Below are 57671 nucleotides of genomic sequence, written 5' to 3'. Positions count from 1 at the left end.
CTTTCCGTCTGCTAATAACTCGCCTGATTGAAGGCCAATGGTACCATTATGTCCGCCTGTAAGTTTTTTTCCTGACCAGGTTAACGATGATTTTTCTACGTCTACCTTATAGGAAACCGGTTTTCTTACAGGGACGATAAAAGCTGTAGAAATTACTACTACAAGTAGCAATGCGAACGATGTGATTTTTAACTTCATTTTTTTCTGTTTTAGTAATACGCAAATTTAAACTTTGATGCCATATATACACTTGATCTATGATATGATTTTTGTTACGCAATAATTATGCAAAGCTTTCTTCATAGCTCTCAATAGGAGGGCAGGCACATACCAGCGATCTGTCACCAAATGAATCATTTACACGTCCGACTGATGGCCAGAATTTATAAGCCGCCACATATGGAAGCGGGAAGGCCGCAGTTTGTCTGCTGTAAGCATGTGACCATTCATCTCCTGTTACCACTGTCGCAGTATGAGGTGCATTTTTTAATGGATTGTCTGTTTTATCAGATACTCCATCTTCTACTGCCGAGATCTCTTTCCTGATCGCGATTAACGCATCGCAGAAGCGGTCAAGCTCATGCTTTGGTTCGCTCTCTGTAGGTTCAACCATTAGTGTTCCTGCTACGGGAAATGAAACAGTAGGTGCATGAAAACCATAGTCCATCAATCGCTTGGCGATATCTACCACTTCAATGCCGAAGTTTTTAAATGCCCTGCAGTCCAGGATCATCTCATGCGCGCAACGGCCTTGAGATCCTGAGTATAGTACAGGATAATGCTGCTCCAGACGGGCCTTCATGTAGTTGGCATTCAGGATCGCATATTTAGTGGCCTCTGTCAGCCCTTCTCCACCCATCATCGCTATATAAGCGTGGGAGATCACCAATATAGATGCTGAACCCCATGGTGCAGAAGATACTGCGTGGATCGATTTACCTTTGTCAATATCTACTACCGCATGTCCCGGAAGATATGGAACAAGATGTTTGGCAACGCCAATTGGTCCCATGCCTGGTCCGCCACCACCGTGAGGGATACAAAATGTTTTATGTAAGTTCAGGTGACACACGTCAGCGCCGATGTTGGCCGGACTTGTTAAACCCACCTGAGCATTCATGTTCGCACCATCCATGTACACCTGTCCGCCGTTTTCATGAATGATATTGCAGATGTCTATGATACTCTCTTCAAATACGCCGTGCGTAGAAGGATAAGTCACCATCAGGCAGGAAAGATTGGCAGCATGCTCTTCAGCTTTGGCTTTTAAGTCATCTACGTCAATATTTCCGTTTTCCAATGATTTTACCACGATGATCTTCATGCCCGCCATAGCCGCAGAAGCCGGATTGGTACCATGTGCAGAAGAAGGGATCAAAGCAATATTTCTGTGCTCATCACCACGGTCCTGGTGGTATGCCCTGATTACCATCAGACCTGCATATTCACCCTGTGCGCCTGCGTTTGGCTGTAAGCTCATTGCAGCAAAGCCAGTGATCTCGCTCAGCCATCTGTCCAGTTCATTAAATACGGTATAATATCCTGCTACCTGATCAGCCGGGGCAAAAGGATGTATCCTGCCAAATTCAGGCCAGGTAACAGGGATCATTTCTGTAGTAGCATTCAGCTTCATGGTACATGACCCCAGTGCGATCATTGAGTGGCAAAGAGAAAGGTCTTTGGCCTCCAGTGATTTGATATAACGCAGCATTTCATGTTCAGAATGGTGCGTATTAAATACCGGGTGCGTTAAATAAGCCGAAGTACGTTGTAAAATAACAGGTACAACAGTGGCCACGGTTCCATCAAAAATCTCCGCGGCATCAGCAGCGATGGCTTTTACTTTGGAGAAGATCTTTACCAATAGTTTAATGTCATCCAGAGAAGTTGTCTCGTCCAGTGCAATGGTAACGATATTGCCTTTATAATTAAGGTTGATCTCGTTATCTACACACTCTTTGTGAATAGAATCAACCAGATCACCCAGTTCTAACTGTATCGTATCGAAATAAGCATTGTTTAATAATTTGTAACCAATTTTTTCCAATGATTTAGCGAGTTTAATAGCCAGGCCATGTGTACGTTCAGCTATCAGCTTTAGTCCCTTAGGGCCATGGTACACTGCATAAAAACCAGCCATAATGGCCAGCAGTGCCTGTGCAGTACAGATGTTTGAAGTAGCCTTATCCCTGCGGATGTGCTGCTCTCTTGTCTGTAATGCCATGCGCAGGGCGTAGTTGTTGTTGCTATCTATCGTTACCCCAATAATACGACCGGGAATAGAACGTTTATATTCATCTTTAGTAGCAAAGTAGGCAGCATGCGGCCCGCCAAATCCCATTGGTACACCAAAACGCTGTGTAGTACCCACTACGATATCCGCACCCCATTCTCCCGGAGGAGTTAACAATGTCAGGCTCAAAAGATCTGCTACAACGGTTACTTTTACATTTTTTTCATGTGCTTGCTGAGCAAAGGCAGTATAATCATAAATACCCCCGTTACCGGCAGGATATTGTACCATCGCACCAAAAAACTCATCATGCAGGCCGAAAGTGAGGTGATCGCCGATCACCAGCTCAATGCCATAAGGATTGGCACGTGTTTTAAGGATGTCAATTGTTTGCGGGAACAGCAGTTCTGATACAAAGAATTTCTTTGCCTGCTGGTTTTTGCGCAAGCTGTATTGCATAAACATGGCTTCTGCAGCAGCCGTACCTTCATCAAGTAAAGATGCATTGGCAATCTCCATACCTGTAAGGTCTATCACCAATGTCTGAAAGTTAAGTAAAGCTTGCAAACGGCCTTGTGCAATCTCCGCCTGGTATGGCGTATATTGGGTATACCATCCCGGATTTTCCATTACATTACGTAAGATCACTCCGGGGGTCACGGTGTCATAATAACCCTGACCGATATAGGACTTAAAAACCTTGTTTAATGAAGCAGTTTGTTTGAGGCTGCTCAGATAATCTTTTTCAGATTTAGCTTTGGGCAAGTTTAAAGGCTGTTTTAGCCTGATTGCATCCGGAACTGTCTGCGAGATCAGTTCTTCTACAGAATCAAGGCCAAGTGTGTGTAGCATGGCATTGGTGTCATCTGTATTGGGCGCAATATGGCGATCTTTAAAATCTTCCTGGTAATGAATGTTTAAGCTCATGAATTCTTTGAATAATAAGTAGTGCAAAGGTAATAAAAATCCTGCAAGGAGTTAATGTTTCAGTTGCTTCAAATACAATTGCACCGTATTTTCAAGGCCAAGGTAAAGCGCATCGCTGATCAGCGCATGTCCGATGCTTACTTCAAGCAGCCCGGGAATACTTTCCGCAAAATATTTAAGGTTATGCAGGTCCAGGTCATGTCCGGCATTGATGCCCAGGCCTGCTTCATGCGCTTTATGTGCTGCGGCGACATAGGGAAGCACCGCCTTTTCCCGGTTGTCGTAGTAATTGTGTGCATAGGCCTCGGTATACAGTTCGATTCTATCTGTGCCTGTCAATGCGGCTGCTGCCACCATTTCTACCACAGGATCAACAAATATTGATACACGTATCCCTGCTTTCTGAAACAGCGAAACCATTTCCTGCAGGTAATCTTTGTGTTTGATGGTATCCCAGCCATGATTGGAAGTGATCTGCCCATCCGTGTCGGGTACCAGGGTTACCTGTGCAGGCTTGTTGGCCAGTACCAGGTCCACAAACTTCTGCTCCCTGCAGTTTCCTTCTATGTTAAATTCCGTAGCGATCACCGCTTTAAGGTCAAATACATCCTGGTAACGGATGTGCCTTTCGTCAGGTCTGGGATGTACAGTGATACCCTCAGCACCAAAACGTTCACAATCAAGGGCTACTTTTACCAGATCCGGATTGTTGCCCCCGCGGCTATTACGCAATGTGGCAATTTTGTTGATATTTACAGAAAGTTTAGTCATATTTTACAAAGTTATTAATAACTTTCCACTATGTTGGAATCAGGGATATGAAGGAACGCCGTCTTACACGAAACGTTATACAGATCATCAGCCGGTACAAAGGCCTCTCTGCTACCGAGATCAAGACCTTATTTAAGGACGAAGGTATTTATGCTGATAAATCGGCGTGGGCTAAATTTATCGATGCGGTGCTCTTAAGCATGGGTACTGCTTTTCTCGTGGCCGGCGCTATTTTCTTTTTTGCATACAACTGGGATGAACTACACAAGTTTGTGAAACTTGGCATCGTACAGTTTTTGATCCTGACAGGCATAGCCGCTGTATTCCTTGTAAAGCCAAATCTGCTCGTTAAAAATATCATCCTTACAGGTACATCTATGCTCGTAGGTTTGTTATTTTCCGTATTCGGACAGATTTACCAAACCGGTGCAGATGCCTATGACTTCTTCCTTGGTTGGACAGTGTTTATATTTCTCTGGGCTGTAGTATCTGAATTTGCGCCTTTATGGTTATTGCTATTGGCACTGATCAATATTACGTTTTCGCTATATGTCAGCCAGATCGGCCCCGACTGGACAGCCGTAACAACTTATCTGATTTTATCGATGGTAAACCTGGCTGCTGTCATACTTGTTAAATACCTAGCTTCAAAAAACTATATAACATCAGTTCCAGGATGGTTTGATAAAATAGTGGTTATAATGGCTGTCTCCTGCCTCACTACAAGTCTTGTTTCAGGCATTTTCGGTAGATATCCGCCAGTGTGGTTCATCGCGTTGGCAGTATGTTTTATTATTTATTCCGCAGGAGTTGGCTATGCACTACGACACAAGTCAATTTACTTGCTCTGCCTTATTTCATTGAGTGTCCTTATTATCCTGGTGGGTTTGGTATGGGAAATACTCAAAGTTAATAATGAATTTGTTCTTCTATTAATTGGTCTCGTGATTGTGGCTTGCATTACTGTTTTGGTAAGGGAGCTGGCTAAACTAAATAAATCGTGGTATGGAGATAATTGACGATAACAATCTCCGGGAAATGGAGGTGGCACTAGAAAAGGAAGCCAGGGCTTACCAGGGAATGGGCATTAAACTGCTTGCAATTGCAGGTGCCCTGTTCGGCAGTTTGTTTACTGTCGGCTTCATTTTCAGTTTTTTTACCAACTCATCAGCAGCGTCGATTATTATAGGTCTGGTTACCCTGGGGGTGGCTATATATACTGATAAGAAGGCCGATAGTACCGTGGTAGATACCATATGCATGGTAGGATATATTGCCGCTTGCGTGATGGTGGGGTATGGGATTAATAAAGCTTTTGGAAATGACAACCTCACTACCCTGATCTTGCTGACAATTGCATTGATGGTGGTGCGCTTCACAACAAGCTATATGCTCAATTTCATATCTGTGCTGATTGTTGCCGCGGCACTTTTTGCATTTATAAATATCAACAATGCTTACTACCTCGTTCATGCGCTGGTAGCAGCTATAGCATTAACTTATTCCCTGTTTAATCTTTATGAAGCGAAATTGCTGGCCTCTGGTCCGAAAATCAATAGTGTATACAATTCCTGGCTCAATGCATTGCTTTGCTCTTTCCTGGCTTTACTCACTTACATTGCTATTGACAGTTTAATGGGTAAACACTTACGGTATGAATGGATTTCATCTGCTGCCATCATAGGTATCTATTTGTTCTTTTTAAACAAGGTGATCAGGTATCTGGAAATTGAAGAAAAAAATAACCGTTTATTAATTTATTCGGGGTCTTTACTGATCATGTTAATGGCAGTTTTTTCTCCTGCAATATGTGGTGCATTGTTGATCTTACTGATCAGCTTTCATACAGGTCGCAGATTGGGATTGATATTGGGGGTTATTGCGCTGATTTATTTTACCGGGCAGTTTTATTACAACCTCCATTACACGCTGCTGGTCAAGTCAATGATTATGTTTGGTACCGGGATCATGTTCCTTGCTGCCTGGTTAATTCTCAAAAAGACATTAAAACGTTATGAACAAGGTTAAGGGTATTGTCATATTGGTCAATCTGGTACTGCTGTTGGGTTACATCAACTGGTCTATCGCGGCAAAAGAAAAAACGCTGAATAGTGGTCAATTGGTTTTGCTCGAACTTGCTCCTGTAGACCCGCGGTCATTGATGCAGGGCGACTATATGCGGCTTAATTATGCTATTGCTTTTAGGCCAGGAGATAAATCTAAGCTTGCTAAAAGAGGCTATTGCATTGTCAAATTAGATAGCAACAAAGTAGCTCGATTTGTTCGCTATCAGGATAAAATGCTGCCGCTAAAAGCAGGTGAGCAACCCATTAAATATTTTTCTAAAGGCAGCCGATTTCTGCCCGTAAATCTTGGTGCCGAATCTTATTTCTTTGAAGAGGGGACTGGTAAGAAATATGAGCAAGCAAAATATGGAGGATTAATGATTGATTCGGAAGGAAATAGCATCCTGACGGGACTATATGGTGAGAATTTCCGGTTAATTTTATAGCTTTATGGGCATATGTTACCAAGGGCGCTATTATTACTTTATCTGCTATTATTTTCTTTTTCTGCATTTTCACAATCAAATCAGCTCCCGGATTTATTAGAGAAATGGAACAGGCTGCAGGCGGCTGATAAAAACAGGGCCGATACTGCTAACGTTAGCCTATTGAATGCCATAGCCTTCAGCTACTTTCAAAGTGCTCCGGATAAGGCACTATTTTATGGCAAAAAGGCTTTTAACATGGCTGTAGCAATTGGATTTACCGAAGGTCAGTCTAAAGCCCTTGCCAACATCTCCAGGTCTTATTATGTAAAAGGCGCCTATGATCTTTCGCTCAATGCAAGTCAGCAGTCCTATGAAATCAGCGATAAACATAAAGACGATGCTGGCAAGTCTAATGCATTGAACGGAATTGGCCTGATTTATCTTGCGCAGGATAATATACAACCCGCGCTTGAGAAATTTCAGGCTGCTGCTGCCATAAATAAAGTACTGAAAGATCAGGACAGACTGGCGGCCAACTTTATAAATATAGGTATCTGTTATGATGAACTGAAGCAGCCTGACAAGGCAATCCCGGCATTGAACAAGGGGCTGCAGATCTGCCGGCAGATCAATAAACATAACCTGATTTCCCTTGCTACCAACAGGCTGGGACTGATCTACCATGGAAAAAAGGATTACCAAAAAGCCATTCAGTATTATAAAGAAGTAATTGGTAATAAGGCCTATCAGGATGATTGGGAAAATAGTTTTGCTTATACCGGATTAGCCAATACTTATTATCAACTGGGCGATTATAAAAAGGCCATTATCAATGGTGAAAAGGGCTTGAAGCTGGGCAAGAAAGTTGCAGCCAAATGGGACATTGAACGTAGTCTGGAAATTCTTCATCAAAGTTATTTTGCTGTTGGCGACTATAATACAGCTTATACATATCTTAAACAGGACAAAATATATAGCGATAGTCTCTTCAATGAGGGTAAGGAGAATGAGATTAATGGTCTGCACCTGAAGCAGCAGCAAAGCGAAAACAGGGAACTGATAAAACGTAGCCAGCTTGATCAGCAAAGGATCAGGTTAAATTATCTAACCATCCTCATCATCAGCATGATCGTGGTTTTTTTAGCGGTAATCAGCCTGATTGTATACCGCAATAATCTCGCTAAAAATAAACTAAACAACAAACTGGCTACTTTAAACCATACAAAGGACCAGTTGTTTTCTGTAATAGGGCATGATTTGCGAAGCCCCTTTGCTTCTATTCTTCAGACATTGGAGCTTATCAGGGGCAATGACCTGAGTAAAGAGGAAATCGAGCTGATCATGGACAGGTTTTTTGAGAAACTGACAGCTACCTCCGCGATGCTGGACAATCTTTTGCTGTGGGTGAACGGACAGAAAAAAGGTATAAAGGCAAAGCTGGTAACAGTAGATCTTCCGCTAGTAATAGAGCAGTTGTTAAGCCTGCTTAACCTGCTGGCCCTTGAAAAGAAAATAACCATTCAGCACACTGTTCCTGATAATGCAATGATTACTGCCGATCCGGACCACATCCGTATTATTTTTCAGAACCTGATAGGCAATGCCATTAAGTTTACGCCTGAGAACGGATTGATAGACATCTTTTATGAGGTGTCAGCGGTACAGGTAATCATGCATATCAAAGACAATGGAGTAGGTATTCCTCTAGACAAACAGCAACAACTGTTCAATATTGCAGGGCAGGAAATTTCTTCTTATGGAACCAATAATGAAAAAGGGATAGGAATCGGCCTCTTGCTGGTCAAGAAGTTTGCCGACGAGAACAATGCTGTGCTGGAAATTGTGAGTGAGGAAGGTTTAGGTACAGAGTTTATTGTGACTTTCAAGAGGATGGTTTGAATTAGCTGGGCCGTGGCAACTATTGCTAGTTTACACATCAAAACTTTTACCGGAATCTTCATTTGAGACGTGGAATGACTTTAGCGCACATTCAACATCATTCAGCCATGTTTAAAACGGTAGTTTGAATACAAACTGTACCGTTGACTATTTTGGCGTTGCCGGTCATGTCCTGAAAAACACAACAAGACCATTTGCATTCAAATTCCTTATCTTGCAGTATGAACGAGATTTACTTAGCGATCAGGCGCTTTTTACATTACCGCTTCAGCCTTCACGAAGACAATGCCGAAGAAAGTGACACGGTAGAATCCATCCGAAAAAATGTGGAGTTCAGGGGCGCAAATCTGTGGACTTTGATTTTTGCCATTTTTATCGCTTCGATAGGGCTGAATGTCAACTCCACTGCAGTGATCATCGGCGCCATGCTCATCTCTCCGCTAATGGGCCCAATCATGGGCGTAGGCCTAGGCATCGGCATCAATGACTTTGAACTGGTAAAAAAAGCCGGACGCAATCTTGCCATCGCGACAGTCATCAGTGTCATCACTTCCACCTTATACTTCTGGATCACGCCCTTACATGATGCATCATCAGAACTCCTGGCCCGGACCTCCCCATCCATTTGGGATGTATTTATTGCCGGATTCGGTGGCCTTGCCGGAATCATCGCAGCTACGCGGAAAGAGAAAAGCAATACCATACCCGGAGTGGCTATCGCCACCGCATTGATGCCGCCATTATGCACCGCAGGTTATGGTCTAGCCTCGGGGAACGTTTACTTTTTCATTGGTGCCATTTACCTCTATTTCATCAACAGCATCTTTATTTGCGTAGCCACTTACCTGATCGTCCGCTACCTGAACTTTCATAAAAAAGAGTTCGAAGACAAAGCGTACGAAAAGCGCGTGCGCCGGTACATACTAATCATCGTGCTGATCACAGCTGCACCAAGCGTCTACCTGGCTTACAGAATCGTCGACCGCAGCATCTTTGAAAACAACGCAAAGGCATTCATCGACAAGGAACTCAGCTACACCAACACCCAGGTGATTACCCGGAATTACAAATACAGCAGAAAAGGAAACGAAATCGACCTGCTGTTACTAGGAAAGGAACTCACTATCCAACAAATTGACAGCCTGAAAAAGAAACTCCCTGCCTACAAACTAAACAGAGCCAAGCTCAACATTCGCCAGGGGCTGAACGCCAAAAACGAACTGGATTTCTCCCAGATCAAGGCGAGCATCCTGGAGGCCGTTTATCAAAAGGATTCCACAGCAAAAAAAACTAACAAATACCAAAGCATTGATATGCCAATTCCCGATTTAAATAAGGAACTGCGCTCACTCTATCCTTCTTTGTCCGCTTATAGCATCAGCAACATCGAAGTAAAGCACCTTGATACTAGCCGAAAAGACACATTGACATTGGCGTTGATGGACTTCAAAACCAAGATCTCAACAGTGGAACGCCTTCGGCTTGAACGCTGGCTGAAGACGCGCCTGCAATCCGACTCCTTAAAGGTATTGTTAACGGATTAAGTCACTTACCATTCGCTCGTATTTTTAATTCCGAGTTCTTTCGCATTAAAGACCGGATCCTTACCCGCTTTTCGCTGCTGCTGATAGTCGCGAAGTGCCTTCAAGGCAGGTTTGCGCAGCAGCAGGATTGCAATGACATTCAGCCAGGCCATCATGCCTACACCAATATCGCCTAAAGTCCAGGCTGCTTCAGCCGTCTTAATCGAACCATAGAAAGTAGAAAATAACAGCAATACACGAAGGCCATTTACCGCCCACTTATTCCCCTTTTTGTCCAAGTAACTTAAATTGGTCTCTGCGATGTAATAGTAAGCCATGATCGTGGTAAAAGCAAAAAACAACAAAGAGACCGCCACAAAACCTGCACCCAGCGAAGGAAAATGAGAACTGATGGCCTGCTGAGTATACTCAGCCCCAATCTTAGCGCCTGGCAGGTGCTCTACTAAAAATCCGCCCTCAGGATTTACAACATTATATTTCCCTGTAAACAAGATCATAAAAGCAGTTGCCGTACAAACAAACAATGTATCAATGTAAACGGAAAATGCCTGCACCAATCCTTGCTTGGCCGGGTGGCTCACTTCTGCTGCAGCAGCTGCATGCGGCGCGGTTCCCTGTCCCGCTTCATTGGAATAAATCCCGCGCTTCACCCCCCAGGCCACCGCCATACCAAAAACTCCTGCGAAGGCAGGCTCCAATTTAAACGCCGATTTAATGATCAGCGAAATAACCGCAGGAAGCTCTGCAAAATTTAAAGCCATGACCACTATCGCCATCAGGATATATCCCCCAGCCATAAAAGGAACTACAATTTCAGCCACTTTCCCGATGCGCTTGACCCCACCGAAAATGATGAGAGCAAGTAGTAACACCACTCCAGCCCCGGTATATGACACAGGAATCGCGAATGCATTCTGCATACTTAACGCAATGCTGTTACTCTGTACACCCGGTAAAAAGAACGCAGTACTTAGCACAGTTACTACCGCAAATAGCATTGCGTACCATTTCATCCCTAATCCTTTTTCTATATAATATGCAGGCCCTCCGCGATACTCTCCATTGTTCACCTGCTTGTAAATCTGACCTAAGGTCGCTTCGATAAACGCAGAGGCACTTCCAAGGAAAGCAATCAGCCACATCCAAAAAACAGCACCCGGCCCACCCATGGCAATAGCCGTGGCTACCCCAGCAATATTCCCGGTACCAATCCGCCCGGAAATAGCGATCGCGAACGCCTGGAACGAGCTCACTCCCTTGTCTGAACTCTTTCCATCAAACAGTAGTTGCCACATTTCTTTAATGTACCTGACCTGAAGGAACCGGGTCACCACAGAAAAATAGATTCCGGTGCCCATACACAGGATGATCAGCGCATTGCTCCAGATCAGGTCATTGATTTTTGTAAGTATTTCTTCCATTGGAATCAGGTGTATGAATTTTGATGATTTTTTATAAAGAAAGGAAAAATTTGCAATATTAGTAGGAAACGAAGGCCTATATTCATGAAATTCAATTGCCCTTAATCTAACCTGGAATATTTCGGCACTCAATTTGGCTTTAATCTCTATTCTTGGTGTGCTGAGAAAGAAGTTGGTGGTTTTTTGATAAACTTACTCACTGGGATAACGATTACTGCCTAACCCAGGTGCTATCCTGTTTTGCCAATTCTTTTAAGTACAACAGTACCTACGATTCCCGCAATGACCGAAGCCACCAATATCCCATATTTTGCCTGCTCTATAAATACCGGATTTTTGAACGCAAGACCAGAGATGAACAGCGACATGGTAAATCCAATACCCGCAAGCAAAGCCACACCCGCTACGTGTTTCCTGTTTGCTTCCTCTGGTAAACTTGCCAATCCCAGCTTAACCATGATCCAGCAGAAAAGTAAAATCCCCACAAACTTGCCGATCACAAGGCCAGCGGCAACACCAATGGAAACCGGATTCACAATTGAGCTAAAAAAATCAGACCCGATCACAATCCCCGCATTCGCCAGGGCAAATAAAGGCATAATTCCAAATGCCACCCATGGATGCAGCGCGTGCTCGATCGTTTGAAGTGGCGTCTCAGCCGCCATACTCAGGCTTTTGACCTTCTGTATGGTTTTATTCTGCTTAGGCGTAATCAGGCCGCCTTTCTCAGGGATATCTTCCTGAAAATCGTAGGAAAGTTTCCGCAGATTATTGGAATAGATCACCTCATCAATTTTCGTAACTGCAGGAATCGTAAATGCGACCAACACGCCTGCAATGGTAGCGTGTACCCCCGATAACAGAAAGCCGCTCCAGACACCAAAACCGATAATCAGGTAAAACATACTATTGCGAATCCCTAAGCCATTTCCTGCAATTAGCAGCAACAAAAACCCAAAGCCAATTCCCAATGCCACGAAATTAATCTCAGCGGTATAGAAAAACGCAATCACCAGCACGGCGCCAAGGTCATCAGCAACAGCAAGGGCTGAAAGAAACACCTTAACAGATACGGGTATGTGCTTACTCGCCATCGACAGAAGCGCTAATGCAAAAGCAATGTCGGTAGCCATCGGTATACCCCAGCCATGGGAAGCGTCGGTCCCCTTATTGATCATAAAATAAATCAACGCAGGCACGATCATCCCGCCCAGGGCGGCAGTCATCGGCAAGGACGCTTTTTTCATAGAGGACAATTCACCTTCCATAAACTCACGTTTTAGCTCCAGCCCGATCACAAAAAAAAAGATCGCCATCAGTCCGTCATTGATCCAGATATGCAGAGGATGGGTGAGCATGAAATCATCAAAACCGATAGAAAAGTTAATGTGCCATAGGTGTTCATAAAAATCATGGTAGCCCGAATTCGCCCAGATGATTGCAATGACCACGCTGATCAGCAGCACAATTCCGCTGGTATATTCCAAATGTATAAAGCGGCTCACTGGTGCCATTATTCTATCTATCGCTGATTTTTCCATAGGATTTCGTCAAAATTCAAATATACTTTTTTATTAATAGAACCCATCCTAAGACATTTAGGATGGGTTTCTTTAAAAATTTGTTTTAAGGCTTAGCCTCCGCAAGATCTGCAACGGGTAACACATCCCGGCGCCCGTCAGGATCCATCAGTTCCATTAACTTGATGCCCAGCAAGCCGTCCATAGCCGAAGCACCGTTAGGCCCGCTGCTGCCGATCAGCACATCGGGAATGAGTTTAACCCTACCTTTCGATAACTCTTCTGTAATTTTATACCTGGTAAAGTTCTCTCCTCCCAAGGCCTTAACAGCCAGTTCGTATGCCTCGGCGGTTGATTTACCGACCGCCAAAATCTTACCCGCCTCGGCACTACCCGTTAGCGAAATCATCTCAGCCTCAGCAGAGGCCCGCAGTTTAATCGCTTCAGAATCCGCATGTGCCCTGGCTTTCGTCGCCTCTGCTTCTGCATGGGCTCTCATCTTAGTAGCCTCAGCTTCAGCTCCTACCGCAAGTTTAACACCAGCTGCATCACCCTCAGATTTTTTTACCGTTGCGCTGGCTGTGCGTTCAGCAATCTCTACGCTTTGCTGCGCTTTAACCATGTCCTTTTGCATATCGGCGATGGCGGTTTCTTTTTCCATTCCCTGACGGGTTTCCTGCGCCTGCTTCTGCGTATTGTAAGTGACCTTCTGCTCTTCAGCAATTTTTCGGTCTGTTAAGGTTTTCATTAACGATTCCGGCGGAACAATATCACCAATCAGCGTATCCACAGCATTCACATTATACTCATCAAGGACTTTGCGGATGTGTTCTTTTGCAGATTCCTGACGCTCTTTACGTGTACTCAGAAACGCAATGACATCACTGTCCTGTGCCGAGTTGCGAAAATAATTACCAATCGTCGGCTCAAGCACCTGAGAAACCAGGTTCACCATATTGCCGAACCGGGCAATCACCTTCGGTGCCTCAGTGGTAGGAACATGAATGATCTGCGCGACATCCAGGTTAAAAGGAAAGCCGTCTTTTGACCTTACCGTAATGGTAGATAAATTTTTATCAAGGTTGTGTGCCTCACTCCGTGCAGCTGCCCAATTCAAAACCAGATTGGTGGTTGGTACGGGTTCCACTTTCATCACATATTTATTAATGGGATACTTTCCCGGGCCAAGCGGCTCTACCCATACGCCTTTTGAACCTTTCGCTACAATATTACCATGCTTAAAATCAGCTCCTGTCAAATCGTTTCCGTCATTTCCAATATAGGAAATCACCACACCCACATACCCAATGGCAATTTCGGTCATTGGAATCTGCTCCAGCTGGATCGCCCAGGGGTTAAGATTGTAAGAACCGGCCAATACCACCTGTGGCTGCAAACCACGGTTACCTCCCTTTTTAATAAACTCATCAAAATCTTGAAAGTTGTTATGGCCTTCAATCAGCTTACCAGCAATCTGATCCCGGTCTATAGGTAAACCATCCAAAGCGGTCACAATCCCTACCATACTTTCCTGGATCCTGACCATGTCAGTCACAGAAACCTGGAAAAGCAGCGTGTTAATCCGGTAAGAACCCGATGTGATGTAGCTAGTCTGCCTGCCCCGCTGACCTCCGCTTTGCAGAAATGTCACCGCATCCTGAAAGTTATCACACTCGACCTTGTGCCCCAGGATATTTCCGGTAGGGATCTCCGCCCCGTCTTTGGCCATAATCAGACCGATCATACCTTCAGGGATTACGGTAAATTCCTCCATGGTCACCGCATACTGCCAAAACCACATGCCAAAATACAGCCCTGGTGCCAGTGTCTTTCCCTGAAAGCCTGCTTCGCCTTTTATAGCAATTATCCTCCCGTCGGGTAGCTCTTTACCCGGACCATACAAGACAAACTTCTTGGTAACCAGTCCGAGCCTGTCTTCAGGAACAACAACCATCCCGAAGAAAAACCGTAAAATATATTTGTTTAATATTGCACACATCAGTGCCACCACCACCCACCAGTAATTTAAAATGAGCGCTTCCATAGTCATACATTTCTATCTTTTATCGCCTGAAAACCATTCTTCAGACGCGATATCTAGGTCAAATTAAATGCTTAGTTTGATCATTTTCTACTATTTTTCAATATATATTTTCATCGTTTTTAATGCCTAAAAGGCGATTCAAGAGGCATTTTTGCAGAAATTCCACCTGCACTTGATGATCCTGCAGATCGCTCGTTAGAGGGCCTGAGAAAGCTCAAAAATCAGAAACGGTGTACGGCGAGCTTGCGGACAATGAACGGTAACGGATTTTTCTAGATAAATGACTTTTTTACGTTCCGGATTTTCATGTATATAAATTTTAAATACCTGCATGCATGACAGTACTTAGAGAACGGCTATGGAACAAAGGATCCCCAGACAATCAACTTCAAAGTTACATACATGTGATCAAAGGAACCTCCAATACCTATAACTTTATCGTGCAATTATAAACAAAAGAAAAATGTTGGATTCAGTACATCCTGTTGATTCAATTTATTCTACAGAAAAATAAATGGTTTAGGATTGAAGCTAAAGCCACGTTAGACGAGACAGTTGAATCGCAAAAGGGAATAAATTGTTCGTAGGATAGCCATATATGGAAACTTTATATACTAAAGATAAGTAACAGTTGTGGTCGGCAAACTACAATTGCAAAAAGACTACTTCATATTATATAGAAAGCACTGCTCGGATTTCTTTCCTGAAAGAAATAATAATATCTTAGTTGGACCAAATATCTATTATGAAACGTACTCTCCACATCAAAATAATTGTTGCTTTAGTCTTTATGTTAGCAAGTTTGACTTTGAACCTACATGCTCAGCACGAGCTTTCCCCAAGCCTAAGCGCTTCATGAAAGACACCATTTGGGTTTTATCAGAAACCTGATTGAGTTTGAAATATACATAGTTTCAGAAATTTATTAAATCTAAAATACCAAAATTCCCATTCTTTAAATCTCAGGCCACCGTAAAAACCTAAAGATTGCTATTTTAATAAAACGGTGGAATAGTTGGACATCGGCCTTTGTATAATTAAATAAGGAGGGTTAATACAAGAGTGAAAGATTTCATGGAAATTGTTGATTAACTTAATTTATATAGTAAAATGTCATGAAAAAATCCTTATACCACGACAGCTTAGCTTGTTTTGATTTTGGTAAAACTTATGCGTAATTTTGCAGTTCACAAAAATATAATCATATGTCATCAGTAGTGATGTATAACATGATTTCTTGGTGTTTCTTGCTCATAAAAAAGCCCTCTGAATATATTTTTAAACTGTTTTATCTTTCATGCAATTTCGTGATATAAATAAATAGTGTGCAAATAGTGTGCAAATCCTATATTTGTTAGATGTCTACTGCTAGAATAATACTTGATACCAGACGAGCCAAATCCAATGGGCTTTTTCCAATCAAAATTCGAGTCGCCAATGTAAAATCCTGGAAACTTTACACGACGGGATACTCTTTAAGCAAGGAGGATTTTGAAAAACTTCAAAGGTCAAAGAACCTAAATGAAGGTTTAAAAGCAGTTAAGCGAAAGCTTGATTCAATGAGAGAGAGAGCAGACATTATACTTGAAAAGGTAGATCCCTTTAATTTTGATCTTTTCGAAACACAGTTTTTAAATAAGGGTAATCGGTCAGATCTACTATTTCTCATTCGAAGCAAAGCTAAGTTGTTTGGTGAAAATGAACAATATTCAAGTCAGAATCTTTATAACCAAACTGCAGCTTTCCTTGAGGCCTATGTAAAAGGTGACAAAAAAGACGATTTGACCTCTATTCAATTGCCTGTAAAGATGGTAACCGCTATTTGGCTCCAGAACCTTGAAAGATGGGCGCTAAAGCAAACATATGTAAAGAAAGGTAAAGGCCTGAATAAAGAAGTAAAAAGGTTAATGTATAACCAAACTACTATCGGAATGTACCTTATTAGGGTAAGAAGTGTTTTCAATGATATAATCAGCAATAAGGAACTAAGTCCAGAAGCATACCCATTTCATAAGGCGGATAACAAAAGCGGTTATAAAATTCCTCAAGCCATAAATAATAAGCGCCCATTAGATCTAGATAGAATCATGGAGTTTTATAACTATAAGCCAGCCAACAATGGGGAACAATTGGCGAAAGACTTTTTTCTTTTTAGTTATCTGTCTGGAGGGATGAATATGGTTGATATTTTCAAACTTAAGTGGTCAAACATTCAAAATGATCAATTTTCATTTATCAGAAAGAAAACGGAAAACAAGACAGGGAGTGCTATGATGATTTTCATCCCGCTCAGAGAAGAATTAAACGAAATAATTGATCGTCAAGGCAGTAAAAAAGCGGGTAATGATTATATTTTCAATCTCATACCTGCAAATGCTGATGAAAAAGAATTGATTCGTAGAACACGTGGCGCTATATCGGCAATTAACGCTTCGCTAAAAAAGATTGCCATTAAATTGGGATGGGAAGAAAGTCCAAGTACTTATTTTGCAAGACATGCTTTTAGCAATAATCAAATGAACAGCGAAGTTCCACTTGCTCATATTTCCAAACAACTTGGGCACAAAAACATTAAGACTACACAAAATTACTTAGACAACTTCACGACTGGAAGTTTCAGCAAAAGTATACAGCCGTTATGCCATTAAACTGACACCTCTTTCCGGCTTAAACTGATCAGTTAATTTCGGTTGAAAGTGGCGTTTATGACATCCAGAGGCGCTTTTTTGTGGATAAATGCTCCTGTATATCTTTTTCGTGTAAGGCATATTGCGAGGCTCTGATTGAGTTTCACTCCTTCACCCGAGCTAGTAGTCGTTCTGATCTGTGGACGTCTTTAAAACGCCTTATTTGAGGCTTCGAATATTTTGTTGTGATTAAACCGGATTTTGCTGTCATTCGACTCTCTGAAGTGGTAAAACGAGGTCTAGAGCAGATTGATTATATTTGAACTACAAATCCATACCAAAGGTTCCTTCTTATGGCCTAGCTCAAGCGGCCAGTTTGGCCCGAAATGAAGCGGCCATCTTTATTGAAATATACAACCATTGAGCAAATCATATATCTTTACGTGCGTATATAAACTAGTTATAAACCATTTAAAGGAAAGAAATGAAACAATTATTAAGCATCTTATTATTAATGTCCTCGCTTTCATTAGTTCATGGCCAGAATTTGCCATGGATAAAATTTTATTGGACGGGAGATAGTATTGGGGATCGTTACTTTGATAAGCTAACAATGGATGTTCCTATAAAAATTGATAACATTCCTTTCCAATTAAAAGCTCAGCTTGATTTGGGTGCTGAAAACACAATGCTATATGGCAATTCTTTTCAACCATACTTGGAATTTGAGAAGGCTTTAAAGAATAAAATTGATTCGAGTACACTTATTTGGATTCAAGGTAAAAAGAATCCCACTTTAAAAGGTGTTAATCTTAAATTAGATAATATTTTATTTTCGAATATAGATATAGTCCTTTTTAATGGATTTGGTGACACTTTAACATTAGATTCGATTCATACCAATACAATAAAGCATGTTGGCACTATCGCCCCTGATCTTTTTCAAAATAAAATCCTTGTTATTGATTACCCTAATAAAAGGCTTTGTGTTCTGGATGAATTACCCAAGCGATTTTTAAAAGGGATGTCTTTTGTAGATTTCAAAATAAGGAAAGGTCGGATTAAAATTCCATTTCAAATCAATAACAAAGAGCAAGATTTATTATTTGATACAGGGGCAAGCTTATTCCCTCTTTTTACAACCAACCACAACATAAATGATGTTTCTGATGAAAATCAGGCAATTGCTGATTCATTGTTAATTTCAACATGGGGTGAATATTATTATATTTATGGAAAAGAAACTATTCATGAAGTTAAATTAGGTAACAGAGTTTTACCTCCAACCAAAGCTTACTTCACTGACAGAAAGGATATGATTAACTTTTTTAAGGAAGAAGAAATTTGGGGCTCAACTGGAAATGCTTACTTTTTAAATAATGTGGTAGTTATAGATTATAAGAATAAAAGATTTGGAGTAAAATAAAACGGTTTATAACATTATATAAAAGCAATAGCGGGTGAAGTGGTAAATCAAGGTATATAAATTTAATGAACTTTTGTGGAGGTGGATAGGTAATTGCCTTGAAATCCGCTACTGCTCTTATACTTGACCGTTAGGCGTAACGCTGGAAGTTTCAGCAAAAGTATACAGCCGTTATGCCATTAAACTGACACCTCTTTCCGGCTTAAACTGATCAGTTAATTTCGGTTGAAAGTGGCGTTTATGACATCCAGAGGCGCTTTTTTGTGGATAAATGCTCCGGTATATCTTTTTCGTGTAAGGCATATTGCGAGGCTCTGATTGAGTTTCACTCCTTCACCCGAGCTAGTAGTCATTCTGATCTGTGGACGTCTTTAAAACGCCTTATTTGAGGCTTCGAATATTTTGTTGTGATTAAACCGGATTTTGCTGTCATTCGACTCTCTGAAGTGGTAAAACGAGGTCTAGAGCAGATTGATTATATTTGAACTACAAATCCATACCAAAGGTTCCTTCTTATGGCCTAGCTCAAGCGGCCAGTTTGGCCCGAAATGAAGCGGCCATCTTTATTGAAATATACAACCTATTACTGTACCACCTAAGAATAGATTGAGTAGGAAGATAGATAATGCATTTCTTTTCTTTCTTCCAATGATAGAAGGAAGGAGATACAAGAATAGAAATATTACACCAAGGATAACGAACAATAAGTATGTTTTTGATTCCATTAATTTTAAAAAGTTGTTATTCTTTCACGTGTTTTCTTTTCTGTTATCACGATAACAATTCAAATATAATAGAAAAAACACATACATGTATGTGTGGCGCTTGAATTTTGATTTTCGTATTTGCACCCGATGCAAAAGCATTCTTTAATAACTGAAGTTGAACAATATGTCATTGACAGGGTTAAATCCATGCGCAATGAAAGAGGTATCTCACAGGCAAAATTGGCAAACCTTTTAGAGGTGTCTCAAGGTTTTATTGGTGATTGTGAAAACCCTAAATACAGGGCAAAATATAATTTAAACCATATCAATAGGCTTGCAAAAATATTTAACTGTTCCTTTCAAGATTTCTTTCCTGATTCTCCATTTGATTAGTTCAGTTGCAATAGCCTGGATTAAACAACCGTCAATAGTCTTTAAATGGTTTATTGAATACTAGTAGAATGTCATGACAAAGTACTTATCCGCTACCAATATGTACACTTTTGAATTTGGCTAAACTAATGCGTAATTTTGTGCCAGAAAAGTTCATCATTCCAAAGAATAGTGTGCAAAAAGTGTGCAATAGTATTTATGGAATGATATAACTATCTAAAAATTAGAAACTTAATTAAATATCATATGTCATCAGTAGAGACAACTTACGTTCCTTACAAAGTTAAGGACATTTCACTGGCAGAATGGGGCCGCAAAGAGATTGGATTAGCAGAGGCAGAGATGCCGGGGCTAATGTCATTGCGTGAAGAATTTGGCCCATCTAAACCATTAAAGGGTGCACGCATCGCAGGATGTCTGCACATGACCATCCAGACTGCAGTTTTAATTGAAACATTGGTAGAACTGGGTGCTGAAGTAACCTGGTCTTCATGCAATATATTTTCTACACAAGACCATGCTGCTGCTGCTATTGCTGCTGCGGGTATCCAGGTATATGCCTGGAAAGGTCTGGATGAAGAAAGCTTTGACTGGTGCATCGAGCAAACTTTGCATTTTGGTCCTGACCGTCAGCCTTTAAACATGATTCTGGATGATGGAGGCGATTTGACCAATATGGTGTTTGACAGATTCCCTGAATTGCTTGCTGACATCAAAGGCTTGTCTGAAGAGACTACCACCGGTGTTCACCGTTTATACGAGCGCATGAAAAACGGAACATTGCACTTACCTGCAATTAACGTAAATGACTCAGTGACCAAATCTAAATTTGATAACAAATATGGCTGCCGCGAGTCGTTGGTAGATGCGATCCGTCGTGCTACTGACATCATGATGGCTGGTAAAGTTGCGGTTGTTGTAGGTTATGGCGATGTGGGTAAAGGTTCGGCAGAATCTTTAAGCTCACAAGGCGTACGGGTGATTGTATCTGAAATTGACCCGATCTGTGCATTACAAGCTGCGATGGAAGGTTATGAAGTGAAGAAATTTGCTACAGCTGTTTTAGAAGCCGATATCATTGTAACTTCTACAGGTAACTGTGACATCGTTCGTGCTGAGCATTTTAAAGTAATGAAAGACAAAGCGATCGTTTGTAACATTGGTCACTTTGACAATGAGATCGACGTAGCATGGTTAAACAAAAACTACGGTGATACTAAAGTGGAAATCAAACCTCAGGTAGATTTATATACCATTGATGGTAAAGATATCATTTTATTGGCCGAAGGCCGTTTGGTAAACCTTGGTTGCGCTACAGGACACCCTAGCTTCGTAATGTCTAACTCATTCACCAACCAGACACTTGCACAATTAGAGCTTTGGACCAATACAGATAAGTATGAGAACAAGGTATATGTATTGCCTAAATACCTGGATGAGAAAGTTGCCCGTTTACACCTGGCTAAAATAGGTGTGGAACTGGATGTGCTGGATCAGCACCAGGCCGATTATATTGGCGTACCGGTTGAAGGTCCGTTTAAACCGGAAGCTTACAGGTACTAAACTGATCTGCGATTGGGATCGTAGATTTACGATTCCCTACATAAAAAGAGGGATGTAGCCAATAGCTGCATCCCTCTTTCTTTTATAGCTTTACTACCAGTCCGTAATTTACAAAATCGGCCTGTGCAAAATGCATATACGTTCTGGCCTGGATGCCAATATGTGGTGTTACGTAGATAGTAGGCCCAAATCCCCAATACCAGGTTGCATTTTTAAAGAACCGGTTGTAATGAAGGTATTTTCCTATTTGTGTATTGATGGTTACCCGCCAAAAGTTGAAATCAGAACTCAGGCTTAGTCCGGTACGCCAGCGGTCGAATGATGTGCCATAATTCTGAAAAGTTTCATTGGCATTTAAAGGGTCAAAAACCGTGTAATAGTATATAGCATCCACACCGGTTTTAATGGTGATCAGGTCGTTCATGTGAAAATTGTAACCTGCGAAAAAAGCACTCCTATACTTTGCCCGCTTTTGCTCAAATACCCCGCGTTGTCCAAAACCAGCCATAAATTCAAACGAGTTTCTCTGAAGTGTCTGGAAAGGGCGGAGGTTAAGGCCTGACGATTCGCGGCTCTTTTCTGCGGAAGACTTAGTATGCTGACCTGGTGTTATTTTAGCGCCGATATAGGCATTTACCGTGTTAAGCCCGCCATTGGGTACCAGGTAACCACCATTGGACAAGTGGACATAGCCAAGCCCTGCCAGCAATTTGAAGTTAGGCGACAGTGAGAATTGAGCGCCGACATCGGCTTTTAACATTTCATTGATATGTGAACCGATAAACCTGTTTTCCCGATGGGTAAAAAAGGTTTTAGTACTATAAGATGCGCCTGCTGCGGGGGTAAATACAATGTCTGTCTTTCCAAGTTTAAGTACCCGGATCTCAATCTGTGCCAGGAGGCCAAAGGCTGATCCCAATGCATGGGATATGGTATCTCCTACACCCCTGAAGTTATCAAAATTCCTCACCACCAGTTCCAGGCCATAGCTTTTAGCCCTGGCAATCTTGGCCCATTCAGGAATGTTGTCTTCCAGATTTTTTTGATAGGCAAGGTCTACGCCATAAAGCCTGTCATGCAACAGATGTCCCTGATCTAGCAATGCATGGGCACCAAATACAGGTTTAACTACCAGGGAAGTGCTGCGCTGTTGGGCATACACGGGTGCCTGATGGCTCATTAACATCAGAAAACCGGCAAATAGTACAGAAGGAATAAACTTGAACAATCCGGATAACTTCATTTTAATTTTTGCCATAACTATAAGTCAGCACAATGGAGCCGTAATGATAAGCCTTTGCATTTCCTTCAGACTCCCGGGATTTGAGGGTGACGATAAATTTAGAAGACCACCTGGCTGCTGCAAAATTAACACCTAATTGCTGTGAATATACAAAATTCCTGAGTCCAAAAGTTATTGGTCCTTTATCCTTAATAAACAACCCCCCCTCTATAGTAGCATCATAAGCCGCATAGTTCAACTGTGGTTTGGTAAAAAAGAAGAGTTCGTTCTTGACTTTGGCCTTAGCACCTTTTTTATTGACGATCCTGCTGTTGGCGTAGGACGATTGAGGAAAGGGGTTGAAGTTTCCAATGCGTATGACTGCTCCGGCATTGGCACCTGTAAAGGTATTGCCGATTAACACACCTGAAGCCCCGCTGATGTCCAGATGACCATTTGCAGTTCTGTAAAATAAGTGGGTATAAGCCAGTTCCATATTTATCGCTGCCTCATTGTTCAGCTGATATTCCCATCCGTTTACAGGGTACATACCCAATACATTGTGGAAAATTGTTTGTGTCTGTTCTCCCAGGGCTCCCGGGCCTATAATGCCGAGTTGGGCGGATGCTCTTAAGATATCTTCATTTTTATAATATAGATTCAGGGCAACGCCTCCATAGAGGTAGGCAGTAAAAGGCCTGTCGTGCAAATCCACATTGTCTGCATTCGCAGAATAAGGATTATATATCTTCTGTCCCGCCTCAAATTCAATGACTTTCTTTTCTATATTCCCTGTTAGTTTATCCTGGTCCAGGGCATGTCGGTGATAACCAAATATTCCATTGGTATAGTACCTGTCCTGCATATAGGCAATATAAACATCATTATCCGTCATGGCCCCAACTTCATTTTGATAGGTTTGTCCATAAGCTGTTGTGCAGGTAAAAAAGATTATAAGCAGCGTGAGGGTCCTTAATTCGTTGATAAAGATCATATTGTTATTTGCGCCTTAAAATTAATTATTATTATCTGGTTTGCTATCTAAATTTTATCAGCTAGCTTTAAAAAAAAATCTATTGGGCATCGATGACAGATCACTTCTTTAAGCATCCATTAGTTAATCTTCATTATTACCGTTTTGGCAAAGGCCCAAAGACAATGCTCTGCTTTCATGGATTGGGTATGCACGGCAAGCAGTTTACCGTACTTGAAAAGGAACTGGGGGAGGAGTATACTTTTTTTGGTTTCGACCTGTTCTTTCATAAGGAAACCTTACTGAATAATAATGAACTTCGGGAGATTAAAAAGGGCATAACCCAGCAAGCGCTTACAGCGCTCTTTATTGATTTCTGTACCCATCAACAGATAGACAGGTTTTCAATTATGGCCTATTCTATGGGTACGTTTTATGCTGCTGCATTGATGAGGTTTATTCCTGAACGTATAGACGAATCGTTTTTAATTGCGCCAAGCTTTCTGAAGCCTCCTAGGGTATTGGACTTTCTGGCGAATAACAAAGCCGCTAATTTCTTTTTTGAAAAGTTATTACTTAGTGAAAATGGCCTTAAAGTACTTTTGAAGGCCTGCTTGAAAATGCGTATTGTAGATCAGAGCAATTATGAAATATTATATAGAGAAATAGCAACCGCTCAGTTGAGGTTTGATTTTTATGCCAATGTTACCTATTTAAAACATATGGATGTGAATTATCAGGTGCTGGCAGATGCTATAAATAAAGAGAACATCAACTGCTATTTTATATTTGGGGAAAGAGACAAGTCAATACCGGCTCATACAGCAAGTAAACTTTTGCCTAAATTAAAAAACGCAAAGAAAATAATACTCGCTGAGGGGCATGACCTGGTGACTGTTCGTTTAACAAAAAAAATGTTATTTTGCGGGCATGATGATCAAAGCTAAGCCTTTTCCGACCTGGGTATTAGTTGTCCTGGGACATATCGTTTCCTGGTTTTTGCGAAGAAAGCTAAATCGTATCCAGATTTTTGATGTCCCAATAAAACAAGCGCATTCCTACATATTGATGTGTAATCATTTTAGTTTCCTGGATGGTTTTATTGCCGCTCATTTATTAAGAAAAGCTATTTATGAAAAAAATAAGCAGGTAAAGAGCATGTATATCATGGTGTTGGAAAAGCAGTTGCAGCAGAATAAATGGATTACCAGGTTTGGAGGTTTCTCCATTGCACCTGGTACTGCTTCTGCTAAAGAGAGCCTAAACTACGCCGCGGAAATATTGAGTGTGCCGGGAAATGTGCTCTTTCTTTTTCCGCAGGGAAGAATTGAGTCCAATCATACAAGGGTGATGGAATTAAAATCAGGTATCGCAGACATTGTTCCGCAAATAAAGGGCGACTGTCAGTTGCTGTGGAGTTCCAACCTGATTGAATATTACGAAAGCATAAATCCCTCTGTGTATTGCCATATGCTGGACTGTGGTACCAATCATGATTTTAATTTTCTGGAACTTTGTGACCGTATAAATACACATCATTTAAATGCCATAAAAAAGCAGATTAGGTTTAGCGAATAATGTGTTTGTTATCTTTGCAAGTAAATTAATATAAATAAGAAAAGATGTATCCTGAATATTTAGTTGAACCAATGCGCGCTGAGCTTACCAATGTGGGCTTTGAAGAATTGAAAACAGCAGAAGCAGTAGACAGTGCCATCGGCAATGAAGGAACTGTTTTTGTAGTGGTAAACTCTGTTTGCGGCTGTGCTGCGGCCAATGCACGTCCTGCAGCAAGAATGGCTGCTGCCAATGAAAAACACCCTGATAAACTGGTTACTGTTTTTGCAGGAATGGAAAAAGATGCGGTAGACAGGGCCAGAGGCTATATGTTGCCTTTCCCTCCTTCATCTCCTTCTATGGCGTTGTTTAAAGATGGTAAACTGGTTCATATGATCGAGCGCCATCAGATAGAAGGCCGCCCGGCTCAAATGATAGCCGATAGCCTGATCGGTGCTTTTGAACAATATTGCTAGAGTTTTTAGAGTTAATAAAAAAGGGAGCTGTCTTAATGATAGTTCCCTTTTTGTTTTAATTAGCAGCTATGCGCCAGATGGTATTACTTACATCATCGGCTACCAGGATGGCTCCATCTGACGTTACGGCTACGCCTACGGGTCTGCCGTATACTTCTCCTTTTTCGGGATCAGCAATAAATCCAGTCAGGAAATCCTGCAAAGGACCGCTCGGTTTTCCATCTTTAAAAGGGACAAAAGCTACCTTATAACCTGAAAGTGCCGATCTGTTCCATGATCCGTGCTGGCCAATGAAAGCTCCGTTCTGATATTTCTGAGGAAATTTGCTGCCTGTATAAAAGGCAAGTCCCAATGATGCAGTGTGCGCACCTACAGGTACATCGGGAACTATGGCTTTAGCTACCAGTTCTGGTTTTAAACCCTTCATTCTTGGGTCTTCATGCTGTCCATAATAGGAGTATGGCCAACCATAAAAGCCACCTTTTTGCACGCTGGTGATGTAATCAGGAACTAACTCATCACCCAGTCCGTCACGCTCATTTACCGCTGTCCATAAGGTATTGGTGCCAGGTGCCCACGCCATTCCCACCGGATTTCTCAGTCCGCTGGCATAAACAGTTTCTCCTGTCCCGTCAGGGTTGATCTCCAGGATGTTTGCCCTGCGTGCTTCGTACTCCATTCCATTTTCACCAACATTACTTCCCGAACCCACAGATACATAGATCTTTGAATTGTCGGCATTTGCAATCAGGTTCCTTGTCCAGTGATTGTTGTACCCACCCGCCGGAAGACTTAGGATCTTGGTGCCAGCTGCTGTTATTTTTGTATCGCCGCTCTTGTATGGATATTTCATTAGTCCATCTGTATTGGCTACATAAAATGAGTTTCCTATGATCAGCACACCATATGGCTGGTTTAGACCTGTGATATAATTCGATTGTAATTCAGGCTTACCGTCATTGTCTGCATCTCTGAGCAGCACAACCGTATTGGCACTTTCTCCGGCTACTTCAGCCTTAGCTTTACCTGTGATGGCATTTATTATTTTTTCTTTTGCTGAACGCTCAGAATTAGACAATACAACAAATATATCCCCGTTTGGGGCTACATAGATATTTCTGGGACTCTTATAGTCTGTGGCAAATTTGGTCACGGTAAAGCCCTCTGGTGCAATGGGGGCCTTATCAGCAGGCCAGCCAATTACTTTACTGAACTTGTTTTTGGACGCATTCGTGTCAGGTTCTGGTAATCCGCTTTGCGCCATAGTATCTGTTTGGATGCTGTCGGTAGCCGTACCGGTCTCATCGGTTTTGCCGGAATTGCAGGCAAATACCAAGGGTAATGCTGCAATAAGAAGAAGTAATTTTTTCATAGGGGATTTTTATGGTAAAATAAGTCATGACCAATAATAAGACACAACACTTTTTGTACTCATGATGTTTTTAAGAAGCTAAAAATTGCTACTTTGCAGGATATACTTAAACGGTTTAGCAAAGATGAAAAGAATTTTAACTCTGATTTTATTTGGATGTTCTGCAGTTTTCGCGCAGGAGCGAAAAGCACCTGCTTATCCACTGATCACACATGATCCATATTTCAGTATTTGGTCGCCCTCCGATTCACTGAATACAAGTACCACCCAGCATTGGACAGGTGCCAATCATTCACTAACAGGATTGATAAGTGTAGACGGAAAGATCTTCAGCTTTCTAGGTAAAACAGAGAAAGTATACAATACGATCTTACCGGCAGCTGATGAGAAGGCTTTGACACTAAGCTATACAGAAGACAAACCTGCAGCCGAATGGATCAATACAAATTTCAGCGATCAGGCATGGAAAACAGCTTTAGGTCCTGCCGGAAGTGAACCGTCGCAAGCAAAAACACCCTGGAAGAAGGATGAAATCTGGATCAGAAGAACCTTTACATTGACAAAATTAAGCGGCAATAAGCTATATCTGCAGATCAGACACGATGATAAGGCTACTGTTTACCTGAATGGAAAAGAAATCTATACCAAACCAAAACTGGAAGGTAAGTTCGTCTACATTCCTCTGGATGAGTCTGTGCGTAAAACCCTGATCAAAGGGAAAAATGTATTGGCAATCTATGCAGTAAATACTGGAGGCCCATCGTTCTTGGACGCCGGACTGGTAGAAGAACCTCCGGCAAAAGACGCGATGGTTATTACTGATGCAGTACAGAAAAGTGTAGCATTCAATGCTACCCAAACCATATATCAGTTTACTTGCGGTAAGATAGACCTGAAGCTTACATTTACCTCTCCGCAGTTGATGGAAGACCTGGATCTCTTATCCCGCCCGATCTCTTACATCTCTACAAAGATGAAGTCAAATGATGGCCTTGCTCATGATGTAAAGGTTTATTTTGGCGCGTCAACGAATATTGCCGTTCATAATCCATCTCAGGATGTGTACGCTATTACAACTGCGAGCGAAAAGGTTTCGATGTTGAAGGCAGGTACTACAGATCAGCCCGTGCTGATCCGAAAAGGCGATGATGTGCGGATTGATTGGGGGCATATGTACGTGGGGGTATCAAACCAGTTTAAGCATGCATTGGCCGCAACGGAGCGAACAGCTCCCCTTAAGAGATTATTTTTAGACAACCCTCCGGCTGTAAAAAGTGACGGAGAGCTGAGCGGACAAAATTTATTGTTAAATACTTCGCTTCAAATAGGGAAGGTTGACAGTAAGGAAAAAGAAGTATATATAATGTTGGGATATGATGATCTGTATGCAGTACAATACTTCAACAAAAATCTAAGGCCATGGTGGAATAATGACGGCAAACAAAATCTGAGAAACCAGATGGAACTGGCGGCCAAGGATTACCAGTCTATCGTGAAAAGATGTGAAGAGTTTGATCAAAAACTATATGCAGATGCCCTGGCAAGTGGAGGAGAGGCTTATGCTAAACTCTGTGTGATGGGCTATAGGCAAGCCGTTACTGGACATAAACTGGTGAAAAGTCCCGAAGGCGAACTCTTGTTCTTGTCCAAGGAGAACTTCAGCAACGGTTCGATAGGTACCGTAGACATTACTTATCCTTCAGCACCTTTGTTTTTGATTTACAATCCTGATCTCTTAAAGGGAATGATGAATGGCATATTCTATTACAGTGAATCCGGTAAATGGGCAAAGCCTTATGCTGCACATGATTTGGGTACATATCCGATTGCTAACGGACAAACTTACGGAGAGGATATGCCTATAGAAGAATCCGGCAACATGTTAATCCTTGCGGCGGCGATAGCAAAGGCTGAAGGTAATGCAGAATATGCTAAAAAACACTGGAAGACATTGAGCATCTGGGCAGAATACCTGTCGCAAAAAGGACTGGATCCTGAAAACCAATTGTCAACCGACGATTTTGCCGGACATCTGGCACGAAATGCGAATTTATCGGTAAAGGCCATTGTCGCCCTGGGCGGTTATGGCATGATGGCAAATATGCTGGGAGAAAAAGCAACGGCAGATCAGTATACGGCTATGGCCAAAGATATGGCAAAGAAGTGGATGCAGCTGGCGGATGCAGGCGACCACTATGCCCTTACATTTGATGACAAAAATACCTGGAGCCAAAAGTATAACCTGGTTTGGGATAAGGTATTAAAGCTGGACCTTTTTCCAAAGGATGTGTATAGCAGAGAAGTTAAATTCTACCTGGGTAAACAATTGAAATATGGCCTGCCGCTCGACAGCCGTAAGACCTATACAAAGTCTGACTGGATCACCTGGACAGCTACCCTGGCTGATAACCGCGCTGATTTTGAAGCATTGATAGCACCTGTTTATAAGTATGCCTTAGAGACCCCAGACCGGGTGCCTTTGAGTGACTGGCATGAAACAACTGATGCCCGCCGTCAGAATTTTACAGCAAGAAGTGTGGTTGGAGGATTTTTTATTAAGCTACTGGATGATAAGCTAAATAAATAAAGAAAATGGTTGCCTTCCCAGGTGGCCATTTTTATTTTGTGCTTTCAGCTATTGCAGCTCTCTTTTTCTTCATATGCCGTTCCAGTAAGGATTTCGGATAATGCGGATGTCTGCGAAGCTCGTTTATATTGATGCGTAGTTTGGTGCCTTTATGCCATAGAAAGCCTCCGGCTGTAAGAGTCTGGCCGTGAACGGCAAGGTGTATGTTGGTGTTGTCGATATTGGTTTCTCTGGCAGCTTCCAGGCAGCTTTTATAAGATCTCATCCATCGGCCATCCAGGTCATATTGTGATATCTTTGCTTTACTTGCAGTGACCTTAGGGTCGACCTCAATCTTTTTCTTGATCGTTTTGCTCCAAATAAATCCGCCATAGGTCATTCCACGGCCTTTAATTACATCCCGGATTCCATTTCTATGCACACCCACCGCTTTGCCTGCCTCTACCGTATTGGTATAAGTATTTACCAGGTTTCCTTCCAGGTCGTATTGCCCTATGATATGTTGTTGTTTAGCAAGGGGAGAGGGGCCGTACCACCTTTCTTTCAAGATTGGCTTGATGTCTATTTCTGTAGCATGGCCTCTTCGCCATAGGTAACCACAGGCTGTGAGTACTTTGCCTGAATTTCTTGCCGCAATAGAAATGTATTGCTGGGAAGTGTTCAGTGCCTCTGCCGCAACCCGGGCATTTGCATAGGTTTCCAGCAATTTTCCTGATAAAGAATAACGGCTCACATTGAAAGTTGTGGTCAGTTTCTTTCTCGATTTCTTAACTTTTACAGGAGGAGCATCCTGTAGAATGTTGTCTTGTGGATCTATACTTGGCATATTAAGAGGTAAATATATTAAAAATCCTTATTTAACAGCTTTTCCAGTTCACCAAAAGAAACATTCATGCGAACGCGGCCTTGTTTGGCATAGGCAATCTCACCAGTTTCTTCAGAAATGATAACCGCCACTGCATCGGTAGTTTCCGATATTCCAATACCTGCCCTGTGGCGCAGACCAAACTGCGGCGGAAGTTTGTCATTGTCTGTCAGGGGCAAGATACAGCTTGCACTTTTAATTTTATTTTCTGCAATTACTACAGCTCCATCATGTAACGGGCTGTATTTCTGAAAGATACTTTCCAGTAAACGCTTGGAGATCTTGGAATCTATCAGCTCGCAGCTATTGGCAAACAACTGGTCGTCATAAAACTTCACAAATACGATCAGTGCACCCGTACGTGATTTTTTCATGCTTTTACAGGCATCAATAATAGGCTTTATCCTGACCAGGTTGTCACGTTCTATGTTCTTGCTTCCAAATAAATACCCCCACCAGGCTTTGTTCTGCTGAAGAAAGGTGTTCTTGCCAATAAGAAGTAGGAAACGCCTGATCTCCGGCTGAAAGATCACAATGAGTGCAATGATGCCAACATTGATAAACTGATCAATGATCGTTGATAGCAGTTCCATATGTAGCGCATCCACTACCCAGTGCAACACCAGGATAATGACCATTCCTAGTAAAAGGTTTACAGCAAGCGTATTCTTGATAAGGTTGTAGATGTAGTACACGATCAGGGCGACCAGTATAATATCTATCCCATCGGTGATCGTTATTTTTAAGAAATCAAAATCCAAGCCCTTCATTAATGCCAAGTTAAGGTTTTTTGTACTAAAGCAATGCATTCTGTTGCAGCCTTTACATCATGAACGCGCAAAATGGATGCACCTTTCAATAAGGCAATGGTGTTCAGTACTGTCGTGCCGTTCAATGCTTCCTGTGCGGTGATGCCTAAAAAATTGTAAATCATAGATTTTCTCGAAACCCCTGCTAAAACCGGCAATTCAAAGATCTGCAGATCTTCCAGCTGATTAAGGAGCTGATAGCTGTGTGCAGGTGTTTTTGCAAAGCCAAATCCAGGATCAATAATAATGTCTTTTACGCCCAAAGCGCGGAGTACTGCTATTTTTGACTGGAAATAATCCGTTACTTCCAGTCCAATATTGCTGTAGCTGGCATGCTGCTGCATCGTTTGGGGAGAACCTTTCATATGCATCAGAATATACGGGACCTGTAATTGGGCAATTGTTTCAAACATTGCCTCGTCCAGGCCCCCCGCCGCAATGTCGTTGATGATATGCGCACCGGCCATCACACTTTCTTTCGCTACTTTTGCCCTGAAAGTATCGATGGAAAGTACTGCTTCAGGTAACTTTTTAGTGATGGCTTCGATAACTGGTATCAGTCGCCGTAGCTCCTCGTCTGTACTGACTTCTGCTGCACCAGGCCTTGATGAATAGGCACCAATATCAATAAATGCTGCTCCCTCATTCAGGAATGCTTCTGTCCTCGCCAGCGCATCATCAGTAGTAGCCATTCTGCTGCTGCTGTAGAAAGAATCTGGTGTAAGATTTAGTATCCCCATTACTGTAGGGACACTTAAATCTAGCAGCCTTCCTTTTACGTTGACTGTGGTCTTTCGGTTTAAAAATGTATCTTTAGCCATTGTTTAGATGCAAACTTAGATAAAAAACCATTAGGTTTTATCCGGGATTTTTTTGACATTCAGCAGGTATAAATTTATTATTTTAATTGTTTTGGCAACAGACACTTCACAAGAATATGATTCGGTAATAGCGGTTTGCAAATCGCTTTTTTTAAAGAAAACAAAAGATTATGGGACGGCATGGCGTATCCTCAGACCTGCTTCTATTACTGATCAGATCTTTATAAAAGCACAGCGCATCCGCACCCTGGAAGAAAAAAAAGTTTCTAAAGTAGCTGAAGACATCAGCTCTGAATATATTGGAATTGTAAATTATTGCGTAATCGCAATGATCCAGCTCGATCTTGGGCCGGATGAAACCAATGAACTGGAAGTGGAGCGGGTGGAAATGCTTTTTGATACGAAGGTAACAGAGACCAAAGAACTCATGTCTGCTAAAAACCATGATTATGGCGAAGCCTGGAGGGATATGCGTATCAGCTCGCTTACGGACCTTATTTTAATGAAAATACTTAGGGTAAAACAAATAGAAGACAACGCAGGACATACACTGGCATCTGAAGGTGTAGCTGCAAATTACCAGGACATGCTCAATTATGCAGTCTTTGCATTAATCAAACTCGGAATAAAATAAATACGCATATGAAGAAAGCTTTACTAAATTTTTCAAGAATATTTGTTGGTGTTCTCTTCATTTTTTCAGGACTGATCAAAGCCAATGACCCGATAGGGTTTGGCTATAAGCTACAGGAATATTTTGAAGTATTTCATATCCCTTTTCTCAATGAAATGGCTACCGGTATTGCCATTATGCTATGTGTGTTTGAGATTGTGCTGGGTGCCCTGCTGCTTTTTGGTTTTTGGCGGAAGCAGGTAACCACCGGGTTATTGCTGGTGATCATATTCTTTACCTTCCTCACTTTTGTGTCTGCGGCCTTTAAAGTGGTTACATCCTGTGGTTGTTTTGGAGATGCGATTCCTTTGACCCCATGGCAGTCCTTCTCTAAGGATCTGGTGCTGTTGGCATTGATCATCTATCTCTTTAAAAACAGGGAGCGTATTCAGCCCATTACCTCAAATAGTACCCTCCAAAATGCATTATTTATCTTCGTGCTGGTTTTATCTATCACATTCAGTCTGCTTACTTACAGCAGATTGCCTGTTGTTGATTTTCTTCCATATAAGGTTGGCGCGAACCTGCCCGAATTGATGAAGATCCCCGAGGGCGCAAAACCCGATGAGTACTCCATCATTTATAATCTTAAAAATAAAGAGACGGGCGAGACAAAAGTGATGAATGACAAAGATTATCTTAAGACTGAAATTTGGAAGGATGATAACTGGGAGATTGTAGGGCAGCCTGACAGTAAACTGGTTAAAAAGGGTTATGAGCCTAAGATTAAAGATTTGATGATCAGTGACGCCTCTGGAACGGACTACACGAAAGAATTAATAGAAAATCCATACTATAATTTGATTATTGTGGCTTACAGCCTCCATGAGGCAAATGAGGAGGGGATTTCAAAATTGAATGCACTGGCGCTCAATGCCACTGAGCAGTTCAATATAAGAACGGTCTTGCTGACTACCAATTCAGCCCAGGAGGCAGATGCCTTCAGTAAGCGGATGAAGTTGTTTACCGAGGTGTTTTATGCAGATGCTGTGCCATTAAAAAGTATGGTAAGGGCCAATCCAGGCGTATTATTGCTTAAAAACGGGGTAGTGATCAATAAATGGCACTATAATGCCGTACCTTCTTTTGATAAACTTGCCGAACAGTATTTCACAAAATAACCATGCTTAGCTACGCCTTAAAGAAATTCATGTATGGGTTTGCTGTAATGGCGGGGGTTATTGTTGTGGTATTTTTATTGTTTAATGTCCTTCCGGGTGATCCTGCTAGAATGACCTTAGGGCAACGCTCTGATGTTCAGTCCCTCGATGCAGTACGTAAAGAATTTGGGCTTGACCGGTCCAGGCCTGTTCAGTTTATGCTTTACCTGAATGATCTGTCTCCTTTGGGTTTGCATAGAAATAATCCGGAAGACAAAGAAAAATACCGTTATGCAAAATTGATTACGGTAGGAGATAATGTGCTTGCACTCAAATGGCCTTATTTACGCCGTTCGTATCAGACCAAACGGGACGTTACCTTAATTTTAACCGAGACAGTTCCCAATACTTTTATTCTTGCCCTCACAGCAATTATTTTTGCGACTATCATCGGTATTTTTCTGGGGGTAGTGTCTGCCGTGAATAAAGATACCTGGATCGATAAAGCAGCAAATGCATTTGCAATTTTAGGGATTTCTGCCCCATCATTTTTTGCCGGTATCATTATCGCATGGCTCTTTGGGTTTGTGTTAAGTGACTATACAGGATTGAATATGTCGGGGAGCTTATACAGTTATGATCCCTTTGAAGGGCAAATCATGACCTGGAAGAATTTATGGCTGCCCATGCTTACACTTGGCTTACGGCCGCTGGCTATTATTGTTCAATTGACCCGCAGTACGATGCTTGATGTACTGGCACAGGATTATATCAGGACCGCAAGGGCTAAAGGCCTCAGCAAAAATGCGGTCATCTATAAACACGCGCTTAGAAATGCCTTAAATCCTGTCATTACGGCTATTTCCGGATGGTTTGCTTCTTTACTTGCAGGCTCTTTTTTTGTGGAGTATATTTTTGGATACAATGGCCTGGGCCGGACTACCGTTACCGCCCTTGAAATGTCGGATTTTCCTGTAGTAATGGGCTCAATACTTTTTATTGCATTTGTATTTGTTATTATTAATATTTTAGTGGACGTATTATATGCCTTTGTTGATCCAAGGGTAAAATTGGTTTAGAATAATGAGGATATTTCTGATTGGGTTTATGGGTTGCGGTAAAAGTACTTTCGGCAGGAAACTGGCAGCAAAGATGAGTTATGATTTTATTGATCTTGATCATCTGTTTGAAAGTACGGCAGGCACTTCTATTCGTGAATATTTTAATGCAAATGGTGAAGAAGCCTTCAGACAGGAGGAAAGCAGGATACTCAAGTCTCATGATTACCCGACTAACTGTGTGGTAGCTACCGGAGGCGGGGCACCTTGCTACTTTGATAACATGGATTGGATCAACAACAATGGGGTGTCTGTATATATACAAATGTCGCCTGCCGCACTGGCTCAGAGGTTGGAAAAGGGCAAAGCAAAACGCCCTTTACTGAAGGATCTTAATAATGCTGAAATTGTTGATTTTATCGAACATAAACTTGCTGAAAGGGCTAGCTATTATGAGCAGGCCGCCATTACCACGGATGGCATGAACCTCAATATAGAAGAGCTCATCGCCCAGGTTATTTATAGATAGTTTGTTTCTTTTTCATAGCCTGATCTACAGAATATGGTCCGGAACCTACCACCCAGAATAAAATCAGTAACATCAAAACGATAATTGATAACCAAAGCTCTGAGTTCAACGCTGAAAATCCTTTTGACAGGTTTACAAATAATACCGCGCACAACAGTATGGGAATCTGGATTACGGCCGCGAACCTCGTAACCAGGCCAATTGTAATAAGGATGCCGCCTACGAGGTGAACAAATCCCACGATGTGCAGCGCAATGCTTGCCATTACTCCTGAAAAACCGAACACATTATTCTGCAGTAACAAATCCTGCAATGCCGCTGTATTACTTACAATGGCAATGCCTTTGCTGAAGATTAGTATACCCAATACGATCCGGATAATATCGAGCCACTTGGCGTGGTGCACATCGCCCCAGCGTTCAATTCTTTGAATTACAGTCATGATAAACCTCCTGTTTATTAATTGGTTATATTAAAGCTAATGATAATTAATGATTAATCAAATAGCAAAATCACTATATTTAACCTTATAATACCCGCCAGTTAAGGTCAGTCTGTTTTTGCAAGATGGAAGTAAATTCTGTGCGGGCGGGCAAATTTAGATAGGGATAGGTGACTTTAGAAAGATATAGGCCCTGAGGATGTGCCGGGGTAATCAGTTCAGGGGTCCGGTTGGTGATGAGGTAATTTTCAAATTCATCCACACTCAATACACCTCTTCCGATTTTAAGAACCTGTCCCATAATGATCCTGATCATCTTGCCCAGAAAACGATTTGAGGAGATTTGGAAACGGAGCCTATCGCCACTAGTGTCTGTCGACAAACTTGCCGACATTACATGGCAAATGGTATGTTCATATTTGTCGGGACTGGTGCAAAAAGCCCTGTAATCTTTGTAGTTCGGCAAGATCGATACGGCCTGTCTCATTTTGTCAAACTGAAGGTCTTTTAGTAAATAGAAAGAACTCAGTCCATGAAGGAACGGGTCTTTATAGGTATGGATGAAATAGTCATATGATCGCAGTACCGCATCAAAACGTGCATGCTGTAGCCCATCCATAGGAATAATATCAAACACAGAAATGTTGTGCGGCAGCACTTTGTTCAGCCTGAACATCAGGTCAAAATCCCATTCATTTGCGATATCCATGTGAAAAAAGAATTGACTTGCATGGACATGCGCATCGGTACGTCCGCAACCTATTATAGCTACCGGAGTTTTGAGGGCCTGGCTTAGCGAAGCTTCGATTACCCCCTGTACATTCATCACACCGGGCTGCCTTTGCCAGCCGTTGTATTTTAGCCCGTTATATCCTATGTGTACGAAATACCTCAATTCCTTTTCTAATTATCTTTTTGCTCTTTTAGTAAGCTCTTCAATGGGCATTACCATCATCCTGCCTACGGCTTCTTTGCCTCTGTAAGTAATCACTTTAAGTACGGTGGCATCCTTGGGTGGCACGAGCTTTTCAGTGTATTTTGGATAAAACCTGTCCGGAAATGAATTATCAAAGCTATAATAGATATCCAAGCCCTGTACCTCGGTACTCAGTTCAATCATCAACTGCTTATCGGCCGATCTGCTTACCGTAAATATAGGGTCATAGACACTTGGTGCATACTTGGTTTCTGCGATGTCCAGTCTTTTAAAATGCTTTTCCACCCTGTTGAAGAAATTGTTCCAGTTCTTCTTTTCAGGTGCTGACCATACAGACTCGGCTATCGCAAAGCCCCGTGGCCAGGTCATGTACTCCGCCTGTCTGATATTATAGACCTGCTCCGTCCACAAGTTTGCCTGTCCGCCTTTAATGTATTTTGGATCCACCCCAGCAGGTATTGGGTCAAATTCATACGATTTGCTGAGCCTCAGTGAAGCATAAACCCTTGGCTCTGTAATCGGGTCTGCCTGCATATAATCGAGATAGGCATAGGTGGTAGGGCTCATGACTACCTCATGTTTCTTTTTCGCCGCCTGGATTCCATACTGCATGCCCCTCCAACTCATGATGGCAGCGTCGGATGTCAGGTTTCCGTTTAGTACTTCATCCCATGCCATGAATTTCCTGCCTTTTGATTCCACAATCTTTTGCACACGCTTTTCAAAATATCCCTGTACTTCGTGCATATTTCTTAATCCTTCCCGCTGCATCAGTGTTTTGATGCTGTCATTTTTCTCCCAGAAATTAAACGGAGCTTCATCTCCTCCCATGTGTATGTATTCAAAGGGAAATAAAGCTGCAATTTGTGTGATCACAGTATCTAGGAAGCTGTATACCTTTTCATTGGCAGGACAAAGCGTGTTGTCTACCAGTGCAATCGGAGGAGCGCCCCTTGACCAGTCCATGATCCTTTCTCCCGAGCGAACCCTGTAGTTTTCAGCTCCCGGTGTGCAGGACAGCTCCGGATAAGCCGCAATCACGGCAAGGCTATGGCCTGGAACATCTACTTCGGGAAGGATATCCACAAATCTTTCCTTCGCATACTGTACCAATTCTTTAATGTCTTCCTGCGTATAAAATCCGCCGTATGTACGGGGCTCATCAGCAGCAGGGGGAATAAAGTTACCAAATTCGCCAACCTTATTGACCCTCCAGGCGCCAACTTCAGTAAGTTTAGGCAAACCTTTTATTTCAATTCTCCATCCTTCATCATCGGTAAGGTGCAGATGGAGGAGGTTATATTTGTAGCGTACCATTGCATCGATGTATTGTTTTACTTCAGCTTTGGTAAAGAAATGACGGGCTACATCAAACATCAGTCCACGCCATCCTACACGCGGATAATCGGTTATCTCCACACAGGGGGCAGTCCACTCTATGTTTTCCATCGGTTCCTTACTTTCAATCTCAGCAGGAAATAACTGAATGAGGCTTTGTATTCCATAAAAGATACCAGCGGCCTTATTTGCTTTGATGGTTATAAAATTAGGCGTAATTGACAATTCATACCCTTCTTTTCCCAATGCAGGGTTTATCCTGTCATTTAGTATCAGCTTTATTGTCGCTGTTGCTGTAGGTGCGTTCACATTTGAGACATAGCTCCCGGTAGGAATGGAAAGCCTTTCCTGCAGAAAAGCCACAGCCTGTTTCAGTTCCGCACTTGCTGGCGACTGAATAGTTACGTTCTCTGGCAGCACAAAATGTCCTTCGCCTTTAATTACTGAAACGGGAGCAGGGATGATAGAAATCTCCTCACCGTGATTGACACTGATCAAAGCCTCTTGCATAGAAGACTCGGCAACTCCTGCCTGACTATAAGCCTGAAAACTTAATGCAACTAATAACAGCAGGGAAAAATATTGTCTCATAATTACGATTTTACTTTAGTGCATCGAGCACTCTGAATAACTTTTTATTGATTCCCGACCCGGAGTAGTTGTTGACATTGATAACGATAATGTATTTGTTACCACTGCTGTTCGTGTAGTACCCTGCAAATGCCGATACATCTTTTATCGACCCGCTTTTTAGCTGCATGCCATTGTTGTCGGGAAAAGAAGCATAATATTCAGGAAACCAGTTTTCTTTTTGTACCTGAAACAAAATATTGGCCATTGCCGATGTAGTTACCCTTGTGCCCGGAGATAATCCGCTTCCATCTAAAATATTCAGTGCGTTTTTATTTACTCCTTTGCCCGCCCAGTGGTTGATGATTACCGATGCACCATTTGCTGTATTAACTTTCTTACCGGTTTTCCAGGCCAGGGTTTTCAATAGGTTTTCTCCGTACAGGTTCACACTTTTTTTATTAAACCAATATACTATATCAGTTAGTGATGGGGAACTGATGGTAACAAGTTTTTGAGTTATTGACGGTATCGGTTCTTGATCAGCAATTAACTGTCTGCCTGTTGCAGGAGCGGCGCTTGTGATGATCCCACTGCGTTTCAGGGTGTCCTGCAATCGAAATGCCGCATCAAATGCGGGGTCTGGCACTGCAGCTGAAACCCCTGATTTAGCAATTCCCAGTCCCCATGTGCCCCTTAAATAGGCTGTGTTGCCAAGTGGAGGTAAATAGGCATAAACATTATCTCCCGTACCCTGGGCACCAGCTTTTAATTCGTTTACTATTTTTAAGTAGGGCATCTCCGGTACAGCTTTTAAAACAGTGACCGAATTGTCTGAAGCGTTTGCGCGAAGGTGAATGTCAAATTGATTTTCTCTCCAGCTTAATCCTGAAGCACCCGCACCGAAATAATTGCCAATATCCTGCCAGATCCAGCCATCAGGTGTATTTTGTGTATCCCATACACTGTCATCACCAATTATCCTGCCTTCAATTTTTTTAATGCCTGCATTTTTAATGGCCTGTACCAACTGATTTAATATTACACCTTCCCTGGTGTTTGGATATCTCCAGGAGCCCAGTGTAGGGTCGCCACCGCCAACGATGATGAGGTCACCTTTTAATACCCCATTTGCACTAATTGTTCCGCTGTAGCCCAGCGTAGTCTGGTATTGAAAATCCTTCCCCAATATACTAAATGCCGTAGCAGAGGTAATGGTCTTTAAGGTAGATGCCGTAGCAAGCCCGATCTCCTCATTCCTGCCAAAAAGCATTTTGCCGCTCTGTGCATCCAGCACGCAAAGAGAAAGAATGGCATATTTTGTCTGCTGATCTTCAGCCAGTTCCTTAAAAGCACGTTCCAGCTTTTGGATAGGCGGCTGAGCCATAGCTAACATGGCGTTCAAAAAGAAAAATAGCAGCAAGGTTGGTTTTCTCAGCATCATAATCGCCTTATATTAAAACGGTCGTTATCCTGAATTTATTTCAGGAGCCCGGATTAGCAAGATTTTCCTTTCTATTCCGGGTTCCTGACCTGCGTCAGGATGACGACCGCCATTTCAATGTATTGTATACTAAAAATTATATCAGTTCTTTTCTTACCAGGTATTCAGCAATCTGAACCGCATTGGTAGCAGCGCCTTTACGCAGGTTATCTGCTACAATCCACATGTTCAGTGTATTTGGCAGCGATTCATCACGTCTTATACGGCCTACAAATACCTCATCCTTTTCATGGGCATCCATTGGCATAGGATATTTAAGGTTTGCCGGGTCATCAACCACGATAATACCTTCAGTTCTTTCCAATAATGCTTTTACTTCGGCTACATCAAAATCATTTTCAAACTCTATATTCACTGACTCTGAGTGGCCTCCCATTACAGGGATGCGAACAGTCGTCGCAGTTACACGGATACTGTCATCGCCCATAATTTTACGGGTTTCCAGGATCATTTTCATTTCCTCTTTTGTATATCCGTTTTCAGTGAAAACGTCAATCTGAGGAATTACATTCAAGTCAATCGGATAGGCATAAGCCATAGGGCCATCCATGACGCCTTTACGCTCATTCATCATCTGCTCCACCGCTTTAACACCGGTTCCGGTTACAGACTGATAAGTAGATACTACTACCCGTTTGATCCTGTATTTATCATGAAGCGGTTTCAGGGCCACTACCATTTGTATGGTTGAACAATTAGGATTGGCAATGATCTTGTCATCTATAGACAGTTCATGGGCATTTACTTCCGGAACAATCAGTTTTTTTGAAGGGTCCATGCGCCATGCAGATGAATTGTCAATCACTGTTGTACCTGCTTCAGCAAAGCGGGGTGCGTTTTCAAGCGATGTACCGCCACCAGCAGAGAACAAAGCAATGTCAGGTCTCATGCCAATTGCAGTATCCATATTTACAACAGCAAATTTCTTACCCTTGAATGTAATTTCCTTACCAACACTCTTTTCAGAGGCTACAGGGATCAATTCAGTCAACGGGAAGTTACGCTCTTCTAATACTTTTAACATTACGGTGCCTACCAGACCGGTGGCGCCAACTACTGCAATTTTCATGTGCTTTCTTTAATTGTTATTTTACTTGTTTTTAATTAATTAATAAATGGTGTTTTAAAATAATAAGTATACAAATATCGGCATTTTTTCTCACATTTCAGCCTTTAAATGCCTTATTATAAACAAAAAGGGAGGTGACTTACAATAAATCACCTCCCTTTTTTATCTAAGATCTTATCTCTTAAACCAGTTCGCGATTTACATAATCAAAGCTTTTCTTAATGCTTTCAAATGGATCTATCGAAAAATTCTCCTGCTCTACTATCAGGTGTTTTAGACCTGCCTGAGCGGCATGTTTATGTATGCTCTTAAAATCAATCTTACCATTACCCACCTCTGTATTGATGGTATTGTCCGTTTTGTCCATGTCTTTTACATGCCACATCACAAAGCGGCCAGGGGTTTTCTCAAACATTGCTATCGGATCATTTCCAGACCTTACTACCCAATACAGGTCAAGCTCAAAATGCACCAGGTTCTTATCTGTTTCTGCCAGCAATATATCATAGCCTGTAGTATCCCCGTATTTTACAAACTCAAAATCATGGTTGTGATAAGCCATTTGCAGACCGGACTCTTTGCAGAGTTTAGCTGCTTCATTCAGTCTTGCTGCCACTTTTTTATAGTCTTCCAAACTTGTTCTGAGTTCTTCAGACAGGTAAGGACAGGTGAAATATTCCATGTTAAGGGCTGCAGCTCCTGCTATCAGGGGTTTCAGGATTTCCTGGTCTCCTGTTTTGATATACTCATCCAGTCCAAAATGCCCGCTTGGTGCTTTTAGTCCATTATCGTCCAGCAGCGCTTTAAATGCTTTGGCATCCAGGCCCCAGAAACCCGTCTCGGCTGTATAGCCATACGTTTCTACTTCCTTATAACCTGTCTGTGCTACTTTTTGAATCACTCCTTTTACATCTTTAGGCAATAATTCCCTAAGTGAGTAAAGTTGTATACCTACCGATTTTGCACTGGCAGGAGAGCAGGCATAGTAAGGCAAAAGCGCAGCACCCGCAGCAGCCAGGCCGGCTTGTTTGATAAAAGTTCTTCTTGAGTTCATGTTTAATAATTATACATCACAAATTTTTACCGCATCATTCAGGGACTTAAATTTATCCGCATTCTTTGGAATAAATTCCTGCGCCAGGTATCCCTTAAATCCGGTGGCCACAATAGCCTTAATAATGGCAGGATAATACAATTCCTGGTTCTCATCCAGCTCATTCCTCCCTGGTACACCTGCAGTGTGATAGTGAGAGATGTATTGGTGGCTGCTTCTGATCGTGCTGATCACATTACCTTCATCGATCTGCATGTGGTAAATATCATACAGCAGTTTAAAGTTTTCTGAGCCAAGTCTTTTACAGAGTTCCACTCCCCAGGGTGTGTTGTCGCACTGGTAGTCTTTATGGTTCACCTTGCTGTTCAGCAATTCCATTACCAGCACTACTTTATGCTTTTCAGCAATGGGCAGTATTTGTTTCAATCCTTCAACACAGTTGTTCCATCCTGTTTCGTTGTCTTTTCCCCTGCGCGTACCACTAAAACAGATCAGTTGTTTGTAGCCTGCTTCGGCAACTTTAGGGATCATCTCCGAATACCTCTTTATTAATTCAGCATGGTATTTAGGCTCGTTCCATCCATTGTCAATGCTTATTTCTGCACCATTACACAGAGAGGAATCAAGGCCATGCTTTTTTAGCGTAGCCCAATCGCCGGGGCCTACCAGGTCAATTGCAGTGATACCTATTTTTTTTGCCTCAATACATAGTGTATCTAAATCTACACTACCAAAACACCACCTGCATACAGAGTGATTTACATTTCCTTTTAACATGGTCGATTTATATTCTTCCAGCGCAAAAGCTGGCATTGTTGCCGAGACACCGATTGCGGCGGTGCCGGCAACAATATTTTTTAATGCGTTTCTTCTACTTAGTTCTTTCATTGGTTATTTTTAAACAAGATGAATTTAATGACTTGAGCCCTCAACAGCGATCTTCTTTTTATCGGTAAAGAACAGCGCGAACAATAAAAATACAACAAATGCTATACCTGATGGAATGATCCAGATCATCTTCCAGTCAAACGATCCATCTGCAAGTTTATAACTGTCGGTAATCATACCTGCTACTTCAAAACCAATAAGCATACCTACACCATAGGTGGCAAGGGTAATTAATCCCTGCGCGGAACTCTTATATTTTTCACCTGCAGCAGCATTGGTATAAATCTGACCAGATACGAAGAAAAAGTCATAACAAATGCCGTGCAGCGCGATTCCGATGATCAGCATAAAGCTTAAATCACTTGCATTTCCATAAGCGAACAGCGCATAGCGGATTCCCCAGGCCAGCATCCCTACCAGTATGGTTTTCTTAAATCCAAAACGGCTAAAGAAAACGGGCAGCAAAAGCAGGAACAGCACTTCTGAAATCTGACCGATTGTCATTTTTCCCGTTGGGTTGTCCAGTCCTACATTTGATAAAAATGAATGGGCATTTTGATAATAAAAAGCCAGTGGGATACAGATCAGGATCGAAGAAACAAAGAAAATAGCAAAGTTCTTGTCTTTCAATAACTTTAAAGCATCCAGACCAAGAATGTCAGAGACCTTAACTTTCTCACCTGCAGCTACTTTTGGTGGTGTTTTAGGTAAAGCAAAACTAAAGATTCCAAGAATCAGTGAAGCAATTCCTGCCATGGCAAATGTATTTTTTAGCATTCCCGCAGTAGTTGCCTCAGCAGTATCCCAATGGAAAACGAAACTAATCATTAGTCCGGCGGCAATCCAACCCAATGTACCAAACACCCTGATGGTAGAAAATTCCTTTTCAGGATCTTTCATCTGGTTAAAGGATACTGAGTTTACCAATGCCAGGGTTGGCATGAACAGGATCATGTAGGCCAAAACGTAAGGGTAAAAGACAGAGATCTCTGTAGCATTGTACATTTGGTACATCAGTATTGCGCCAATAAGGTGTAGTATGCCAAGAATTTTTTCAGCATTGAAATATCTGTCAGCAATCAGGCCTATGATAAAAGGGGCAATAATTGCACCCCATGACTGTGTTGAAAATACGGAGCCGGTTTCTGCCCCCGTAGCTTTAAGGTTATTTCCCAAAAAAGTACCAAGTGTCACAAACCATGCTCCCCAGATAAAAAACTCGAGGAACATCATTAATGACAATTTGATACGGTTAGATGAATTCATAGATGGTTTTTGAAAGTAAATTATAGTTCTTTAATCATTATATTACGGTACCATACTTCATCTCCATGGTCCTGGAGCGCGATTTTACCAGATTTAAAAGTTCCCCAGTTTTCCCAACCGGCAAATTTACTTTTAGCTACCATGGCCTTCCAGTTATCATCCCATAAAGTAGTAGCAACAACTTTCACCCCGTTCAGGTATTGTTCCAGTTTGCCATCTTTGCTGATGATTTCTGCAACATTCCATTCGCCAACAGGCTTCACTGGTTCAGATGAACTTTTGATGATGTCATACAGATCTCCTGCACGGTGCTTGGTGATTTTGCCATCCGGGTGACCATCATTGTCCAATACCTGCATTTCCAGCCCCGTGGAATAAGTAGCGCCATACTTGGCCGCATCTTCATACACATAATAAATGACACCGCTGTTTGCATTTTTGGAGACTTTCCATTCCAGTTTTAAATGGAAATTACTGTATTCTTTATCTGTAGTCAGGTCTCCTCCGCCATCGCCGGTTACTGCAGGATCGAAGTGGAGGGTGCCGTCTGCAACCGTCCATTTATTCCCCGCTGTTGTTTTACCATATGTATGCCAGCCACCCGTAGTTTTACCATCGAATAATTTGGTAAACCCTTTGGTTTTGGTCTGGTTTTGTGTACTGCTGCAGCTGCTCATCATTGCTGTCAAGATCAGTGCAGAGAAAAGGTATTGTTTCATCTTTTAATTTAATTTTTTTAATTTTTTAAGCGCCCAGTGTCCAGCCTTTGCGGTACTCACGTTTTACAAACTGGTTTACGTCATCCAGGTTGGTGATTTTCATTTGGCTGTTGTCCCATAGCAACTTAACGTTACGTCCAGGGTAACTGATCTTGCCTTCTGCATTTTTACGCTGAACGTCTACTCCGCGTATAGCCAGATTGGCCATCAATAATGCTTCTGTAAGCGGACCAGCTATTTCAAATCCAGAGCTCACCTCTTGTTTACCGTAACCGGCAATAGCTGCTTCCACCCATTGCTTGTAGTGACCACTCGCTCCACCGGGTACCCTGGCGAATTTAGCAGGTACTTTAATATCTTTGTTGCGGCTTAATGGTAATAATTTAGGATTGGCACTATAGGTTTCGGACATCATTTTGCCTTTTGTACCAATAAACAGCGTTCCGTTTCCTCCGTCGCCAAAGGTTTCGTTAGCTTGCAGTTCTTCAGGTCTTTCTGGTTGTATACCTCCGTCCATCCAATGTACGGTAACATCTCCCTTGGTTTTATTTGTCTTAGGGAATTTAAGCGTTACGTGACTTGATGGAGGACAGCTGTCCGGGAAATAACCTCTTTTAAATTCATCTACATATACCGATCCTACACTGGCCTGCACTTCGCTGGCATATTTAAGGTTCAATACGCTAAAAGGAGCTTCCAATAGGTGACAGCCCATGTCGCCCAATGCGCCGGTTCCATAATCCCACCATCCGCGCCAGTTAAACGGCACTAACTTAGATACAAAATCTTTATACGGAGCTGTACCTAACCAAAGGTCCCAGTCCAGGTCTTTAGGAACATCAGCTTTATTGGCCGACCATGGAATACCCTGCGGCCATACCGGACGATCAGTCCAGGCATATACCGTATGTACATCACCGATCAGACCTGCATCATACCATTCCTTCATCTGTCTTGGCCCATCGTTAGACGCACCCTGATTTCCCATTTGAGTAACCACTTTATACTTGATGGCAGCAGCTGTCAAAGCCCGTGCTTCATAAATATCATGGGTCAGCGGTTTTTGAACATACACATGTTTACCTAGTTGCATCGCTGCAAGGGCCTGTATTGCATGGTTATGGTCAGGTGTAGATACAGAAACAGCATCAAAGTTTTTCGACTCTTTGTCCATCATCTCACGCCAGTCCCTGTAGTACTTAGCTTTAGGGAAAGCTTTTACACTGTTTGCCGCTCTCGAATCATGTACATCACACAAGTAACCGATATCGGCTTTGCCACTTTTGGCAAATTCTGCGATGTCAGATTGCCCTTTACCACCCACACCAATCCCAGCTACGATCAATCTGTCGCTTGGCGCCAGAAAGCCCTTACCGCCCAGTACATGGCGGGGAACAATCATAAACGCAGATGCTGCGACAGCAGTGGTTTTTAGGAAACTTCTTCTGTCAGTAGATTCCTGGTCTTTTTTTAGCTCATTCATGGTTCTATTGGTTAGGTTAAGGCTATTATTTTTTTAGTGATAAAATGTATTTTACCATTTCTTTTGCATCGTCCTTGCTAATGGCTGGGTGCGGGCTCATCGGGATCGCTCCCCAAACTCCCGAACCACCTTCAATGATCTTAGTGGCAAGATGGTCGATGTTCTCTTCAGTTGCAGGATATTTAGCTGCTACGTTTACATAAGCCGGCCCAACAATCTTTTTAGTTGCATTATGACAAGCCAGACAGTCTGAACCCTTGATCAGGCCTTCACCTATCATTGGCTCTTTTTTGGCTGCAGCCACTGGTTTGGCAACTGGCGTAGCCGTCGTGGCTGTTGCCGCAGGTGGAGTTACCTCTTCTGGTTTTGCCGTAGCAGTTACAGGGGTTGAATCTAAAACTGGTGAATCTACTACTGCGGTTACCGGAGCGGTAATTGTAGCTGAATCAGTTGCCGCATTGTTAGCTGCAGCAGCCCTTTCCTCAGGACTTGCGCAAGAAGCCATCGCTAAAGTCAGACAGCCTAATACAAATAGTTTTGTTGTGTTCATAAGTGTGTTATTCATAATTATATACCTAAAATTTTATTGTTAAATTCATCATTTCCGCCGGAAGCAGCAAAATCATCAAATGCCCTTTCCGTTACTTTGATGATGTTCTTTTTAATAAACTCAGCGCCTTCTTTGGCTCCCACCTGAGCATCTTTTATGCAGCATTCCCATTCCATCACTGCCCAGCCTTTATAATCGTACTGTGCAAGTTTGCTGAAAATAGTGCCAAAATCAACCTGCCCGTCTCCAGGTGAACGGTATCTTCCAGCGCGATTGGCCCAGCTTTGATAGCCGCCAAAAGCCCCTTGCTTTCCTGTTGGGTTAAACTCTGAATCTTTCACATGGAACGCTTTAATCCGCTCATGATAGAAATCGATGTATTGAATATAATCCAGCTGCTGCAATACGAAGTGCGAAGGATCATACAATAGACAGGCACGAGGATGGTTGTTCACTTTTTCAAGGAACATCTCGTAGGTGATCCCGTCAAAAAGATCCTCTCCCGGATGTATTTCATAACAAACATCTACACCGCATTCATCAAACTTGTTCAAAATCGGCATCCATCTTCTGGCCAGTTCTGTAAACCCTGCGTCAACAAGTCCTTCCGGGCGTTGCGGCCATGGATGGAACATATGCCATAACAATGAACCACTGAATGTAGCATGTGCATTTAAGCCAAGGTTCTGTGAAGCCTGAGCAGCATATTTCATTTGCTGAACGGCCCACTCTGTACGTGCTTTTGGGTTATTTTTATACTGGTCAGGTGCAAAAGCATCAAATGCCAGGTCATATGCCGGGTTTACTGCTACCAGTTGCCCCTGAAGGTGCGTGGACAGTTCGGTAATTTCCAAGCCGTATGAGGCAACTTTGCCTTTCAGCTCATCTGCGTAAGTCTTGCTTTCTGCAGCTTTTTGCAGGTCAATGAACCTTGCATCTAAAGTAGGTACCTGGATACCTTTAAATCCCAGGCCTGCCGCCCATTCACAAATAGCATCCAATGAATTGAACGGAGCTTCGTCTCCAATAAACTGAGCAAGGAAAACTGCTGGTCCTTTAATTGTCGTCATATCCTGTTATATGTTAAAATCAAACCATTTTTGATCAGACTGGCTCGAAGCCACTACATTATCAATAAACGCCATTCCTCTCACGCCATCTTCCACTCTTGGGAAATCAAGCATTGCTTCGGTAGGTTCTGTGCCATGTATTTTTGCGGATACGGTCAATGCAAAATTCTTGTAGATATTTGCAAACGCTTCCAGATAACCTTCCGGGTGACCACCAGGTACACGCAGATTGTGCTTGGCAATATCAGAAAGATAAGCTTGTCCGGCACGGTAAATCTGTGTAGGTTCATTCAGCCATTTTACCAACAGCGTATTGGGCTCCTGCTGATGCCATTCCAATCCTCCTTTTTCACCATATACCCTTATTTTCAAAGCATTTTCTTCTCCTGCAGCTACCTGCGAGGCAGATAATACACCACTTGCGCCATTGTCAAATCTAAGCAGTACGTTGCCGTCATCATCAAGCGCTCTTCCTGTAACAACAATATTTAAATCTGCACAAAGTTTGCTGATCTTCAGACCTGAAATGTATTCTGCCAGTTGCGCAGCATGTGTACCTATATCACCCATGCAACCGCTTTTACCGCTTTTGGTAGGGTCTGTACGCCATGCAGCCTGTGCATTTCCTTCTCTTTCTGTCAATGTGCTCAGCCATCCCTGAGGATACTCTACCATTACTTTTCTGATCGCACCCAGTTTACCGTCTTTTACCATTTGCCTGGCTTGTTTTACCATCGGATAGCCAGAATAAGTATGTGTCAGACAAAGCACCAGCCCAGTCTCTTCCACTTTTTTCTGCAATTGTTTTGCCTCATCAAGCGACAAAGCGATGGGTTTTTCAATTACCACGTTAAAACCATTCTCCAATGCCATCATAGCAGGGGCAAAATGTGCGAAATTTGGCGTTACGATGGTTACAAAATCGATGCGCTTATCTGCCGGCATTTTGCTTTCATTCTCTATCATTTCCTGAAAGGTCAGGTAAGTCCTGTCCTCAGGAAGGAACAGCATTTCGCCTGATTCTTTCGCGATTTCCGGATTGATACTAAGCGCTCCGCAGCAAAGTTCTATTTGCCCGTCGATGTTTGCGGCAATACGGTGAACAGCTCCGATAAATGCATCTTTACCGCCGCCAACCATGCCCATTCTAATTTTTCTAGTCTTCATTGTTAAATGTTACCTTTTTTTAATTCACTGACTGCAAAATCACAGGCTCTTGCAGTTAAAGCCATATATGTTAATGATGGATTCTGACATGCTGCTGATGTCATGCATGACCCATCTGTTACGAATACATTTTTCACCTCATGCATCTGGTTCCACTTGTTCAGTACAGAGGTCTTTGGATCGTGGCCCATACGTGCTGTGCCCATCTCATGGATCGCCATACCGGGTGCAGAACCATTGTCATAGGTGTTCACATCTTTCATGCCCGCCGCTTCCAGCATCTCTGCCGCATCGTTCATCATGTCTACCCGCATCTTTTGCTCGTTTTCTTTAAACTCACAATCAATTGCCAATACCGGCTGTCCCCATTTATCTTTCTTACTCTTATCTATATATACACGGTTCTCATGATATGGCAGTGATTCGCCAAATCCGCCCAGTCCCATGTTCCAGGCTCCTGGTACAGTCATCTGGTCTTTAAACTCCGCACCAAAGGCGAGCTCAGCTACATCAGCATGCCAGTTGCCGCGACTTGCGCCGCCCTGGTAGCCAAAGCCCCTTACATAATCGCGTTTTTCCCCGTTCATGTTCTGGTACCTTGGTATATAAATACCATTGGCCCTTTTACCAAAAGTATATTTATCGTCAAATCCTTCAGCTCTACCAGATGCCCCGCAACGGAAATGATGGTCCATCAGGTTGTGTCCCAGCTCTCCGCTTCCATTGCCCAGTCCGTTTGGATGTTCATCAGAAACAGAGTTCAGCAATAAGAAAGTAGAGCCCAATGTCGAACCGTTTACAAATACGATCTTTGCAAAATATTCAATGGTCTCTTTAGTTTCAGAATCGATCACTACTACACCTTTAGCTTTTTGCGTTTCTTTATCATAGATAATGGTATTCACCAATGAAAAAGGACGAAGGGTTAAGTTGCCGGTAGCTACAGCCGCAGGTAGGGTAGAAGACTGGGTGCTGAAATAGGCACCAAATGGACAGCCTCTGCTACACAGGTTGCGGTATTGGCATTTAGCCCGTCCGCCATGCTCCACTGTTAAATTGGCCACACGGCCGATGGTCATGATCCTTGATTTTTTCCACTTGTCTTCAATCCGCTTTTTAACGTCCTTCTCCACACAGTTCATTTCCATCGGAGGGAGGAACTCCCCGTCAGGCAATGCAGGCCAGTTTTCTGCCTTTCCGCTGATCCCTGCAAATTTCTCTACATAATCATACCAGGGGGCAATGTCTTTATACCTGATGGGCCAGTCTACGCCATGCCCGTCTTTCAGGTTATCTTCAAAATTAAGGTCACTGAAGCGGTAGCTCTGACGGCCCCACATGAGCGATTTTCCGCCCACGTGAAAACCCCTGTACCAGTCAAAACGTTTTACTTCTGTATATGGACATTCGGTATCGTCTACCCAAAAGCTTTCGTTAAATTCTGTATATGGATAATCTCTTTTCTGTATAGGATGTGTTTCCTTTTGTGCTTCGGTGATCTTGCCACGGTGTTCAAACTCCCAGGGTTTTTTCATGGCCGTGGTATAGTCTTTAACGTGTTCAACGTTTCTGCCCCGTTCCAGCAAAAGTACTTTTAAGCCTTTTTCTGTTAATTCTTTTGCTGCCCATCCACCGCTTATTCCCGAACCTACCACTATGGCATCATAGGTGTTGTTGGCTGTCGCCTTGATATTTAAATTGCTCATCTTAATTTACCTGAGGTTTATGCCCAAACTCTTTGACCCGGTTTCAAATCCGTACAGCCGTCATAACGGCCCGGGATATCTACATATTCATAGGCCTTGGTCACCCCTATTTCTGAGGTGAAATAACCCAGCAAGGTTAGGTCTCTGATGATGGCAAAGAAGCGGGCTTCTGTTTTAGGCTTATCCTTCGGAAGAATAGAAATTATTCCTGCATTTTCTGTCTGTGACTTGCCCTTTGCAGGGTCAGTCCTTTGTTTTTCCTGATCAGCTTGTTTTTGCTTGTCGAGCGTTTCATTCTCTGCTTTAATATCTGCTATAGTAGCTTCCCTTACTTTGTTGAGCAGCTGCTGGCGCTCCTCTGCAGACAGTTCTGTAAAGGATTTTTTATATTCATCTTTCGACTGTTCCTCCAGCTCTTGCAGACCTTTCACAAAAGCTTTTTGCGCATCGTCAGGATAGCAGTCTTTGACCATCATCGCAATGAAAGGCCCCACGCCCGCGGCTTTCGCTCCAGGTGTGCCGGTGGCAGGTATAATGATGTCAGCAATTTCAGTGATCAGCGCTTGCTGATCTGCAGTAAATAAATTGCCACTGGCTGTGGTAGATGTTGAAGTGCAACCGTCAAGAAAAACCGCTATCGTAGTTGCAGATAATGCACCTCCCATTAAAAAGGCCATATTTTTCACTGCTGCTCTTCTGTCCATATTTGGCTGTTTAGGTGTCTAGGTCTGCGCTAAGTGTGTTTTGTTTTGTAATATTAAGAAAAAATAAATAGTTAGTGTCCAAATTACACAATTAATGTAAAAAAAAATGTATTTGTTACCTAACCAATTAAACGCGCATTCTCCAACTGGTATTATATAAAATAGTATTAAATATAAACGTTAATTAATAGAATATTTAGTAAGTAAATAGTTGGTGTCAATAAACATTTTTTAATACGTTTGTCCACTTATTAAATTTTGGTAAAATCAAAATCATAGATGACTGAAAAAATTGTAGTATTAGGATCAAATGGTCAGATCGGTACAGAGCTTGTCACCGCCTTGCGCACAGCTTATGGCGAAAGCAATGTCGTTGCCTGCGATATCCGCCGCCCGGATTATGACATAAAGAATTCAGGGCCTTTTGAATTTGTAAATGTCCTTGAAAAGGATACATTGAATGCGATATTTCAAAAGTACAAGCCTACGCAGGTGTATTTACTTGCGGCGTTATTGTCTGCTACCGGAGAACAGAATCCAAAGCTGGCCTGGGATTTAAACATGAACGGCCTGCTCAATATTTTAGACCTGGCCATTACCTATAAAACCGCAAAGGTCTACTGGCCAAGTTCTATTGCGGTATTCGGGCCAAATTCACCAAAAGATCTTACCCCGCAGTTTTGTGTGATGGACCCTAATACCGTGTATGGGATCAGTAAACTTGCCGGAGAACGATGGTGTGAGTATTATCATCAGAAATTTGGCCTTGATGTGCGGAGCATCCGCTATCCGGGCCTGATTAGCTGGAAAGCTGCGCCGGGCGGTGGTACAACGGATTATGCCATCCACATATTTCATGATGCACTCAAGAAAGCCAGTTATACCTCTTTTTTGAACGCAGGCACTGAACTGCCCATGATGTACATGGACGATGCGATCCGCGGTACCATAGAATTAATGGATGCCAATGCGGATGACATCACCATCAGATCAAGTTATAATTTTACAGGGGTCAGCTTTACTCCTGAGACCTTGGCTGATGAAATAAGAAAACATATTCCGGAATTTACCTTAAATTACGGCGCCAATGATCCAAGGCAGCAAATAGCTGATAGCTGGCCAAGATCGATTGATGACAGTTATGCAGCGAAGGACTGGGGCTGGAAACCAGAATTTGACCTTGGAAAGCTGACTGCAGATATGTTTAAGAATTTAAAGAAATAAAAGGTTCGTCATTTGGAGGCCTGATATAACACACGTCATCCTGAATTTATTTCAGGATGACGGACATGCAAAGCCGTCTTTCTCTTGCGAGATCCTGAAATAAATTCAGGATGACGACCGACCAGGGATGACGATCAGCCAGGGATAACGACCGACCAATAGACTAAGAAATAAAACCAAGATAATGGGAAGAGCATTTGAATTTAGAAAAGAAAGAAAATTTAAGCGTTGGGCCAAAATGGCCGTACAATTTACCAGGATAGGTAAGGACATCGTAATGGCGGTGAAAGATGCCGGGCCACATCCCGAAACGAATTCACGCCTGCGTACGGCAATGCAAAATGCGAAAGCGGTAAACATGCCAAAGGACCGTGTTGAAGCCGCCATTAAAAGGGCGTCTGACAAAAGCATGGCCAATTATGAAGAGATCGTGTATGAAGGTTATGCACCACATGGTGTGGCAATACTGATCGAAACGGCTACGGACAATACCAATCGTACGGTTGCCAATGTGCGCAGTTATTTCAACAAGACAAATGGTACTTTAGGCAAGACCGGCTCATTGGATTTTGTGTTCAACAGAAAATCGATATTCAGGTTTGTACCTGCTGATAATTTTGATCTGGAAGAGCTGGAATTTGAACTGATCGATGCGGGACTGGATGAACTTTATGTAGAAGCGGACGAAGAAGGAAATGATATTGCCGTTGCGCAAGGTGCGTTCGAAAGCTTCGGTTCCCTGCAAAAAGCATTGGAAGAGAAAGGCATAGAATTAAAAAGTTCCAAGCTGGAGCGCATTGCCCTGTCGCACCATGATGTGACTGAAGAACAGGCAGCTGATGTAATGAAACTCATCGATAAACTGGAAGAGGACGATGATGTTCAGGCAGTTTACCACAATATGGCAGAATAAACGTAACGGTTTACAGATAAGTCTATCCCAATTTAATTGGCTTGGTCAGCGTTGTTGACCAAGTTTTTGTATTTGCTTTATTTGCCTGGCCTTCTGATACTACAGCTTTTAATATTGCCGCCGGATTAAAAGTTTTACTGTTGATGACAGTCTCGCCCGCTAGTGAAGATTGGATAAATTGAAGGGATATCATAACAATACAAACACACCCGGGTTCAGTTTCAAATTCCCAGCTTTGAGGAACTGTTGTTCCTTTCTTATTCAGGACATCAAAAGTAGCGAAGTCGATTTTTCTTTTTTTATTGGTCAGATCTGTTAGTGAACGGCCGATCAGCATTCTGCAAAATTTGGTATCTTTAGGAAACTTAAGATTTTTAGGGATTTCCAATGCAGGGAGAGAAACAGTGAGGGTGTGTTCGCCTATTTCCACCTGAGGCAACGATACCAGCGTATTCACCAGGGGGGATTTTGCATTAAAATCAAATCCTTCAAGCTTGCTGAAACTGTCTGCGACCAAATTAAATGATCCAGTTTCCGGATTGTTTGCGTATCTTAGAGAATGAGCTACTTCTGTATTGAGCCTGAATATCATGGTTCCATCATAAAATGGCGTTACCAACTTTGATACCCCCGTTCTGAATTCATGGGCGATATTGCTCGCGACTCCAAACAAAGAGGAAGACTTCACCATTCCTTCTGTACGTTTGCTCTTGCCTTTTACGGGCCTTGCCTGTACTATCTGCATGTTTCCATAGGTCTTCAATACTGAATCCCCTAACACGCCTTTCATAAATTTTCCAATTATTCTAGCCATAATATTCTATTTAGTTCTTATCACTGTTTTATCAGTGTTCGTAGTCACTGAAACATAAATATATAATTAATCCATAACTAGTCCAACTTTTATTGAAGATAGTTGGACTAGACTTGGACTCAACTTGGACTGAACCTGGATTCAGTAGGTACACTGATACAAAGCTTGCGACACCTATCCCGGGGTTGTCCAACCCATATCTCGTTATGATCTCAATAGGTAATTTACCTTATTTCATCACGAAGTATGAAAGAACCAGCTATGAATTCGGACTTGTTGAGCACCAAGCGAAAAAAAGCGTTTAAATATCTTTGGATTAATAATCCAAACAGTATATTAGTAACAGCTTTCATGAAAATAGGTGCCTCCACAAGATTTGTAATTCTGAGCGTCTTGAGCGTAACGATATTCAATGCCCTCTCCTTTGGTCAGGCCATTCCGCCTACACAGCTGGCTAAATTTCAATTAAGTGACTTAACTACAAACTATTCAAGTGCGTACCTGAATTCGGTTTTTGATGATAAAATCCCGGATAATGTCCAGGTCCTTGCCTTGGGTGAAGTAAGCCATGGTGGTTATGAGCCAATTGCTTTTAATGCCAACATGATCAAATATCTGATCGAAAAGAAGGGTTATCGAAAGGTCCTTTTTGAATGGGCGGATGTCGGAATGCTAAGGGCAATGAGAAACTACTTAAATGACCCGAAAGCCAGCGATGCAGCTTATATTCCTGCCTGGGTTAAAAATTCTCAATCCGTGGATGCGGTTTCCGAGGTTTTCCCGGATCTGCTGAATTGGATTAAGCAATATAATGACCGAAACCCGAAAGACAGGGTGGAGATCATGGGATTTGAAATAGGTAAAGATCAAAGCTTGATCAACCGGATCGTATATAAATACCTCATTCCATTTGACCATAAGGAAAGTCAAAAATGGATATATCAATTAAGTTCAGATATCTCGGATGTTGATAAAATTCAAGTACTTAAAGACTGGTTTGTTACGAATGAGAAAGGACTCAAAGCGGAACTCAATGAAGAAGATTTTTGGTGGCTGAAATATTACATCCGCAATGCAGTAGACGGCATAGGGTACTTGATGAGAGATTCGAAAACCCTTGTTGAAAAGACTGATGCGGCAAATTTGTTTCGCGACAGCGTATTGGCGGAAAATGTAAAATACCTTAGCAAAGGGGGTAAAGCTATTGTTTCGGCACATAATGGACATGTAATTAAAGGGCAGGTTAAATACATGGGCAACTACCTGAACCAGTATTTCAAAGATCAATATTATGTAATAGCCACTGATTATTCGAAACAGGCGCTGGTTGATATCAACAACCAAGACTCCACGACAAAGCATACACAGAGATATATCAGGAAGACCTTTCCGCAAACACTCTCTGCGGCAGCCAACAGATTGAATGAAAAGTATGGTATTTCAGAGGCGATCTTGTTTTATCAGGATATAATAGATAGGAAAATTGGCCAGGACATCAATGCCATTGATGCCAATGGACATCATCTTTATATGCCCGAATATCAGAAAAACGTAGATGCCTTAGTTATATTTAGTCATATTTATCCTAGCGGAAAACTCAAATCACCTTGATGCAGATGAAACTCCTCCTTGCTTTTATTGGACTGTTGCTACTGACGGTTAGGGCCGAGGGCCAAAAAATACAGGAAATCGTTTCGAAAGACATAGCCGATGCTATTCATGTTTTCGATCAGCTGTTGGGTTCCAGAAGTTTTGCTGGTATAAAAGTTTTAGGTCTGGGTGATGCCGCTGTATTTGTTAAAGAATCAAAAAAACTAACAACTTCATTTTCTGCCTATTTGATTAGTAAGCAAAAATTCAGAAACATCGTGTTGCATGTGGATGACTGGCAAGTGCGACCGTTGAATACTTACTTAACAAATGCTATCCCTGCCGACACTTTAGTGTTAGACTCCCTGGTTAAAAGTATTTTTTCATCCGATTACCAGTTTAGGAACCGCGACTTTCGGGCATTCCTGCAATGGTTAAAACAATACAATTTAACCAATCCAAAAGATCAGGTCAATATTTACGGAGTAGCTCCTTTGAGCAGGATTCCACCTGCATATTTTTTAGCTGCTTATGTCTTTGAAATAGATAAAGTGTATGGTCAGCAACTGAGCGAAAAATGGAGTAATGACGATACCTCCGATTCTTTGGCCTATTCAGACATTAAGATTTGGCTGCAAGCCATTGGAAAAAAGAAGCATTCTACATCCGTTCAAGAGCAAATTATGCGATGTGAGGAAGATCTGCAGCACAATAAATACGTGCTTAAGTATACCTCCCCCGATCAGCAATTTTCACAAAATCAGCTGAATGAGAAGGCACGCTATACTGCGAGTCAGGTTTTAAAGAATTTGGGAAAGCAAACAATCTTTTATGCGATGACCTATCAGGTAATGAAAGGGGAACTGGAAACAAGCGTCGAGCTAAATGGTCTTCCAGTTTCCGCGGTAGGCAAATACCTCAATGACGATCTTAAATCAAGTTACCAAAGCTTTGCTATTGACTTCGCAGACAGTGGCAAGGTAATCATGATTGATATCCCTAACAGAAAAGGTGATTTAGAAAAGGTGAATGGTACAGCACATGCGAAGTCC

Annotated in this window: 50 protein-coding genes (2 of these 50 cut by a window edge); 21 read left to right on the top strand and 29 right to left on the bottom strand. The window is 42.3% G+C overall.

Features of this window, described 5'->3' with window-relative positions:
- The 3 genes from EZ437_RS00495 to EZ437_RS00485 form a co-directional block, all read right to left on the bottom strand.
- Positions 1-198 carry the beginning of a YceI family protein gene (locus EZ437_RS00495; protein WP_131592100.1) on the bottom strand. Its footprint begins 396 nt before the window's first position, so only the first 198 of its 594 coding nucleotides appear in the window; it begins with the start codon at positions 196-198; its stop codon lies off the left edge, out of view.
- Positions 199-283: 85 nt separating this feature from the next.
- Positions 284-3160 carry an aminomethyl-transferring glycine dehydrogenase gene (gene gcvP / locus EZ437_RS00490; RefSeq protein ID WP_131592098.1) on the bottom strand — a complete coding sequence of 959 codons (2877 nt, stop codon included), beginning with the start codon at positions 3158-3160 and terminating at the stop codon, positions 284-286.
- Between the two features lie 51 nt (positions 3161-3211).
- Positions 3212-3931, bottom strand: coding sequence for a pyridoxine 5'-phosphate synthase (locus EZ437_RS00485; protein WP_131592096.1), 720 nt, complete (start codon positions 3929-3931; stop codon positions 3212-3214).
- Positions 3932-3978: 47 nt separating this feature from the next.
- Here EZ437_RS00485 and EZ437_RS00480 point away from each other — a divergent pair, with 47 nt between their 5' ends.
- The 5 genes from EZ437_RS00480 (at position 3979) to EZ437_RS00460 (ending at position 9868) form a co-directional block, all read left to right on the top strand.
- Positions 3979-4950, top strand: a complete 972-nt coding sequence (locus EZ437_RS00480) for a DUF2157 domain-containing protein (RefSeq protein ID WP_131592094.1) — start codon at positions 3979-3981, stop codon at positions 4948-4950.
- Positions 4937-5959 (top strand): DUF4401 domain-containing protein, encoded by a 1023-nt coding sequence (locus EZ437_RS00475; protein ID WP_131592092.1) that lies wholly within the window; start codon positions 4937-4939, stop codon positions 5957-5959. The genes EZ437_RS00480 and EZ437_RS00475 overlap by 14 nt, the downstream gene beginning before the upstream one ends.
- A complete protein-coding gene (locus EZ437_RS00470) occupies positions 5946-6443 on the top strand; it encodes a GDYXXLXY domain-containing protein (RefSeq protein WP_131592090.1) in 498 nt (165 codons plus the stop codon). Before EZ437_RS00475 ends, EZ437_RS00470 begins: the two co-directional genes overlap by 14 nt.
- Before the next feature lie 12 nt (positions 6444-6455).
- Positions 6456-8324 (top strand): ATP-binding protein, encoded by a 1869-nt coding sequence (locus tag EZ437_RS00465; RefSeq protein ID WP_131592087.1) that lies wholly within the window; start codon positions 6456-6458, stop codon positions 8322-8324.
- Between the two features lie 221 nt (positions 8325-8545).
- Positions 8546-9868, top strand: a complete 1323-nt coding sequence (locus EZ437_RS00460; RefSeq protein ID WP_131592085.1) for a TIGR00341 family protein — start codon at positions 8546-8548, stop codon at positions 9866-9868.
- Positions 9869-9873: 5 nt separating this feature from the next.
- Here EZ437_RS00460 and EZ437_RS00455 read toward each other — a convergent pair whose 3' ends face one another.
- The 3 genes from EZ437_RS00455 to EZ437_RS00445 form a co-directional block, all read right to left on the bottom strand.
- Positions 9874-11289: an alanine/glycine:cation symporter family protein gene (locus tag EZ437_RS00455; RefSeq protein WP_131592083.1), complete on the bottom strand. Its 1416-nt coding sequence runs from the start codon at positions 11287-11289 to the stop codon at positions 9874-9876.
- 230 nt (positions 11290-11519) lie between these two features.
- Positions 11520-12830 carry a Na+/H+ antiporter NhaA gene (gene nhaA, locus EZ437_RS00450; protein WP_165500311.1) on the bottom strand — a complete coding sequence of 437 codons (1311 nt, stop codon included), beginning with the start codon at positions 12828-12830 and terminating at the stop codon, positions 11520-11522.
- 85 nt (positions 12831-12915) lie between these two features.
- The gene (locus EZ437_RS00445) at positions 12916-14853 is read right to left on the bottom strand and encodes an SPFH domain-containing protein (protein ID WP_131592081.1); all 1938 of its coding nucleotides are present in this window, start codon (positions 14851-14853) and stop codon (positions 12916-12918) included.
- Between the two features lie 1358 nt (positions 14854-16211).
- Between EZ437_RS00445 and EZ437_RS00440 the strand changes: the two genes are divergently transcribed.
- Positions 16212-17501: a tyrosine-type recombinase/integrase gene (locus tag EZ437_RS00440; protein WP_131592079.1), complete on the top strand. Its 1290-nt coding sequence runs from the start codon at positions 16212-16214 to the stop codon at positions 17499-17501.
- A 463-nt stretch (positions 17502-17964) separates the two neighbouring features.
- Positions 17965-18906, top strand: a complete 942-nt coding sequence (locus tag EZ437_RS00435; protein ID WP_131592077.1) for a hypothetical protein — start codon at positions 17965-17967, stop codon at positions 18904-18906.
- Positions 18907-19469: 563 nt separating this feature from the next.
- Here the strand turns inward: EZ437_RS00435 and EZ437_RS22025 are convergent.
- A complete protein-coding gene (locus EZ437_RS22025) occupies positions 19470-19631 on the bottom strand; it encodes a superinfection immunity protein (RefSeq protein WP_131592075.1) in 162 nt (53 codons plus the stop codon).
- Between the two features lie 129 nt (positions 19632-19760).
- Here EZ437_RS22025 and EZ437_RS00425 point away from each other — a divergent pair, with 129 nt between their 5' ends.
- Positions 19761-20006 carry a helix-turn-helix transcriptional regulator gene (locus tag EZ437_RS00425; RefSeq protein WP_225869458.1) on the top strand — a complete coding sequence of 82 codons (246 nt, stop codon included), beginning with the start codon at positions 19761-19763 and terminating at the stop codon, positions 20004-20006.
- A gap of 246 nt (positions 20007-20252) precedes the next feature.
- Entirely contained in the window at positions 20253-21569 is a 1317-nt protein-coding gene (gene ahcY, locus EZ437_RS00420) for an adenosylhomocysteinase (RefSeq protein WP_131592073.1), read from the top strand.
- An 82-nt stretch (positions 21570-21651) separates the two neighbouring features.
- Here the strand turns inward: ahcY and EZ437_RS00415 are convergent, their stop codons facing one another.
- Together EZ437_RS00415 and EZ437_RS00410 are read right to left on the bottom strand one after the other, a co-directional pair.
- On the bottom strand, positions 21652-22827 hold the full coding sequence (locus EZ437_RS00415) for an acyloxyacyl hydrolase (RefSeq protein ID WP_131592071.1): 1176 nt from the start codon (positions 22825-22827) through the stop codon (positions 21652-21654).
- Complete coding sequence (locus EZ437_RS00410) at positions 22814-23785, bottom strand: lipid A deacylase LpxR family protein (protein WP_131592069.1); 972 nt, start codon at positions 23783-23785, stop codon at positions 22814-22816. The genes EZ437_RS00415 and EZ437_RS00410 overlap by 14 nt, the downstream gene beginning before the upstream one ends.
- A 92-nt stretch (positions 23786-23877) precedes the next feature.
- Here EZ437_RS00410 and EZ437_RS00405 point away from each other — a divergent pair, with 92 nt between their 5' ends.
- From EZ437_RS00405 to EZ437_RS00395, 3 genes are read left to right on the top strand one after another with little or no spacing between them, the layout of a single operon-like run.
- On the top strand, positions 23878-24711 hold the full coding sequence (locus EZ437_RS00405; RefSeq protein WP_131592067.1) for an alpha/beta fold hydrolase: 834 nt from the start codon (positions 23878-23880) through the stop codon (positions 24709-24711).
- The gene (locus EZ437_RS00400; protein WP_131592065.1) at positions 24695-25342 is read left to right on the top strand and encodes a 1-acyl-sn-glycerol-3-phosphate acyltransferase; all 648 of its coding nucleotides are present in this window, start codon (positions 24695-24697) and stop codon (positions 25340-25342) included. The genes EZ437_RS00405 and EZ437_RS00400 overlap by 17 nt, the downstream gene beginning before the upstream one ends.
- Before the next feature lie 44 nt (positions 25343-25386).
- The gene (locus tag EZ437_RS00395; RefSeq protein WP_131592063.1) at positions 25387-25797 is read left to right on the top strand and encodes a BrxA/BrxB family bacilliredoxin; all 411 of its coding nucleotides are present in this window, start codon (positions 25387-25389) and stop codon (positions 25795-25797) included.
- Between the two features lie 55 nt (positions 25798-25852).
- Here the strand turns inward: EZ437_RS00395 and EZ437_RS00390 are convergent, their stop codons facing one another.
- Positions 25853-27169 (bottom strand): PQQ-dependent sugar dehydrogenase, encoded by a 1317-nt coding sequence (locus tag EZ437_RS00390; protein ID WP_131592061.1) that lies wholly within the window; start codon positions 27167-27169, stop codon positions 25853-25855.
- A gap of 124 nt (positions 27170-27293) precedes the next feature.
- Between EZ437_RS00390 and EZ437_RS00385 the strand changes: the two genes are divergently transcribed.
- A complete protein-coding gene (locus EZ437_RS00385; protein ID WP_131592059.1) occupies positions 27294-29756 on the top strand; it encodes a glutaminase family protein in 2463 nt (820 codons plus the stop codon).
- Between the two features lie 31 nt (positions 29757-29787).
- Here the strand turns inward: EZ437_RS00385 and EZ437_RS00380 are convergent, their stop codons facing one another.
- The 3 genes from EZ437_RS00380 to folP are packed head-to-tail and all read right to left on the bottom strand — an operon-like array spanning position 29788 to position 32251.
- Positions 29788-30582, bottom strand: coding sequence for an NUMOD1 domain-containing DNA-binding protein (locus tag EZ437_RS00380; protein ID WP_131592057.1), 795 nt, complete (start codon positions 30580-30582; stop codon positions 29788-29790).
- A gap of 17 nt (positions 30583-30599) precedes the next feature.
- Positions 30600-31391, bottom strand: coding sequence for a diadenylate cyclase CdaA (cdaA, locus tag EZ437_RS00375; RefSeq protein WP_131592055.1), 792 nt, complete (start codon positions 31389-31391; stop codon positions 30600-30602).
- Complete coding sequence (gene folP, locus EZ437_RS00370; protein WP_131592053.1) at positions 31391-32251, bottom strand: dihydropteroate synthase; 861 nt, start codon at positions 32249-32251, stop codon at positions 31391-31393. Before folP ends, cdaA begins: the two co-directional genes overlap by 1 nt.
- A 91-nt stretch (positions 32252-32342) precedes the next feature.
- Here folP and EZ437_RS00365 point away from each other — a divergent pair, with 91 nt between their 5' ends.
- Genes EZ437_RS00365 through EZ437_RS00350 form a run of 4 tightly spaced genes read left to right on the top strand, consistent with a single transcriptional unit; the run spans position 32343 to position 35611 of the window.
- Positions 32343-32885, top strand: a complete 543-nt coding sequence (locus EZ437_RS00365; RefSeq protein ID WP_131592051.1) for a DUF1599 domain-containing protein — start codon at positions 32343-32345, stop codon at positions 32883-32885.
- 8 nt (positions 32886-32893) lie between these two features.
- Positions 32894-34045, top strand: a complete 1152-nt coding sequence (locus EZ437_RS00360) for a BT_3928 family protein (protein WP_131592049.1) — start codon at positions 32894-32896, stop codon at positions 34043-34045.
- Positions 34046-34047: 2 nt separating this feature from the next.
- On the top strand, positions 34048-35103 hold the full coding sequence (locus EZ437_RS00355) for an ABC transporter permease (RefSeq protein ID WP_131592047.1): 1056 nt from the start codon (positions 34048-34050) through the stop codon (positions 35101-35103).
- Positions 35104-35107: 4 nt separating this feature from the next.
- Positions 35108-35611, top strand: a complete 504-nt coding sequence (locus EZ437_RS00350; protein WP_131592045.1) for a shikimate kinase — start codon at positions 35108-35110, stop codon at positions 35609-35611.
- Here the strand turns inward: EZ437_RS00350 and EZ437_RS00345 are convergent.
- The 15 genes from EZ437_RS00345 to EZ437_RS00275 form a co-directional block, all read right to left on the bottom strand.
- Entirely contained in the window at positions 35598-36053 is a 456-nt protein-coding gene (locus EZ437_RS00345; RefSeq protein ID WP_131592043.1) for a DoxX family protein, read from the bottom strand. The two genes, EZ437_RS00350 and EZ437_RS00345, sit on opposite strands and share 14 nt — an antisense overlap.
- Before the next feature lie 85 nt (positions 36054-36138).
- On the bottom strand, positions 36139-36948 hold the full coding sequence (locus tag EZ437_RS00340; RefSeq protein WP_131592041.1) for a tRNA pseudouridine synthase A: 810 nt from the start codon (positions 36946-36948) through the stop codon (positions 36139-36141).
- Positions 36949-36960: 12 nt separating this feature from the next.
- Positions 36961-38919, bottom strand: a complete 1959-nt coding sequence (locus EZ437_RS00335; protein WP_225869457.1) for a beta-N-acetylhexosaminidase — start codon at positions 38917-38919, stop codon at positions 36961-36963.
- A 10-nt stretch (positions 38920-38929) separates the two neighbouring features.
- The gene (dacB, locus tag EZ437_RS00330) at positions 38930-40342 is read right to left on the bottom strand and encodes a D-alanyl-D-alanine carboxypeptidase/D-alanyl-D-alanine endopeptidase (RefSeq protein ID WP_225869456.1); all 1413 of its coding nucleotides are present in this window, start codon (positions 40340-40342) and stop codon (positions 38930-38932) included.
- A gap of 136 nt (positions 40343-40478) precedes the next feature.
- Complete coding sequence (locus EZ437_RS00325) at positions 40479-41471, bottom strand: aspartate-semialdehyde dehydrogenase (protein ID WP_131592039.1); 993 nt, start codon at positions 41469-41471, stop codon at positions 40479-40481.
- Positions 41472-41652: 181 nt separating this feature from the next.
- Positions 41653-42525 carry a sugar phosphate isomerase/epimerase family protein gene (locus tag EZ437_RS00320; protein WP_131592037.1) on the bottom strand — a complete coding sequence of 291 codons (873 nt, stop codon included), beginning with the start codon at positions 42523-42525 and terminating at the stop codon, positions 41653-41655.
- 9 nt (positions 42526-42534) lie between these two features.
- A complete protein-coding gene (locus tag EZ437_RS00315; RefSeq protein ID WP_131592035.1) occupies positions 42535-43413 on the bottom strand; it encodes a hydroxypyruvate isomerase family protein in 879 nt (292 codons plus the stop codon).
- A gap of 24 nt (positions 43414-43437) precedes the next feature.
- Positions 43438-44679, bottom strand: a complete 1242-nt coding sequence (locus tag EZ437_RS00310) for a nucleoside permease (RefSeq protein ID WP_131592033.1) — start codon at positions 44677-44679, stop codon at positions 43438-43440.
- Positions 44680-44699: 20 nt separating this feature from the next.
- Positions 44700-45398 (bottom strand): 3-keto-disaccharide hydrolase, encoded by a 699-nt coding sequence (locus EZ437_RS00305; protein WP_131592031.1) that lies wholly within the window; start codon positions 45396-45398, stop codon positions 44700-44702.
- A 25-nt stretch (positions 45399-45423) separates the two neighbouring features.
- Entirely contained in the window at positions 45424-46881 is a 1458-nt protein-coding gene (locus EZ437_RS00300; protein ID WP_131592029.1) for a Gfo/Idh/MocA family protein, read from the bottom strand.
- A gap of 25 nt (positions 46882-46906) precedes the next feature.
- Positions 46907-47431, bottom strand: coding sequence for a c-type cytochrome (locus EZ437_RS21795; protein WP_225869455.1), 525 nt, complete (start codon positions 47429-47431; stop codon positions 46907-46909).
- 17 nt (positions 47432-47448) lie between these two features.
- Positions 47449-48501, bottom strand: a complete 1053-nt coding sequence (locus EZ437_RS00290) for a sugar phosphate isomerase/epimerase family protein (RefSeq protein ID WP_131592027.1) — start codon at positions 48499-48501, stop codon at positions 47449-47451.
- 6 nt (positions 48502-48507) lie between these two features.
- Positions 48508-49668 (bottom strand): Gfo/Idh/MocA family protein, encoded by a 1161-nt coding sequence (locus tag EZ437_RS00285; protein ID WP_131592025.1) that lies wholly within the window; start codon positions 49666-49668, stop codon positions 48508-48510.
- Positions 49669-49670: 2 nt separating this feature from the next.
- Entirely contained in the window at positions 49671-51374 is a 1704-nt protein-coding gene (locus EZ437_RS00280) for a GMC oxidoreductase (protein WP_131592023.1), read from the bottom strand.
- Between the two features lie 17 nt (positions 51375-51391).
- The gene (locus EZ437_RS00275; RefSeq protein ID WP_131592021.1) at positions 51392-52078 is read right to left on the bottom strand and encodes a gluconate 2-dehydrogenase subunit 3 family protein; all 687 of its coding nucleotides are present in this window, start codon (positions 52076-52078) and stop codon (positions 51392-51394) included.
- Between the two features lie 279 nt (positions 52079-52357).
- On the opposite strand from EZ437_RS00275, the gene EZ437_RS00270 reads away from it, so the two are divergent.
- Both EZ437_RS00270 and EZ437_RS00265 read left to right on the top strand, forming a co-directional pair.
- Positions 52358-53302 (top strand): NAD-dependent epimerase/dehydratase family protein, encoded by a 945-nt coding sequence (locus tag EZ437_RS00270; protein ID WP_131592019.1) that lies wholly within the window; start codon positions 52358-52360, stop codon positions 53300-53302.
- A gap of 184 nt (positions 53303-53486) precedes the next feature.
- Positions 53487-54215: a YebC/PmpR family DNA-binding transcriptional regulator gene (locus EZ437_RS00265; protein WP_131592017.1), complete on the top strand. Its 729-nt coding sequence runs from the start codon at positions 53487-53489 to the stop codon at positions 54213-54215.
- 22 nt (positions 54216-54237) lie between these two features.
- Here EZ437_RS00265 and EZ437_RS00260 read toward each other — a convergent pair whose 3' ends face one another.
- Positions 54238-55029 (bottom strand): hypothetical protein, encoded by a 792-nt coding sequence (locus EZ437_RS00260; RefSeq protein WP_131592015.1) that lies wholly within the window; start codon positions 55027-55029, stop codon positions 54238-54240.
- Between the two features lie 246 nt (positions 55030-55275).
- Between EZ437_RS00260 and EZ437_RS00255 the strand changes: the two genes are divergently transcribed.
- Together EZ437_RS00255 and EZ437_RS00250 are read left to right on the top strand one after the other, a co-directional pair.
- Complete coding sequence (locus tag EZ437_RS00255) at positions 55276-56640, top strand: erythromycin esterase family protein (RefSeq protein WP_131592013.1); 1365 nt, start codon at positions 55276-55278, stop codon at positions 56638-56640.
- Positions 56640-57671: the 5' portion of an erythromycin esterase family protein gene (locus tag EZ437_RS00250; RefSeq protein WP_131592011.1), read on the top strand. The gene runs 186 nt beyond the window's last position; the window shows 1032 of its 1218 coding nt (coding positions 1-1032); it begins with the start codon at positions 56640-56642; its stop codon lies off the right edge, out of view. Before EZ437_RS00255 ends, EZ437_RS00250 begins: the two co-directional genes overlap by 1 nt.

This window comes from Pedobacter psychroterrae (genome assembly GCF_004331695.1).
GTDB lineage: Bacteria > Bacteroidota > Bacteroidia > Sphingobacteriales > Sphingobacteriaceae > Pedobacter > Pedobacter psychroterrae.
The sequence above is the reverse complement of the archived record's forward strand: the minus strand, read 5'-3'. Positions and strand labels throughout refer to the sequence as shown.

Bases quoted from the DNA above. Each gene is read 5' to 3' on its own strand.
- gcvP (WP_131592098.1), bottom strand. From the start codon at position 3,160: ATGAGCTTAAACATTCATTACCAGGAAGATTTTAAAGATCGCCATATT.
- EZ437_RS00485 (WP_131592096.1), bottom strand. From the start codon at position 3,931: ATGACTAAACTTTCTGTAAATATCAACAAAATTGCCACATTGCGTAAT.
- EZ437_RS00480 (WP_131592094.1), top strand. From the start codon at position 3,979: ATGAAGGAACGCCGTCTTACACGAAACGTTATACAGATCATCAGCCGG.
- EZ437_RS00475 (WP_131592092.1), top strand. From the start codon at position 4,937: ATGGAGATAATTGACGATAACAATCTCCGGGAAATGGAGGTGGCACTA.
- EZ437_RS00470 (WP_131592090.1), top strand. From the start codon at position 5,946: ATGAACAAGGTTAAGGGTATTGTCATATTGGTCAATCTGGTACTGCTG.
- EZ437_RS00465 (WP_131592087.1), top strand. From the start codon at position 6,456: ATGTTACCAAGGGCGCTATTATTACTTTATCTGCTATTATTTTCTTTT.
- EZ437_RS00460 (WP_131592085.1), top strand. From the start codon at position 8,546: ATGAACGAGATTTACTTAGCGATCAGGCGCTTTTTACATTACCGCTTC.
- EZ437_RS00455 (WP_131592083.1), bottom strand. From the start codon at position 11,289: ATGGAAGAAATACTTACAAAAATCAATGACCTGATCTGGAGCAATGCG.
- nhaA (WP_165500311.1), bottom strand. From the start codon at position 12,830: ATGGAAAAATCAGCGATAGATAGAATAATGGCACCAGTGAGCCGCTTT.
- EZ437_RS00445 (WP_131592081.1), bottom strand. From the start codon at position 14,853: ATGGAAGCGCTCATTTTAAATTACTGGTGGGTGGTGGTGGCACTGATG.
- EZ437_RS00440 (WP_131592079.1), top strand. From the start codon at position 16,212: ATGTCTACTGCTAGAATAATACTTGATACCAGACGAGCCAAATCCAAT.
- EZ437_RS00435 (WP_131592077.1), top strand. From the start codon at position 17,965: ATGAAACAATTATTAAGCATCTTATTATTAATGTCCTCGCTTTCATTA.
- EZ437_RS22025 (WP_131592075.1), bottom strand. From the start codon at position 19,631: ATGGAATCAAAAACATACTTATTGTTCGTTATCCTTGGTGTAATATTT.
- EZ437_RS00425 (WP_225869458.1), top strand. From the start codon at position 19,761: ATGCAAAAGCATTCTTTAATAACTGAAGTTGAACAATATGTCATTGAC.
- ahcY (WP_131592073.1), top strand. From the start codon at position 20,253: ATGTCATCAGTAGAGACAACTTACGTTCCTTACAAAGTTAAGGACATT.
- EZ437_RS00415 (WP_131592071.1), bottom strand. From the start codon at position 22,827: ATGGCAAAAATTAAAATGAAGTTATCCGGATTGTTCAAGTTTATTCCT.
- EZ437_RS00410 (WP_131592069.1), bottom strand. From the start codon at position 23,785: ATGATCTTTATCAACGAATTAAGGACCCTCACGCTGCTTATAATCTTT.
- EZ437_RS00405 (WP_131592067.1), top strand. From the start codon at position 23,878: ATGACAGATCACTTCTTTAAGCATCCATTAGTTAATCTTCATTATTAC.
- EZ437_RS00400 (WP_131592065.1), top strand. From the start codon at position 24,695: ATGATGATCAAAGCTAAGCCTTTTCCGACCTGGGTATTAGTTGTCCTG.
- EZ437_RS00395 (WP_131592063.1), top strand. From the start codon at position 25,387: ATGTATCCTGAATATTTAGTTGAACCAATGCGCGCTGAGCTTACCAAT.
- EZ437_RS00390 (WP_131592061.1), bottom strand. From the start codon at position 27,169: ATGAAAAAATTACTTCTTCTTATTGCAGCATTACCCTTGGTATTTGCC.
- EZ437_RS00385 (WP_131592059.1), top strand. From the start codon at position 27,294: ATGAAAAGAATTTTAACTCTGATTTTATTTGGATGTTCTGCAGTTTTC.
- EZ437_RS00380 (WP_131592057.1), bottom strand. From the start codon at position 30,582: ATGCCAAGTATAGATCCACAAGACAACATTCTACAGGATGCTCCTCCT.
- cdaA (WP_131592055.1), bottom strand. From the start codon at position 31,391: ATGAAGGGCTTGGATTTTGATTTCTTAAAAATAACGATCACCGATGGG.
- folP (WP_131592053.1), bottom strand. From the start codon at position 32,251: ATGGCTAAAGATACATTTTTAAACCGAAAGACCACAGTCAACGTAAAA.
- EZ437_RS00360 (WP_131592049.1), top strand. From the start codon at position 32,894: ATGAAGAAAGCTTTACTAAATTTTTCAAGAATATTTGTTGGTGTTCTC.
- EZ437_RS00355 (WP_131592047.1), top strand. From the start codon at position 34,048: ATGCTTAGCTACGCCTTAAAGAAATTCATGTATGGGTTTGCTGTAATG.
- EZ437_RS00350 (WP_131592045.1), top strand. From the start codon at position 35,108: ATGAGGATATTTCTGATTGGGTTTATGGGTTGCGGTAAAAGTACTTTC.
- EZ437_RS00345 (WP_131592043.1), bottom strand. From the start codon at position 36,053: ATGACTGTAATTCAAAGAATTGAACGCTGGGGCGATGTGCACCACGCC.
- EZ437_RS00335 (WP_225869457.1), bottom strand. From the start codon at position 38,919: ATGAGACAATATTTTTCCCTGCTGTTATTAGTTGCATTAAGTTTTCAG.
- dacB (WP_225869456.1), bottom strand. From the start codon at position 40,342: ATGATGCTGAGAAAACCAACCTTGCTGCTATTTTTCTTTTTGAACGCC.
- EZ437_RS00325 (WP_131592039.1), bottom strand. From the start codon at position 41,471: ATGAAAATTGCAGTAGTTGGCGCCACCGGTCTGGTAGGCACCGTAATG.
- EZ437_RS00320 (WP_131592037.1), bottom strand. From the start codon at position 42,525: ATGAACTCAAGAAGAACTTTTATCAAACAAGCCGGCCTGGCTGCTGCG.
- EZ437_RS00315 (WP_131592035.1), bottom strand. From the start codon at position 43,413: ATGAAAGAACTAAGTAGAAGAAACGCATTAAAAAATATTGTTGCCGGC.
- EZ437_RS00310 (WP_131592033.1), bottom strand. From the start codon at position 44,679: ATGAATTCATCTAACCGTATCAAATTGTCATTAATGATGTTCCTCGAG.
- EZ437_RS00305 (WP_131592031.1), bottom strand. From the start codon at position 45,398: ATGAAACAATACCTTTTCTCTGCACTGATCTTGACAGCAATGATGAGC.
- EZ437_RS00300 (WP_131592029.1), bottom strand. From the start codon at position 46,881: ATGAATGAGCTAAAAAAAGACCAGGAATCTACTGACAGAAGAAGTTTC.
- EZ437_RS21795 (WP_225869455.1), bottom strand. From the start codon at position 47,431: ATGAACACAACAAAACTATTTGTATTAGGCTGTCTGACTTTAGCGATG.
- EZ437_RS00290 (WP_131592027.1), bottom strand. From the start codon at position 48,501: ATGACGACAATTAAAGGACCAGCAGTTTTCCTTGCTCAGTTTATTGGA.
- EZ437_RS00285 (WP_131592025.1), bottom strand. From the start codon at position 49,668: ATGAAGACTAGAAAAATTAGAATGGGCATGGTTGGCGGCGGTAAAGAT.
- EZ437_RS00280 (WP_131592023.1), bottom strand. From the start codon at position 51,374: ATGAGCAATTTAAATATCAAGGCGACAGCCAACAACACCTATGATGCC.
- EZ437_RS00275 (WP_131592021.1), bottom strand. From the start codon at position 52,078: ATGGACAGAAGAGCAGCAGTGAAAAATATGGCCTTTTTAATGGGAGGT.
- EZ437_RS00270 (WP_131592019.1), top strand. From the start codon at position 52,358: ATGACTGAAAAAATTGTAGTATTAGGATCAAATGGTCAGATCGGTACA.
- EZ437_RS00265 (WP_131592017.1), top strand. From the start codon at position 53,487: ATGGGAAGAGCATTTGAATTTAGAAAAGAAAGAAAATTTAAGCGTTGG.
- EZ437_RS00260 (WP_131592015.1), bottom strand. From the start codon at position 55,029: ATGGCTAGAATAATTGGAAAATTTATGAAAGGCGTGTTAGGGGATTCA.
- EZ437_RS00255 (WP_131592013.1), top strand. From the start codon at position 55,276: ATGAAAGAACCAGCTATGAATTCGGACTTGTTGAGCACCAAGCGAAAA.